The following is a 48,506-nucleotide window of genomic DNA, read 5'->3' as shown; positions in this document are numbered from 1 at the left end:
AATGCCCCGATAGCTCAGTTGGTAGAGCAGAGGATTGAAAATCCTCGTGTCCCTGGTTCAAATCCGGGTCGGGGCACCATTCTATAGTTTATACTCAATTACTATAACACAGTAAAACAAGTGCTATTATCTTTGTCGCTTTATCGTAGAATACCTCTTCAAAATAACCTCTCAATTCTAATTCATCAACGATATATTTTTATTAAACAAATATAAATATTTATATTCAATATTAGTGCATGATTATTCAAATAGCTTGAGGTATAATTATTTATATTGTCATTTTAAATAATTAACCATTGTAATTAGAAAGGTATTAATCTTATGTTTTCGCAGTTAAAGCAGTTACCACCAGACCCTATCCTAGGTTTATCTGTCAAATTTAAAGCAGATGCCAATGCCAACAAAATCGATCTTGGCGCGGGTATTTATAAAGATGAAAATGGCCGTACTCCCGTTTTATCTTGTGTAAAAGCAGCTGAAAAATTTCGTTTAGAAAATGAAAAAAGCAAGGCTTACTTAGGCTCTGCCGGATCTGCATTATTTAATGAAAAAATGACTTCACTTATGCTGGGTGATCATAAAGTTATTAGTGAAAATAGAATTCGCACTGTATCAACACCTGGCGGTACTGGCGCCTTGCGTACCGCAGGCGAATTTATTAAATCTTGTACTCCTGGTGCTACTATTTGGGTAAGTAACCCTACTTGGGCAAACCATCAAGGTGTTTTTACTGCAGCAGGTTTAACAGTTAAAACATATCCTTATTACGATTATGAAAATAAAACGTTAGATTTTGACGGTATGCTTGAAGCATTAAAACAAGTATCTAAAGATGATGCTGTGTTATTACATGCATGCTGCCACAATCCTAGCGGTATGGACTTAAATCAAGAACAATGGCAACAAGTGGCAGAGGTAGCTAAACAAGTTGGCTTTATGCCAGTTGTGGATATGGCTTATCAAGGCTTTGGTCAAGACTTAGACGCAGATGCTTTCGGTTTAAGATTGATGGCTGATACCGTTGAGCAAATGATTATCTGTAGCTCATGTTCGAAAAACTTTGGCTTGTATCGTGAGCGTATTGGGGCTTGTTCTATCATTGGTAAAAGTGCAATTGCAGCTGACATTATCAACTCGGTGTTACTTTCTGTGGTACGTGTGAATTATTCTATGCCACCTGCACATGGTGCTGCTATTGTAGAAACAATTTTAAGCTCCGCAGAGCTAACGACTCAGTGGCATGGCGAGCTAAAAGAAATGCGTGATCGTATTAACGGCATGCGTCAATTACTCGTTGATCAATTAGCTGCTAATGGCGTAACTCGTGATTTTAGTTTTATTACCACACAAAATGGTATGTTTTCATTTTTAGGTATTGATAAAGAGCAAGTACAACGTTTACAAGATGAATACAGTATTTATATTGTTGGCTCAAGCCGTATTAGTCTTGCGGGAATTTCACCTGATAATGTGAATTATTTAACACAATCTATCGCTAAAGTACTGTAATTAAATAATTTCAGTATGTCTTGTAGCATTAAAAGAAAAGCCTGTCGTTATTCTATTAACGACAGGCTTTTTATTGTCCATATTCTGGGGGATAATAATTTTAGCTAAGTATAAAGCCAACAAACAGTAAAGTGATTTGATTATGCTACCATTAATAGTTAAATAACTTTTCTTAATTATTGCCTTGTATGTGAAAGTATTCTGTATGATCAAAGACACTGCCTAGACAGAATAGTGTTTATAACATACTCTAAAATCAAAGCATGAAGGTTTCTTCTAGCAACTTTAGTATAAAAGTTGATTTATTACTGATAATTACAAGTTGAATAAATTTTTTGAGATTGAAATAACACAATCGACTTAGTGTAATATAACAGTAAAAACTTATCCTTATTACTTACTATTCCTAAATAATCATTTAAAGAGAAATTTTTGTGACCAAAGCTAATAACCGTATGACGATTAAGCAAAATTTAATTTTTGGCTTTTCTGCTATTAGTGCCATTTTATTTGCGGCTGTATGCACAACGTTAATCCTGACGAATATTATAAATAAAACAACGAAAGAAATTGTTGAAGAAAGAATGCCCTCAACAGAAAAGAGTTCTTTCATGCTAACGGGGATTAATAGCTCGTTGGCTTCTCTTGGTGGTTGGTTAATTACCGGTAATGAAAGGTTCAAAAAAGATAGAAATAATACTTGGGAAGTTATTGATTTAACAACGATAAAAATAGATTCTTTGTCAACTAAATGGGAGTCTCAAGAAAGTATTGAGAAGTGGAGCGAAGTAAAGCTATATTTAGAAAAATTCAAACAGATACAGCAAAAGGTTGAAGATATCGGTCATACCTTGGAAGAAAAGCCTGCTAATAAAATTCTAATTGAGCAAGCTAACCCAATTAAATCAGACATGTTTCGTTTTATATCACTTATGATTGATTCTGAAAAAAATCATGTCCCTGATAGCGTACAAAAAATATCCATATTAACAGCACTTCGTGCTTCGATGGGTTACGGGGGGATGATACATAATTTTAAAAACTATGTATTGCGCGGTAATGATAAGTCTCACCAAGCCTTTGAAGAGTCCATTAATAAATCACGCGCGCTTTTAGATGAATATATAAAGTATCCAATGAGTGATGAAGAGCTGCTGGCGGTTGATATTATTAGCCAAGTTATTACTCATTATTCTGAAAATAGTATGCTTATTAAAGTTGTTGAAAATGAAGGTAATACACCAGAAATAACGGATAAAGAAGTAAAAGTTGATGATAGTACCGCTATTGAAGCTTTAACTTTTCTTGATAATGTAAATGCTTCTGCAACTTCAGGTAAACAGCAAATAGCCTCAAAAATGCGTGTTTTATTAGGATATAATGGATTTATTCATCACTATAAAAACTATTTACTTCGTAAAACGGCTAGTAGAAAAAATCAAGCTGAGGTTGCTTTAGATGAAGTAGTGAAAGTGATTAACTTATATCGCTTGCAAAATTTAACCTCAAGTGAACGTTCAGCACTACAAGACTTAGAAAGAGTCGTAAAATCCTATCGTATCTTATTAATCAATGCAGAAAAACTCGTTTTAAGTGGAGCAGATGCAAGAGCTATAGATAGAAGTGCTCGTATTGATGACCAGCCGGCACTAAAAGCATTGGCCTTTATTGATGAGTCAATTGCCAATTCATTACGTGATCCAGAGGAAGCGATAAAACTTCAATCTGCTACATTGCAAGATCGTGCTCGATTACTGGGTACTATGTCTGATTTTAGGAATACATTAAGTTCAACTTTTGATGAATTACAGTCATTTCTTATTACCGGGCAAGAAGAGCACTATCAATTGTTTCAAACCCAATGGCATAGTAATACTGAAGAGTTTACTATGCTCAAAAAGCTTCAATATTTAATGTTACCAGAGCAACTAAGTGCCTTTGAAAAGCTAACAGCCTCACGTGAAATTTTTACTCCATTACCTGAACAAATGTTTGATATTCGTCGCTCTGAACGTTGGAATATGACTAATTATTTACTTGCCACTGAAGTTATGCCGCTTACAGAGAAAATACTCGGGTTACTTGCCGGTGAGCGAAATGAAGAAGGGAGACGTGATGGGGGATTGGCCAAAAGTGAACGAGTACAGCTTGCGATGATCGCAAAAGATAATGCTTATTCAGTGGCTCAACTGAATGCAATACAATGGTTATTGCTATTAACGGGGTTGGGTACGGCGTTCTTTATTGGTAAAAAAACTGAAAAATCAATTACAGAGCCATTAAAGAATATTACTGAAGCGATGACAAAAATTGCATCTGGTGGATCTGTTATTAATATAGAAGAATCGAATCAAGCAGGAGAAATTGGGCACTTAACTAAAGCTGCTAGCATATTTCAGCAATCAGCCTTGAAAACCGAAGATGAAAACTGGAAAAAAACACAAATTGCACGTATTTCGGAAAAAGCTCAACAATCTGACACCTTGGATGATTTTTGTCGAGAGGTTATTGATCAATTAACGCCATTAATAAACGGAGCGGTTGGCGTGTTCTATCTTTATAAACCTGAAGCAGAGCTTTTACAAATAGAAGCTAGCTATAGCTTTGTTCAGAAGGAAAGTATTCAAACAAGCTTCAAATTAAGGGAAGGCATTATTGGGCAATCAGCCTTTGAGCAGCAAAATATAATTTTATCTCCTGTACCTGAAGATTTTATTACCGTGTCCTCTGCATTAGGTGATTCGCAACCCGCAACATTAATCGTGTTACCTGTTATTTATCGAAATAACTTACTAGGCGTTATTGAAATAGCAAGTTTTGATGCTTTATCGCAACTAAATCATGAGTTGCTCGAAGAAATCATACCTGTGATTGCACTCAGTTTAGAGAAACTCAACCAAGTTATTAATGCGAAAACATTATTAGAAGAAACCAAACGTCAAGCTGAGCAATTGCAATTATCTGAAGAAGGGTTAAGAGCTTCCGAAGAAGAGTTAAGAGTATCAGAAGAAGAGTTGAGAGTTATTAACGAAGAGCTCGTTGAAAATAGTCGAGGCTTAGAAGAGAAAACACTACAATTAGAACGTGCACAATTAAAACAACGTAAAATTAACCAAACACTATCTGAGCATAATAAAGAAATTCAAGCGCAGCAAAAAGCGTTAGAAAAAGCATTAGCTGAAAATCAACAGAAAACAGAAGAAATCAGACAATCGAGTCGCTATAAATCTGAGTTTCTTGCCAATATGTCTCATGAATTAAGAACACCATTAAATAGTTTATTGATTTTGTCTAAATCATTAGCAGAAAATGATGATGGTGATCTTAATGAAGATAATGTCGAAGCTGCTGAAATTATCCATGAAAGTGGTACCTCTTTATTACATCGAATTAATGAAATTTTAGATTTGTCTAAAGTTGAAGCAGGACAAATGTATATTCATAGCAATGCGATCATGTTAGATGAACTTAGTCATAGTATTAAGCGCTCTTTTAAACATGTAGCGGCAGAAAAGAAGCTTGATTTTAATGTAACATTAGATGAAAACCTACCCAAATCAATCACATCAGATGTAGATAAAATCGTACAAATATTGGATAACTTGATCGCTAATGCTATTAAGTTTACTAAAGAAGGTAGTGTCACTTTATCAATAAAAATTCCAGAGTCTCTGCCTAATAATATCGATGAAGATATAACTGAGCCAGTGCAATTTGCCATTATTGATACCGGTATTGGTATTAATAATGAACATTTACAAAGTATTTTTGAACCGTTCCGTCAAGAAGACGGCTCAACTAGTCGAGAATATGGAGGTACAGGCTTAGGTCTTTCAATCTCTAAAAAGTTTGCGGAATTACTTAATGGAGTTATTTGTGTTGAAAGCGAAAAAGGTAAAGGCAGTGTGTTTAGCCTTATTTTACCTAGACATTTAATTACTGAAGAACAGCAGAATGAAAAAGAGCTTATTAATACTCAAGATAAGGTATCACTAGATAACGTTAATATTCCATTAAATGATGATTACATACAACCTGATGTACAGAGTGAAACTAAGGTTGAATTAGATGAAGATAATCGATTATTAGCCGATATCGATCTGTTTATTGACGATGATCGTGAAAATTTAACAGAAAATGATCAAGTTGTCTTGGTGGTAGAAGATGATATTCATTTTGCGCAAATATTAGTTAAACGGATAAATAAGCAAGGCTTTAAAGCAATTGCGACCGGCAATCCATATGACGCTTTATGCTTGGCTAAGTTATTACAACCTATGGGGATTGTACTTGATGTCGAGTTGCCTCAAATGGATGGTATTGAAGTGTATAAACAATTAAATGCTATTGCTAAAACACACGACATACCTGTTCACTTTATGTCAGCTTCTAATGCCGCACTAAGAGCACAAGCCATAGGTGGAGCAAATTACTTTACTAAGCCGGTTACCCGAGAGCAAATAGATGAAGCAATTCATGGTTTTTCAATTAATTGTAATAATGAATTACAAAGCGTATTAATTATTGATAGTGAGCCTGAAACACGGAGTTTTGCGTGTGAGCAATTTCAGACAAAAGAAGGGATAGAGGTTTTTGAGGCAGCCACAGGGGAAGAGGCCTTAACACAATTACAAAAGCATAATATTGATTGTATTATTTTAGAACTTAATTTACCTGATATTAATGGTACAGAATTACTAGAAAAAATTAATGCTTTGTCTGAAGAGCCAATGCCGCAAGTTGTTATTTATTCATCGAAAGATTTATCTGATGAAGAAGTGAGAGTGTTAAGACAATTTACGGATAGCTTAATATTAAAAGACGGTAGTTTTGTCGAAAGGTTACAAGACGAAGTTATGTTGTTTTTAGATAGTGTTAAAGAAAATCAAGGGAAAGCCTCTTCTGAACATGCACTTGATAAGTATCCAAATTATAATACCGATGCAAACCCTGCTTATGAAACTGCGCTTGAAGGTAAAACAGTACTCGTTGTTGATGATGATATGAGAAATACTTTTGCATTATCAAGAGCGTTAAGTGATAAAGGCATGAAAGTACTGATGTCAAAAGACGGCGCGCAAAGCTTAACAATGTTAGAACAAAATCCTCAGGTTGATATTGTGTTAATGGACTCTATGATGCCTGGCATGGACGGGAATGAAGCAACAAAAATTATTCGTAGTAAAGAGAAGTATGCTGATATGCCTATATTAATGGTTACTGCAAAAACGATGAAAGGCGATCGTGAGGCTAGTATGGTCTCAGGAGCTAGTGATTATCTATCTAAACCTATTAATATGGATAAATTATTATCAATGATGAGAGCTTGGCTATAACTATAGGAGTAAAGGATGGCTACTAGTATTGAAGATATTGAAATTCAATTGTTCCTTCAGGCGGTTAAACTTCGATATGGTTACGATTATCAAGATTACACTCATGCCTCTTTAAAACGACGTTTACGCTTATTAAAAAATAATAGTAAAGTTGAATTTATTAGCGATATGATTCATAAAGTTTTACATGAAGACGATTTTTTAAAGGAAGTGATTGATCATTTTTCGGTAACTGTTACTGAAATGTTTCGAGATCCTGACTTTTTTAGAGATTTACGAACCTATGTATTACCGGCGCTGAAATCCTATCCACGACTTAATATATGGATCGCTGGTTGTGCAACAGGTGAAGAAGTTTTTTCATTAGCGATATTGCTACATGAAGAAGGGCTATTACAACGCTCTACTATTTATGCAACGGATATAAATAAAAAAAATTTAGATATTGCTAAAAGTGGTATTTTTGCTTTAGAGCGTGTTCCTGATTATACGAGAAACTATCAAGCAATGGGAGGGAAAGCCTCTTTTTCTGATTATTATCATTCTCGATATTCTCGTGCAAAGTTGGCGGACTGTATTTTGGAACATATTGTTTTCAATGAACATAACTTGGCAGCGGATAGTGTTTTTGGTGAAATGCAATTAATCTTGTGTAGGAATGTTATGATTTATTTTAATGAAACATTACAAGATCGATCTATTGCTCTATTTTATCAAAGTTTAGTGCGTAGTGGATTTCTGTGTTTAGGTACGAAAGAGTCCTTACGTGCTTTTAAGCAAAAAGAACAATTCACCACAATATCGAAAGTAAATAAAATTTATCATAAGTTATTACCAACCATAGGTTGAACGAAAAGGATTTTGAAATGACTTCTTATATTGCTGTTATTATCGGGTGCTCAACCGGCGGTGTTAACGCGCTTTGCAAAATATTATCAGGAATACCTAAGGAATTTCCACTGCCTATTATTGTCGTATCGCATTTATCTCCTAATGCAATTAGCATGTTATCAACCGTTTTAGATAACAATACTGAGTTAAGCGTTATAGATGCAGAAGAGAAAGTTTTACCTAAAGCTCATCATGTTTATACCGCGCCGCCTAATTATCATTTATTAATTGATGATAATGGTAAGTTTGCTTTAAATGTGGATCCTAAAGTTTGTTTCTCTCGTCCTTCTATAGACGTATCTTTTGAAACAGCTGCTGAATATTATCGAGAAAACTTAATTTCTATTATTTTAACCGGTGCAAACTCAGATGGCACGGAAGGTGCTAGGATGGTTAAAAATAATGGTGGTTTAGTTATAGTACAAGCACCAGAAACGGCTGAAGCTAAATCAATGCCTGAAAGTGTTATAAACGCAGGTTACGCTGATCATATTATCCCTCTACAAGATATTTCAGCTAAGTTGTTAGAATTAACGAATTGGAAACCTATATGAATGTTGATAGTACACCTAAGATACTTATTGTAGACGATACACCTGCGAACTTAGTTGCTTTAAAATTACTCTTGAAGAAAGTAAAGGCCGAGGTGATCAAAGCAAGTTCAGGTGCAGAAGCGTTACAGTTAACACTAGAGCATGATTTTGCGCTTATTTTATTAGATGCACATATGCCTGAAATGGATGGCTATGAAACTGCTGAAATATTAGGCTCTACCTTGGGTACGAATACCATTCCTATTATTTTTGTAACGGCTGCTTATAAAGATGAAGTGCATCGTTTAAAAGGTTATCGGTCAGGTGCGGTAGATTATATTCAAAAACCGATTGAAGATCATATTCTTATCTCTAAAGTTAATGTGTTTTTAGAGTTATATAATCAGAGTTCTGAGTTAAAATCGCTCAGTGAGAATCTTGAATTATTAGTACAAGAGCGTACCGAAGAATTACGTAGAACCAATAAGATCGCTAGTATTGGAGGATGGAAACTTAGCTTAGATCTTAAATATGTTATTTTATCAGATCAAGCGTTAGAAATACTGAATATTACTGAGTATTTAGCAGAGCAAGAAATTCCAATTAATGAATTTATGAAAAAAATTCATGAAGACGATAGGGAAGGAGCTTTGCTCGCATTTAGTAAAATTCTTAAACATCCTAGAAAAGAAATTACCTTTGAATTTAGGTTTGTTGGCAATGAAGAAGAGCTTCGTACAGCCAACATCATTATCAACGCGATGAAAGATAAGTCCATTTCATTTGTTGGCGCAATACAAGATATTACCGACCGAAAAGAGTCAGAGCGTGCGGTGCAGTTTATGGCGCAGTATGATGCATTAACCCAACTACCTAATCGCTACTTATTTAATGATCGTTTAGATATCGCTTTTGCTACCGCGACAAGGTTGAAAACAAAAGTTAATTTAATAATGATTGATCTTGATCATTTCAAAGATATTAACGATACCTTGGGTCATCCTATTGGTGATTTATTATTAATAGAAGTTGCGAAACGTTTACTTGGTTGTGTTAGGGATACTGATACTGTGGCCCGATTAGGCGGGGATGAATTTGCGATTATTGCACTTGAAACACAAAGTGGGTTAACAATTAACACCCTAACAGAGCGTTGTTTGCAATCATTAGCTCAACCTTTTCAACTTGATGGTCATACAGTACACACAGCAGGTAGTATAGGGGTTGCTGTTTTTCCTGATGATGGCAAAAATCAAGAAAAAATCATTAAGTGTGCAGATATCGCTTTGTATGAGTCAAAAGAAAACGGTCGCAATGGTTATCATTTTTATAATCAAAAGATGGATGAATCAATTCATTTGAGGATAACGGAAGAAAAGCAATTAGCAAAGGCGATTGAAGAGGAGCAGTTAGAGCTCTATTACCAACCGCAAGTCGATCTTAAGACGAATCAAGTTATTGGTGCTGAAGCTCTCGTTCGCTGGAATCACCCAGAAAAAGGTTTGCTCCTACCAGCAGATTTTATTCCTTTGGCTGAGGAAATGGGACTTATTATCCCTATGGGGAAATTAATTTTTAAGTTGGCAGCAAAACAAATTAATTTTTGGAGCCAACATGGTATTTTAGATATTAAAATAGCCGTAAATTTATCCGTGAAACAGGTACATTATTGTGATTTCATTGACATGATAGAGAGTACTATTTTGGAATTAGACTCAGGCGCTGATATTCTTGAGTTAGAGATCCCAGAGATGGCCATGTTTGAAGGGGCGCAAAACAGTAATGATATATTTGATAAATTGAGGGAAAAAGGGATCACGTTAGTTGTCGATAATTTTGGTACAGGCTTTTCGTCAATGCTCAATTTAAAGCAGATTTCTGCAGAGTTCTTGAAAATAGATCGTATTTTTATTAAGAATGTCGCCAATGATGCTGTAGATGCAAAAATATTTAAATCAATAATAGAGTTAGCTCATACATTGAAAATGAAAGTTATTGCAGAAGGAGTAGAGACATCGAATCAGCTTGATTATTTATTGAATAATGGTTGTGATGTCGCTCAAGGCTTTATCTACAGTAAGCCTATTCCAGCTAATGAATTTATTGATTGGTTAAAAAGGTATAAAAATAGGGCTACCTAATGTGCTTATGCAGGTGTAGACAGGTTAAATATACCAATAAATCATTAGAAAATGACAAGTTGCACCGCCTAAAACAAATAAGTGCCAAATAGCATGGTTAAAAAGAATCTTTTTTTGAACATAGAAAAAAACACCTAGTACATAAACCAGACCACCTATTGCTAATAAATTAACGGCATTGCTAGGAAGAATATTGTATAACTTCTCTATGATAGTAAAAGATATAAATCCCATACCAAGATAGGTAACTAGCGATATTTTTTTATATTTATCACCAAATTTAATTTTGAAGAATATCCCTCCTAACGCAATAAACCAGATAACGGCCATTAAACTATAACCTAAAGTACCTTTCATACTTAGTAATAATAGTGGTGTATAAGTCCCCGCTATAAGTAAATATATAGCGCAATGATCGAGCAGTTTAAATAACTTTTTTGAACGCTCATTTGTAACACCATGGTAAAACGTTGAAGCACAAAAAAGTGCAAACAAGCTTGTACCATAAATACTAAAACTGATAATGCGCATAGTATGATTACTAATAGAATAACTTACTGATGTATTAGTAACCGAGTTATTTAGTAATAAAAATAATGCGACAAGACTAAGTAAGGCACCCAAGCCATGGCTTATGGTATTAGCTAGCTCTTCATTTTTACTATAGTGAGATACTTTACTGGTCATAACTCTACCTTTTTATTAGCCTTGCAGCTTAAATTATTATGAGATTAACTATTTTGAAACTAAAAGTTGGTAGCGCTATACAAATAAGTATGCAAAGAAATATTTAGCTCTCTTTTTGAGAGCTAAGGTATGAAAGGAGTTACAAATACAATTACAGAGCTAATTCTATAACCATTTCTTTTAATTCATCTTTAGAGATAGAATTACTATGATTTTTATCAAAGCGATTAAAAATAGACTCACACATACGAATGCCCTTGTCTTGTAATAACACATCAATAAGTTCAACGAATTCAGAGCGGCTAATTACACCATCTTTATCTTCATCAAATACTTCAAATAACTCATCTACCCATTGATTTAATTCCATGGGGGGTCCTTAGGTAATTAGAGGGAAATTAATATCTAAATGTTATCTTTTATTCAGACGTTTGGGAATGACTATTTAAACTTAATTTAGGCTTAATAAAACCTGTTATTATTTTTTATATTTATCGATTATTTATTGTGTTTTTTATGTAATGTATTTTGTGTTAACAGGATGATGGTATTAGTATAAATTATTTTTAATCAATTGGTTATGGCGTTGTTTTATTGGAAGTGTGATTCTAATAACTAGCTTATCTTTGTTATAAATTTATTTATTTTTGAATTTTTTTTATTTTTTATGTAATAAATTTAAAAGAATTGAGACTAAGTGTTTAACGCTTTATTAAGGAAATATAATATGAAAGTAACTTGGAAAAGATTATTAACGTTAAGTTTACTGTCTATCACAACAATGAGTTGGGCAAATACTGATGGATTAACGTTGGAAAATTGTCATTTAGGTGAAATACGTTCACAAGTTAAATGTGGCAAGCTCGAAGTACCTGAAAATTATCAAAAACCAGATGGTGATAAAATAACAATTAACTTCGCAGTATTACCAGCAATTGATGATAGTGAGTATAAGGTACCCTTAATGTTTTTAGCAGGTGGTCCAGGTCAAGCTGCGGTAGAACTTGCTACAGGGTTGAATCAAGTCTTTCGTGAAGTACGTAAAACACGCGATATTATTTTAGTTGATCAACGTGGAACTGGTGAAAGTCATCCACTATCTTGTGACTTAGAGGAAGAAGGAAGTGTTTATAGCACGCTAACAGAAGACTTTAAAGAAAGCGATATTGTTGACTGTATTAGCCAGTTTGAAGGTGATTTAAGTCAGTTTAATTCAGAAAATGCTATTCGTGATTTTGATAGTATTAGAGCAGCTTTAGATCATAAAAAACTTAATGTTTATGGTGGTTCTTACGGTACACGTGCTGCTTTAGTTTATATGCGAATGTTTCCCGAATCACTTGAAAGTGTTGTATTAGACAGTGTTGGCCCTATTGAAGTACCTATTGGATTATTTGGGCAAAGTGTTGCTCGTTCATTTAATTTATTAATAGAAAACTGCAAAAAAAGTGAATCATGCAATAGAGCCTTTCCTAATGTAGCCGATGAGTTTGACGAAGTGAAAGCGCGTTTAGCTAAAGCTCCTGTAATCCTCGATATTCAACATCCACGGTTAGGAACGCCAACACAATTCAAGCTCGATGATAGTAAATTTACTAATAATTTACGTATGCAGTTGTATAGCATGGGAGGACGATCTTTAGTTCCGCTCATTATTAATCAAGCTTATTTAGGTAACTATGAGCCATTAATTGGCTTAATGGCTAGCACTGAAGGTGAGCAACAGGTGTATACTGGTTTACATTTTAATATTGTTTGTAATGAAGATGCTCCTAAAATTTCTGCAGAAATGAGAGCAAAAGATGCTAAGAACAGTTTTGATAATGCTGTTTCTAGCGATCTTATTTTTGACAGAATATGTTCGCTGTTCCCACAATATCGACCAAGTGATAGCTTCTATCAACCGGTTACTGCAGACATTCCTACTTTAATTCTCTCTGGAAATTTAGATCCAGTAACACCACCAAGTAATGGCGATTATTCAGCTAAGTCTTTGCCTAATAGCCACCATATTATTGTTGAAAATGCTTCACATACTGTTGCAATGAATACATGCGCAAATAGGATAATTAATGAATTCTTGACTAGTAAGTCACCTAACAAACTTGATGAGTCTTGTTTAAAAGAAGTTCCTCAAGAGACTTTTATGACAAGCGTTAACGGCATTCAGTAATGCGTTTTCAACAGCATTAAATGGCATAGACAAGGAAATACTAATGATTGAAGTAAATAATTTACATAAACAATTTATTGATAAGAAAAATAAAAAAAATACTGTGAAAGCGCTAGATGGACTATCTTTTACTGCCAAAGATGGTGAAATTACCGGAGTATTAGGGCCAAACGGTGCTGGTAAAACAACGTGTCTACGTACGCTTTATGGCTTACTTTCTGCTGATGAAGGTTTTGCCACTATTGATGGCATTAATGTCACCGATAACCCACTAGAAGCACGTTCAAAGTTAGGGATTTTTCCTGATAAATTTGGTTTATATGAACGTCTTACTGCATATGAGCAAATTGATTATTTTGCAAGCTTACATGGTATGTCAGGACAAACTAAGAAAGATGCTATACAGCAAGTGATTGAAGATTTAGATTTAGAGGAGTTAGCGCACCGTAAAACAATTGGTTTTTCACAAGGGCAACGGATGAAAGTAACACTAGCTCAAGCATTAGTTCATCAACCAAAAAACTTTGTACTTGATGAACCTACGCGTGGTTTAGATGTTATGAGTACACGTATATTACGTAATCATCTTGCTAAGTTTAAAGCAAAAGGACACTGTATTTTATTCTCATCGCATGTCATGCAGGAAGTCGCTGCGTTGTGTGATCGAGTGATCATTGTTGCTAATGGTCGATTAGCTGCTCAAGGGACACCCCAAGAATTATGTGAATTAGCCGGTGAAACACAGCTTGAAGATGCATTTGTTAAATTGATTGGCTCAGATGAAGGAGTATCAGCGTGAATATTGTTAACTCGAACTTAAATTTACATATCATTCAATTTAAAGCGCTTATTTTAAAAGAATATAAAGAAGCTTTTCGTGATAAACGAGCCTTAATAGTGGCGTTAATGATGGCCTTTTTAGCGCCGGTGGCAATTGTTTTGATGTCAAAAATAATGATTGAAAAGTTAGTTGATGAACCACCTGTTTACGTCAAGTTTTCAGGTGTTGAATACGCGCCTAAGTTAATAATGCACTTTGCTGACAATAATTTATTAAACTTTGCTGATGTGCCTGAAGATGAAAAAGCAACGTGGGAACAGCGCAATATTGTTATTAATATTCCTGACGATTATGCAATTAATATGGCGGAAGGAAAGCCGATTAAGTTACATTTACAAGCAGATTTTAATGATAAAGCTGTTACCCCTCCAATTAGAAGAATTAATAATGCAGTAAGAGAATTCTCATTATCAATTGGTTATAAAAGGCTACTATTGCGTGGTGTGGATGTACGTTTGTTAAATCCAGTTAAATTAGTTGAGCAAGATACCGCAAAACCTGATGCTACTTTTATTATGATTTCAATGATGTTGGGAATTTATCTGATGATGGCCGCATTTATGTCTGGCTTATCTGTAGCCATTGACTCAAGTGCCGGAGAACGAGAGCGTAATGTACTTGAAATGTTACTGTGTCAGCCAGTAAGTACCTTAAAAATAGTATTAGCTAAGTTGATTGGCTCTTCAACCATTTCGATCATTGGTGTGGTTTTAGTATTAGTACTCACGTCGATTTCAGTGGGTTTTGTTGACTTAACTAAAATTGGAGCGACTTTTAGCTTAGATATATCAACAGCAGCGCTTTTATTATTATTATTATTGCCTATTTGTTTTTTTGCCTCGGCTTGCCAATTATTTGTCGCGTTTCAAACGAAGAGTTTTAAAGAAGCACAATCAACAGTTGGTATGCTTATAGGTATTCCTGCCTTTATCCCTTTTGTTGTTTCAATGATGGATGATCGACCAGAGTGGTTAAATTGGTTACCAATAGCAGGTCAGTCAATGATCATTGAAAATATTTTCAAAGGTGTTGAGGTTAATTGGTTGGCGGTCTTTGCGACTAGTGCTGTGACTATTGCTATTACCGTAGCCTTCATTTTGGCGTTAGCTAAAAAACTGAAGTCAGAAAAAGTTGTCATGGCATTAAGCTAGACTGTGACTTCGCGAATGATCGAATAAAGGGTGATCTACAAGAAATTATTATGTTAAATTTTAGCAAATTAATAACGTATTACGCTCAATGTTATTGTAGTCAGTGTTGTTGAGTGTAAGGAAAGCGGATTGGATCATCAAAAAATATTTACGCAATGGATGACGGAGCATGAAAAATTGCTGCGTCATATCATTACGGGTTTTGAAGCAAAAGTTGCCATTCAAGATGAGCTTTTTCAAGATATAGCGTTAAATATCTGGCGAGCTTTACCAAAGTTTAGGCAAGATTCTGCGGTAAAAACTTTTGTTGCACGTATTGCTCATAATGTATTAGCAACGCATGTCGCTAAAACAGTTAAAACGGTTAAAACTGCTGATATAGAAAACTGTGCTGAAGCTGAATATGTAGCAGCTACACAAAAAACACCTTATCAAGCGCTTAGTCAAACACAACGACAGTTTCGTTTATCGCAAGCGATCAGACAACTTAACCTTGAACAACGACAAGTGATTACACTTGCATTAGAAGGGATGAGCTATCAAGAAATGGCTGATGTTTTAGTGATAACCCCCAATTTAGTTGGTGTTAGGCTACAACGCGCTAAGACATTATTAACAAAGTTGTTGGAGGGTGCAGAAAATGGATAAAACACCATTTGAAAGTGATGAAAGCTCGTCTGTCGAGCCTAACAAACTAGATACAGATCATAGTGGTGATGTTGAAGCTAACAATATTGATACATCTTTATTAGCTAATGAAGGTGTTTCACCAGTGCTAGATAAAAAAAATCCATCACATGATGAATTATCATTAGATGAGGATTGGCTAAGGCTTTCTCAAGATTGGCAAGATCAACCTTTTGAAAAAACAGATATTAAAAAATTATTAAAACAAACGAAAAAGCGAACCTTACAAGCTAAGTTTTTGTTGTCGTTGAATGTTTTGGCTACGATAGCAATTGTTATTATGTTAATAGTTGCTGTCTACCAAGGTGACTGGGGCACGGCAAGTATTATTTACTTATCATTTGGCAGTGTGGCGTCAATAATTTTTGTTTATTATGAAATAAAAATACGACTGCATACTTGGCAGCAGAGTTCTGATAGTCCTGATAAAGCGATTGCCAATGCCATTGCCGGAGTCGAGTCGTCTATTAAGTATATTAGGTTAACCAAATTGTCATTTTGGTTATTTTTACCTCTTGTTAATTGGTATATTTATGCAACGATTACAGAGTCAGAAAAGTCACCTTGGCCGCCTTTTTTTGTTATTAATATTTTTCTGCTTGTCATGTGGTTAATAACACATTGGTTTCAAAGAAAGCGTGTTAAAGAGTTATCAGAGCTGTTATCTATCTAATGATTACTTGTTACCATAGTTCTTAGTTGTTTTGTTTATAATGCCAAATGTATGATGTATATTGATTATTATTCGGTATACTCGTTGTTTTTGTATTTTATATTTTGCTGTGCTATTGTTTTTTAGCTTGCGGTATAGTTTTTTTTATTAGTGAAAATTGTTATTGGGCTACTAAGCCTTAATCACTTAACAATAATACGCTATAAAGCAGTGCTAAATACACTAAGGCTAGCTTGTTTTACCGTGTACAACTAGGTAAAAATCAGGCAAAATACCGCCATTATTTTTTTGAATGTTTAAGTAAATCCTGTTATTTGCTTAAATATCGTTTCAGCCTAGTGCTGACTTTTATATTTGCGAAGAAGGGAAAAACATGTTTACACGTGATATGAATATTGCCGATTTTGATGCGGAACTATATCAAGCAATGAGCAAAGAAGTTGTGCGTCAAGAAGAGCATATTGAGCTAATTGCTTCAGAAAACTACTGTAGCCCTCGTGTACTTGAAGCACAAGGTTCACAATTAACGAATAAATATGCTGAAGGTTACCCAGGCAAACGTTATTACGGTGGTTGTGAATACGTAGATATTGCTGAGCAGTTAGCAATTGATCGTGCAAAAGAGTTATTTGGCGCTACTTATGCCAATGTACAACCACATGCTGGTTCTCAAGCTAATGCTGCTGTTTTCCAAGCATTAGTATCACCTGGTGGAAAAGTATTAGGTATGAGCTTAGCGCATGGTGGTCATTTAACGCATGGTGCTAGTGTAAGCTTTTCTGGTAAATCTTATGAAGCTTTCCAGTATGGTCTTCACCCTGAAACAGGTGACATTGACTATGAAGAACTTGAACGTTTAGCTAATGAACATAAGCCTGAAATGATCATTGGTGGGTTTTCTGCATTCTCTGGTATTGTTGATTGGGCACGTATGCGCAAAATTGCTGACAGTGTTGGTGCATACTTCTTCGTTGATATGGCACACGTTGCTGGTCTTGTTGCTGCTGGTCTTTATCCTAACCCTGTACCACACGCACATGTAGTAACTACAACAACGCATAAAACATTAGCGGGCCCTCGTGGTGGTTTAATCATTTCTGGCTGTGATGACGAAGCTATTTACAAAAAATTAAATAGTGCTGTTTTCCCTGGCGGACAAGGTGGCCCATTAATGCATATTATCGCTGCGAAAGCTGTTGCATTTAAAGAAGCGCTACAACCAGAATTTAAAGTTTATCAACAAAGTGTACTTGATAATGCTAAAGCTATGGTTGCGGTATTACAGGACCGTGGTTATAAAGTTGTATCCAATGGTACTGAAAACCACTTATTGTTACTTGATTTAATAGATAAAGATATTACTGGTAAAGATGCTGATGCTGCTTTAGGTAAAGCTCACATTACGGTTAATAAAAACTCAGTACCTAACGATCCTCGTTCTCCGTTTGTTACTAGTGGTTTACGCTTAGGTACTCCTGCTATCAGTCGTCGTGGTTTTGGTACTGAAGAAACTAAAGCACTAACAGGTTGGATTTGTGATATTTTAGATGATATCAACAATGAAGAAACTATTGCTAAGGTACAAGCAAACGTTAAAGAATTATGTTCACGTTTCCCTGTATACAAGTAGTCAAACATTAGTTTTTTTAAGTTAAAGTAATTCACAAATTATTGTGAATTTATATTAAAATGGTCGCAATTAGCGGCCATTTTTGTATTTATTTTTCGAACTTGTCGTATGAAACTTATTCACGTATCGCAGGTAAACCATGTTTTGTCCATTTTGTAGTGCACAGGAAACTAAAGTCATAGACTCTCGTTTAGTTTCAGACGGTCATCAAATCAGACGTCGTCGTCAATGCTTAGCTTGTCATGAACGTTATACAACCTTTGAAACAGCTGAATTAGTTATGCCTCGTATTATCAAGCGAGATGGTACACGTGAGCCGTTCAACGAAGATAAAATGCGCAGCGGCTTAATGAGAGCGTTAGAAAAACGTCCGGTTAGTACTGAACAAGTTGAACTGTCGATTAATAAATTAAAATCACAGATGCGCGCTACTGGTGAGCGAGAAATTACGAGTGAAATGCTGGGAAACTTGCTGATGACTCAGCTAAAAGAGTTAGACAAAGTTGCCTATCTGCGTTTTGCTTCTGTTTATTTGTCCTTTGAAGATATTAGTGAATTTGCTGATGAAATAGCTCGCCTAGGAAAAGAAAGTCCAAGGAGAGGCAAAATTGGTAAATAAATCGCCGACAAAAGAAGAATTAACAACAACTTGTGGTGATCAAATGTATAGCAGAGAAGATCATCAATACATGGCCTTAGCAATTAAGCTTGCTAAACAAGGGCGCTATACAACATCACCAAATCCTCGGGTAGGTTGTGTATTGGTCAATAAACTTGACGGTAAAGAGCAAGTAATTGGTACCGGCTTTCATCAAAAAGCAGGGCAGGGTCATGCAGAAGTTAATGCATTACTTGATGCTAAACTTAATTACCCTCACCTTATTGAAGGGGCAACCGCGTATGTTACTTTAGAGCCGTGCAGTCACTTTGGTAGAACACCACCTTGTGCCCAAGGGCTAATTAATGCCAAAGTAAAACGGGTTGTTGCCGCTATGGTTGATCCCAACCCTGAAGTTTCGGGTCGTGGTCTAGCAATGCTTCAAGAAGCTGGGATTCAAGCTGAATTTGGGCTTTTAGAAAGTGACGCAAAAGCACTAAATCTTGGCTTCATTAAAGTCATGACCCACTCTTTACCTTATGTTCGGGTTAAGTTGGCGGCGAGTCTTGATGGTAAAACTGCGATGAAAAGTGGTGAAAGCAAGTGGATTACGTCAAGCGACGCAAGATGCGATGTACAAAGATTAAGAGCGCAAAGCTGTGCTGTAATTTCGGGTGCAGATTCTATTTTAACTGATAATGCTAAAATGACCGTACGTTGGTCTGAGTTGGGAATATTAAAAGATAGCTACCCTGAAGGTACGGTTCGCCAACCGGTTAGAGTTGTTATTGATAGTCGTAACCGGCTTACACCTGAGTTAGATTTTTTTAAGCAAGTATCGCCGGTTATTTTAGTTCGAAGAGAATTAGATGAAATAGGCCTTGAAAACATTCATAAATGGCCGCATTTTGTAGAACAAGTCCAAGTTTCTACGATTAAGACTAAGTCAGGGAAAGACAATATTGATTTAGCTGCGTTATTGATATTGTTAGCAGATCGCGGTTTGAACGATGTATTAATTGAATCGGGAGCTCGCTTAGCAGGAGCTTTTATCGAACAAAACTTAGTTGATGAGTTAATCTTATACCAAGCACCTAAACTTATGGGGGCAGAGGGTAAAAGTTTAGTTGAAATGCCGAATGTGAATAAATTACTAGAGGCTAAATCATTATCAATTACCGACGTGCGCCAAGTAGGCTGTGATATTCGAATTACAGCAACACTAGAAAAAGAAAGCGCCTAAATAGATATTATTTCTGCAACAGAGGCTTAAATAATATATCTAACTATAAAATAAATGAGAGTAGCTATGTTTACCGGAATTATTGAAGCCATTGGCACTATTAAAGCAATAAATATAAATGCTCAAGGAGCGCGCTTAGTTATTGCTAGTAATAACCTTGATATGAGCGATGTTAAATTGGGTGATTCAATTTCTACTAATGGCATTTGCTTAACGGTTGTTGAATTTGATCAAAATAGTTATAGTGCTGATGTGTCAAATGAAACATTACAGCGTACAGGCTTTGCTCATTATAATGTTGGCATGCAAGTTAATCTAGAAAAAGCTATGTTAGCAAGTACCCGTTTTGGCGGGCACATGGTGTCAGGGCATGTTGATGGTGTGAGTGAAGTTTTATCTATTACCAATAATGGTAATAGTATCGAATATTGGCTTTCAATGCCTGCAGATCTAGCTCATTATATTGCAGAAAAAGGCTCCGTTACTATTGATGGCACAAGTTTAACCGTTAATGCATTAGATGAAAGTTCAAATAGTAAATTTAGATTAACTATTGTGCCGCATACGGTGAAAGAAACAATTTTTGCTCATTATAAAGTGGGTACAAAAGTTAATTTAGAAGTAGATTTAATCGCACGATATTTAGAGCGTTTACTTACAAAAGAAGCAACTGAAATGCCAGCTGTTACATCAAATGTGACTGAATCTTTATTGAAAAAGTCAGGCTTTATTAAATAATAAATAACTTACGCTTTTAGCTAAATTTTTAAAATTATTATCAAATAAGTAATCAACAACAAGTAATCAAAGAGAACCTAATGAATTTAAATACCCCACAAGAAATAATCGACGATATTGCTTTAGGTAAAATGGTTATTTTAATGGATGATGAAGATCGAGAGAATGAAGGTGACTTTATCATGGCTGCAGAAAAGGTAACACCTGCTGCAATTAACTTTATGGCAACTCATGGTCGTGGGCTTATTTGTATGCCAATGACGCAAGAAAAGTGTGAAAAGTTAAAATTACCTTTGATGGTAGATAAAAATGACGCACAGTTCAGTACAAATTTTACTGTTTCAATTGAAGCGGCGACCGGTGTTACAACGGGTATTTCAGCTGGTGACAGAGCTACAACAGTACTTGCTGCTGTCGCTAAAGATGCGACGCATTTAAGTATTGTTCAACCGGGACATATTTTTCCATTGATTGCTAAAGATGGTGGCGTACTTAACCGTGCAGGACATACTGAAGCAAGTGTTGATTTAGCACGTATGGCTAACTTAGAGCCGGCAGCGGTTATTGTTGAAATTTTAAATGAAGATGGCACCATGGCGCGCCGTCCAGATCTAGAAATCATTGCTGAAAAACACGGTATAAAAATGGGTACCATTGCTGATCTGATTGAATTTAGAAATGAGACAGAAACAACGATTGAACGTGTATCACAATGTAAATTACCGACCGCTTTTGGTGAATTTGATTTAATCGTATTTAAAGATACCATCGATGGTCAAGCACATTTTGCTTTAACCAAAGGCGAAATTAAAGCTGATGAACCTACGCTAGTAAGAGTACATTTAGAAAATACTTTTAGAGATTTGTTATTTAGCCAGCGTGAAAGTGTCGCAAAATGGCCTATGGCAAGTGCCTTAGAAAAAATAGCGAAAGAAGGCGGGGTTTTAGTGCTATTGGGTAAACATGAATCACCAGCAGAATTAATTAATTTAGTTGAAAAATATGCTAAAATTGATGCAGGCGAAACGGTAAAAGAAGTTAATCGTCATGTTGGCTCGCGCAATGTTGGTGTTGGCTCACAAATACTTGCGAATTTAGGTGTGAGTAAAATGCGTTTGTTAAGCTCACAAACTAAATATCATTCGTTGTCAGGTTTTGGCTTAGAAGTTGTTGAATATATTCCTGAGTAATAAACCTATACCCGTTACCAATCAAGATGCGTATTTCAGAGTGCTTGAATGATAACGGGTATATACTTGCTTTAACGTATTTTGACTTTTTGATGAAAGTAAAAGTAAGGTGATAGGGTCTTGTTTATAGCTAGCCTATTTTTTGCTAGCTTAGCCTACAAGCGATAAGACCCTATAGTGGTACATTTAATGATTAACACGAAACGCAAATAGTAATATTGCATGAAACCAGTACGTAACAACATAGTTATAGTGATGCTGATGCTAGTGGCCTTTATCGGTCAAGCAATGGCAAGCACTGCTATGTCTTATTCTGGCGCTTCTTGTGTTGATGGGGATATGGCGAATACAATGCCAATGATGTCTCATGATCATATGTTACTTGATGATAGTGATAAAAAAACAGCGATGATGGCTTCAATGGATTGCTGCCAAGATGATTGTAAATGCCCTAGTAATGGTTGTTTAAGCCTTTCATTTTTACTGAATACATCCCTTAACTCCCAAGTTTTTTCAGATAAAAAAATTACACAGTTCCCCTCTCTAAATAAATCACAAGCTAGCTCTTCACTATATCGCCCACCCATTTCGTAACTTCACGGCACACTTGTGCCTAAAATTCTTATAAACCGTGTCTCTCTACATTAATTACTCATAATGTGTGAGCTAACATAATTGAATTATTCTCAACATTTACGCATGTAAAGAGAAAGAAGTATGAATAAATATAACGCCTTATATAAACGCATCACTGTCTTCGCAGCTATGCTCATTATCGTATTCTCAAGTCATAGTTATGCCGCTGAGCAGGGATTGAGCTTTACTCAAGCGATTAAAATCGCGCAAAAAAATGATCCTTGGCTTGATGGCAGTCGTCATAAACAAAAATCAATTGAAGCTTTAAGCTTTGTTGCCAATACACAGCCGGATCCTAGCGTGTCTGTTACTTTTGTTAGCTTGCCTACCGATGGCTTTAACTTTGACCAAGAAAACATGACACAATTTAAAGTAGGTGTTTCTCAGATGTTTGGTCGTGGTGATAGTCTGGAAATACGCAGTAAACAATTACAATTGCAGTCACAAGAGCAACCGTTTAAACGTAAAGATCGAGAAAATAAAGTTGCAGTTACTGTAGGTAGTTTATGGCTTGATTTATATCGAGTACAGGAGAGTATTCGTATAATCGAAACAAGCCGCAATTTGTTTGAACAGCTAAGTCAGTTGGCCGAATCGAGTTATAGCAGTAATTTAGGTGGAACACGGCAAGTTGATATTGTGCGTGCTCAACTTGAACTAACTCAGTTAGAAGATAGATTAAATCAGTTAAAGCTTGAGCAAAACCGTTACCAAGGCATGCTAGAGCAATGGCTAAGCCATTATTGGACAACAGGATCTTTATCAGAAGATTTAGATACGAACAACAATACGTTAATAAGGCTCATTGGTAGTGAACTTCCGCAATTAGATCTTTACCGGAAGGAAGCTCTTTATGATGAAAAACAGCTAAAACCTAGCCAGTTAGCACTAATTTTAGCTCGTCACCCGGCGGTACAAGCCGTTGATAAAAATATTGAAGCTACTCGTATTGGGGTAAATTTAGCGGAACAAAAATATCAACCACAATGGGGCGTAAATGCTAGCTATGGCTATCGTGCAGATGACTCTTTTGGTAATAGCCGAGCCGATCTTTTCTCGATAGGTGTTGTGTTCGATCTTCCTTTATTTACTGGTAACCGACAAGACAAAGAAGTGAGCTCTGCCATTGCTAACACTGAAGTGATCAAAACAGAGAAACTATTATTAATTCGTCAGTTGATATCGGCTTTTGCTAGTGCGAAAGGTCAATTTTTTCGTATTAAAGAAAGGCAAACACTCTATATAGAACGGTTACTACCGCAAATTCAGCAACAAGTTCAGGCTTCTCTAACGGCCTATACAAATAATGAAGGTGACTTTTCTGAAGTAGTACGTGGATGTATTGCAGAGCTTAATGCTCAGATCGAATTTTTAACAATTAATACCCAAGAACAAAAAATCATTTTAGAAATTAATTACTTTCTTGCTGATAACGCAATGAAGTCAGACATGAGTGCTAAATTATGAGCGTAAACCCAACAAATAAAAAGAGCTTAATAATAGGAATTATTATTGGTTTAACGTTAGCTTTATTAATTAGTTTTATTGTGATGTCGTCTATGATGAATAAATTACATAGTCCGACAACAGTTGAGGCAAAGGAAGAAGAACCACTTTATTGGGTTGCACCAATGGACGCAAACTTTAAAAAAGATAAACCTGGTAAGTCACCGATGGGGATGGATCTTGTTCCTGTTTATGATGATGGCGGCGCAGGTCCTGATGAAGGTGCTGGTACAATCCGCATTTCTTCCAATGTTGAAAATAACTTAGGTGTAAGAGTTGCTAAAGCAGAAATAAAACCTTTAAATTCGATAATAAATACTGTTGGTTATGTCACTTACAACGAAGAACAATTGGTTAATGTTCATTCTCGTGTACAAGGCTGGATTGAAAAGCTTTATATCTCAGCAGTAGGCGACCCTGTTACAAAAGGCCAAGCCTTATACGATATTTATTCTCCTGAATTAGTAAATGCACAAGAAGAATTCTTACTGGCGTTAGATCGTAAGAATAATCGACTTATTAGTGCAGCTCAAAATCGTTTAGCAGCATTACATTTACCCCAAGAAGCGATTAAAAGATTACGTGCTACACGTGAAATTCAACAGAATGTAACTTTCTATGCAATACAAAGTGGTGTTGTTGAAAGTTTAAGTGTTAGAGAAGGTGTATTTGTTAAACCTGAAACCATGATGTTATCAATTATCGATTTGAGCCAAGTATGGGTAAAAGCAGAAGTATTCGAACGTCAAGCTTCATTATTAGCAATGGGGAATGATGTTGTGATGACGTTAGATTATTTACCTAATAAAGAGTGGCAAGGAAAAGTCGAACACATACATCCCATGCTCAACCCTAAAACTAGAACAGCAATTGCACGTTTACGATTTGATAATACCAACAACGAACTTAAACCTAACATGTTTGGACAAATTACTATTCAAACCTCAGGTAATGAAAGTGCGCTACTTATCCCGAAAGAAGCACTGATCAGAACGGGCAAACAAAATCGTGTTGTTCTTGCATTAGGCGAAGGTAACTACAAGTCTATTGAAGTTAAGGTAGGGCGCTATAATGAAAACAGCGTTGAAATATTAGCAGGCTTAGCTGAAGGTGAGAATGTTGTAAGTTCAGCTCAATTCTTATTGGATTCTGAATCAAGTAAAACTTCTGATTTTAAACGTATGGAACCTGAAAACATTGAAGAAGAAATTTATGAACCATCATCCGTTTGGGTAAACGCTCAAGTAGAAAGCACTATGGCTGATCATAGAATGTTAACCCTAATTCATGATCCTATCCCTGAATGGAGCTGGCCAGAAATGACCATGGATTTTACGGCGATAGATGCGGTAGATTTTTCTCAGCTAACAGAAGGTCGACATGTTCGCGTTAAAATAAGTAAAAAAGTAACAGGAGGTTATCAGGTTATAGACATTGATGTATCTGATACTGAAATGCTTGATCAGCAAATGTCTGATGACCTAATGCCTAATGACAAGTCTGTCATTGATCATTCACACCACTAATATAGGAGTTTATATTTATGATTGCTTCTATAATTCGTTGGTCCGTTGGGAACCGTTTTTTTGTGTTACTAGCAACCTGTTTATTGGTGGCTGCAGGGGTATATTCTGTTAATAAAACGCCGATTGATGCCTTGCCAGACTTGTCTGATGTACAAGTCATAATAAAAACAAGTTATCCAGGCCAAGCACCTCAAGTGGTGGAAGAGCAAGTCACTTATCCTATGACTACCGCTATGTTGTCAGTACCAGGGGCTGTTACTGTGCGAGGTTACTCTTTTTTCGGTGATTCGTATGTTTATGTGATTTTTGATGAAGATACCGACTTATATTGGGCTCGCTCACGCGTACTTGAATATTTAAGTCAGGTTGTGCCTAATTTACCCAGTAATGCTAAATCTCAATTAGGCCCTGATGCCACAGGTGTAGGCTGGGTTTATTTATATGCCCTTATCGATAAAACAGGGCAACACGATTTAAGTGAACTACGCAGTTTACAAGATTGGTTTTTAAAATATGAGTTACAAACCCTGTCAGGTGTATCAGAAGTTACCGCTTTAGGCGGTATGGTTAAACAATATCAAGTCCATGTTGATCCTGAAAAGCTACGCGCTTTTGGTATTCCGCTTTCTCATATCCAAAGGGCTATTCAACAAGGCAATCAAGAAATTGGGGCTTCAGTTATCGAGATGGCTGAAGCCGAATACATGGTGCGAGCGACAGGTTATTTAAAAAGTATTGATGATCTAGAAAATATTCCTTTAGGTGTTAACGACAATGGTACACCTTTGCTGTTAAAAGATGTCGCCGATATTGGTACAGGTCCACAAATGCGCCGAGGTATTGCCGAACTTAATGGTGAAGGCGAAACTGTTGGCGGTATTGTGGTTATGCGCTTTGGTGAAAATGCTCAACAAGTAATTAATCGCGTAAAAGCAAAACTTGAAGAACTTAAAAAAGGCCTCCCTGAAGGCGTTGAAATTGTGCCTGTTTACGATCGTTCAGCGTTGATTGAACGTGCGGTAAGTAATTTAGGTTTTAAACTGCTAGAAGAGTTTGGTGTTGTCGCTTTAGTTTGTATTGTTTTTCTGTTTCATGTGCGCTCCTCTTTGGTGGCTATTGTAAGTTTACCTGTGGGAATTTTAACAGCTTTTATCGTTATGCATTTTCAGGGGCTTAACGCTAACATCATGTCGCTTGGTGGAATTGCGATTGCGATTGGTGCCATGATAGATGGTGCAATCGTTATGATAGAAAACATGCATAAGCATATGGAAAAGCTAACATCTCAAGGAAAGAAATTAACTAATGAAAATCGCTGGCAAGTAGTTATTGATTCAGCCAGTGAAGTTGGACCTGCATTATTTTTCAGTTTGATGATCATTACTGTTAGTTTTATCCCAGTATTTACCTTAGAAGCACAAGAAGGGCGAATGTTTGCGCCATTAGCTTTTACTAAAACTTATGCCATGGCTGCTTCTGCTGCATTGGCTATCACTTTAGTTCCTGTTCTTATGGGCTACTTTATTCGCGGCAAAGTATTACCTGAGCATAAAAATCCAGTAAATAGATTTCTAACCTATCTTTATATGCCAGCTTTAAAAATCGTGTTACGTTTTCCTAAAATCACGTTATTAGCAGCCTTAGTTGTACTGGCTATTGGAATATATCCACTAAATAAAATTGGCAGTGAATTTATTCCACCACTCGATGAAGGCGATTTAATGTATATGCCCACAACGTATCCTGGAATATCTATCGGGCAAGCTCGACAGCTATTACAACAAACCGATAAATTGATCAAAACAGTACCAGAAGTTAAAACGGTATTTGGTAAAATGGGACGGGCAGAAACCGCTACCGATCCTGCACCATTAACTATGATTGAAACCTTTATTCAGTTTAAACCGCAAGATCAATGGAGAGCTGGCGTTACTCCTGAAAGTTTAAAAGCTGAGTTAGACGCACTGGTTAAATTACCGGGTGTGACTAATGCGTGGGTTATGCCGATAAAAACTCGCATTGATATGTTAGCCACAGGCATCAAAACACCTGTTGGGATCAAAGTAGCAGGGGCTGATCTTTCTGTTATTCAAGATATAGGTAAGCAGCTAGAAGTTATCCTGCAAGAGGTTCCTGGTACGGCATCTGTTTATTCAGAGCGTGTTGCTGGCGGACGTTATGTGAAAATTGACATTCAACGCGCGAAGGCTGCACGTTATGGGTTAAATATAGCTGAGATACAGCAAGTTATATCAACAGCTATTGGTGGTATTAATGTAACAAACACGGTTGAAGGGCTAGAGCGTTATCCCGTAAATTTACGTTATCCTCAAGATTACCGTGATTCACCAGAGCAAATATCTTTGTTGCCTATTGTTACACCTACAGGGCAGCGTATTTCATTAGGCGATGTAGCTAATGTCTTTATTGAAGATGGACCGCCAGGGATCAAATCTGAAAATGCACGTTTAAACGGTTGGTCGTTTGTTGATATAGAAGGTGTCGATATAGGTACTTATGTTGAAGCTGCTCAGCAAGTTGTTGCAGATAAACTAAAACTTCCAGCAGGTTATTCAATTACATGGGCAGGCCAGTATGAATATATGGAGCGCGCTAAAGCTAAGTTAGCTTACGTTGTGCCATTAACCTTATTCATTATTATCATCCTACTATATTTAAACTTTAGAAATGTGATTGAAGTCGCGATGATCATGGGTACTTTACCTTTAGCAATGGTAGGCAGTATTTGGTTAATGTACCTTGAGGGCTTTAACTTTTCGGTAGCTGTTGGCGTTGGTTTTATTGCCTTAGCAGGTGTCGCTGTTGAAATTGGTGTCATTATGTTGGTTTATCTCAACCAAGCTTATAAAGAAATGCTAAATGATCATCAAGAACGAAACATAGACACGACAAAAGCGGATGTGCTGCAAGCTGTTTTACATGGCGCAGGTTTACGTGTTCGCCCAGTAATGATGACAGCAGCAGCGATAATTGTTGGTTTACTGCCTATTTTATACGGAACAGGAACGGGATCAGAAGTAATGAGTAGAATAGCAGCGCCTATGGTTGGCGGTATGTTAAGCGCGGTAATTTTAACGCTATTAATTTTACCTGCATTATTTTACCTATGGCGTATTAGTCATTTAAAAGCAATTACGGCTCAAGAGAATAAGGTATCTTCTTAATAATACAAGCTTATTTATTCTACCAATGCACTAAATGCGGCAATATGTCACACCCAATAATACGTTCTCATTGGTATCATCACATCAATTTTATTGACAGTGGTGATTCCCATGAAAAAATCTCTATTATTTACAGCTATGCTGGTCGCGTTTAACTGTAATCAATCTTATGCTGAAGTACAGAATGATGGTATAGAAAAAATGACGGTTACGGGCTCTCATATTAAAAGAGCTGATCTTGAAACGGCGAGTCCGCTTAGCGTTATTACCGCAGAGCAAATTGCATTGAGCGGTATTGTTAACGTAGAAGACTTATTACAACGTATGTCTTTCTCTGCTGGAGTTGCTGGTAATGCGACTAATGCCTATTGGACTAGTGGTGGCTATGGCACAGCACAAGTTAACTTACGTGGTATGGGAATAAAGCGTACTCTAGTCTTACTTAATGGCCGTCGTATGGTTAATGGGGGCACAGGTGCTAATAGCTCTGCTGACTTAAATACTATTCCTACCGGCATTATTAAACGTATTGAAATACTAAAAGATGGCGCTTCTGCTATTTATGGTGCCGACGCCGTTGCAGGTGTTGTTAATATTATCACTAAAGATGATATTGATGGTGTTACCTTTATGGCAAAAGCAGGGGCTAGTGATGAAGGTGATGGTGAACACCAAGAGTTCAACTTAAATATTGGCTCTACTTTTGATCGTGGTAATTTTATTTTAAGTGCGAACTATGTCAATACGGAAGCGGTAAGGCAATCAGATCGTATTGATTGTGCTAAAGAAGAAATAGTTCATGATGATGGTACAAGCGAACTTTCTTGTTTTGGTAGCTCAACCACTGAAGGGGGCAGAGCATTACTAGCCGATGGTCAAAGTGTACAATTCAACCAAGACACACAAGGTGATGGTAATGCTTATGAAGCATACGATTCGCAAAAACATGCTTTTACTTGGATACCTTATTTAAATGCAGTCAGTCCCAGTCAGCGCCTTAACCTAGCGGCAACGGTTAATTATCAGTTAACAGAGCAGGTAAATTTATTCACCGAAGCAATGTACAGTAATCGTCAGTCAGAGCAAATTGTTACGCCAAGAAGCCTCAGTAGTATTTATGTCTCTAAAGACTTTGATTATAACCCTACAGGACAAGATTTAGAGTTAACAAACAGGCGGAATACCGAATTTGGTGCTCCTTTTTTCTTTCAAGAAACTAACACTATTCGCTTAGTTTTAGGATTAAACGGCGAGTTTAGCAATAACTGGCACTGGGATACAGCGTATAACTATAGCCGTAATACGGGTAATGACGGTTGGACATTTGATTTAGACAGCGCCAAAGCAGCAGATACATTAAATGAAGATGTATGTAGCTATGAAGAGGGCGCAAGTATTCCGTGTGGTGATTGGTTTGGTGTAGATGAGTTGAGCCAAGAAGTGATTGACTATGTTAAATATCGAAGAGAAGGAAATGGCGGCAATGAAATGCGATCTTTCACTTTTAACTTAGGTGGTGATTTAACAGAGCTACCTGCCGGAACTTTAGCTTTTGCAACAGGGATAGAGCATAGATATGAAAGTGGCTGGCGTAATCCTGACTCAACAGTATTAAGTAACGGTGGCGAAGACACTATTGATGGTGATTTTAATGTAACAGAGGCTTTTGTGGAGTTTTCTATCCCGCTGCTTTCTGACCTACCTTTGATGAAATCGCTACACGCCGAAGTGGCTAGCCGCTATGCTGATTACAGTACGTTTGGCGATAAAACGACATACAAACTTGGTTTAACATGGCAAATTTTTGATAATCTAATGGTACGTGGTGTTAAATCTAATGCTTTTAGAATACCTATGCTAACAGAGCAATTTGGCGGCACTAATTCAGAAAATTTAAGAACTATTGACCCTTGTGAAGGCGCAACAGGTGCTATTGCTACCAATTGTTTAGCGGCTGGCGTTCCTGCTAACTTTGAACAAGACGGTACCACTGTATTGACAGCCGTTGGAGGAAACCCTGATGTTAACCCTGAGTCTGCTGATACACTGACTTTAGGCATTGTATGGCAAGCAAGCTTTCTTGAAGGTTTATCTGCAACAGTTGATTATTTTAATATCGAAATCGATGATGCTATTACTGCCGTGAATGGCTCAGATGTACTGAAACTGTGTTACACCGACCCCAATGCCTATAGTGAATATTGTGATAGTTTTTCACGCCATAGCGTAACAAATCAAGTTATCTCGCTAAATCAAAGACCAGTGAATGCTGCACAAGAAAAAGTTAGCGGTGTAGATTTTAACGTACAGCATAATGGGGAAATTAATGGTTTCAATACTAAAATTGAACTTGAAGCAACTCGTTTATTAGCTCACGAAAATACACCTTTACCAGGGCAGGCTATTAACGACCTTCTGGGTAAAATAACCGAAGATCAAGGTAGTTATACAAAATGGCGTGGTAATTTAGGTTTTACCTTAGAAGCTCAATCTTGGGCTACTCATTATGCTATTAGGTATATTGGTGGTGCTGATGATGTTAATGGTGGAGGTCCTATTGGGAGCTCAGTACCGAGTATTACTTATCATGATGTTCAAGCAAGTTATCAGGTGAATAATAACTTTAGTTTATCAGCGGGTATTGATAATCTCTTTGATAAGAGCGCGCCTTTCTTAACTTCTTGGAATGATGCTAATACCGATGTGATGACTTATGATTTGCTCGGTCGACGTGGTTATTTAAAACTGAACGTGAACTTTTAATTTAGTTTTAATGAATAATATTGAAGGAAGAATCTCATGTCATGGTATCGGAATAGCAGAAAATATCATAAATGGTTAATGCTGTTTGTTGGCTTTCAATTTGTTGTTTGGTCAGTATCTGGTGCCTTCATGGTGATTTTTGATCTTGATTATATTCATGGTGATAGCTTGATTGTTAATGAGCCAGGGGTGTTGAATAAGTCTCAAATTAATTATTCTATTGCCAAGCTCTATAGGCATTATCCTAATGCGAAAAATGTAGAGCTAACAAACTTACAGGGGAATGCTGTTTATCGTTTTAGTAACGATAAAGGCAAGCATCTACTCAATGCTGATACTGGGAGCTTACTTTCGCCTATTAATGAAAATTATGCTGTAGGCATCGCCAAATATTCATACATACAGCCAGATACAACGATCAAACAGGTGAGTTTGATTACAGAAAATCCTCCTTTTGAATTAAGCGCTAGGCATTTACCTGTGTGGCGAGTTGATTTTGAGGGTTTTTCTAATCCAAGCCTATATATTAGTACGCTAACAGGAGAGATAGTCACAAAAAGACATCTCTTTTGGCGGATATTTGATTGGATGTTTAGTTTTCATGTGATGGATTATGTGGAAGAAGATGCCAGTAATAAGCTGTTATTTGTCTTTATTGTATTATCGTTAGTCGCTAGCTTGTTTGGTTTAATACTCACTTATTTTTACGTATTCAAACGAAATAGCAATAAAAAGAAAATTGTAAAGGAGAGTGTATGAAATTAGTTAAATGCCTACACAAATGGCTCTCTGTTCTTGTTGCTATACAGTTATTTATTTGGCTTGGTAGCGGTTTGTTTTTTAATTTGATGGATTCTACTAAAGCTAAAGGAAATGAGAATCTAGTCAGCAATTTAGCGGTAAAGAAGATAGACCATAAGCGCCTATTAGAGCCAAGTTATATTCTTAGCCAATTCAATAAAGAACAGCCTCAAAAGCCGGTAAATTCAATAAAATTGATTCAATTAATTGATCAACCTTATTATCTACTTAATCATTATTTGGGTTTGTATCAACATTTTTATAATGAACATTCATTAGTTAATGCGTATACAGGTGAAATGAAAACTATTGATAAAATAATGGCGCAAACGTTAGCTATTAGCACTTATAGTGGTAGGGGAAATATAGGTGTAACTGAGAGGATATCACCGCCTATTGATGATTTTCCAAAAGAAAAAAACATTGTCTGGCGAGTTAACTTTGATGATGAGTTATATACCAGTGTTTATATAGATGCTAGTTCAGGGAGAGTCGTTGGGCATAGTAATGATGATAAGCGCTTTGCTGACTTTTTCTTTATGCTACATTTTATGGATTATGGAACATTAGGCAGTTTTAATAATTGGCAAATAATACTATTTTCAATATTAACATTAATGTTTTGTATCACAGGTTTTGTTTGGACGTTGGATTTACTAATCAAAGGACGTTATAAAATAAGGTAGGGGTTAGTAGCAGAGTATAGCAAGGGAAGAAAGCGAAGTAAGTTTGAATCGGCTAATCATTGCTAATATATTGGATCTGTAAACTATATTGAAGCAATAACATAAATCAGCAGAAACAAAAAAGCGAAGATTAACAGATGTTAATACTTCGCTTTTTACAGAATTAGATTCTCAAATGAGAAGGTCTACATAGCTATAAATTATACAGCTAGAACGTTTTCTGCTTCAGGGCCTTTTTGACCTTGTTTAACAGTGAACGTTACCGCTTGACCGTCAGCTAGAGTACGGAAACCGTCTCCAGAGATAGCGCTGAAGTGAACAAACACGTCAGGACCATTTTCTTGTTCTATAAAACCGAAACCTTTAGTTTCGTTGAAAAATTTAACTTTACCAGTAACTGAATCAGACATACTTACATTTTCCCGTAGTCATAAATAATATTAATGTGGTGCTTTCTTGAAGAGATAATTCTCAAAAAAAATAACACCGTTTTTACCCGAGTAAATGCCCTCTACCATAAGTAGTACAGGCAGAGGAAGGAAACAAACCATATTCGTAACAAAAAGTATTTGGAACAAACAACCAGTTTGCATTGCCTAAAATCCATTTGTTAAGAATAAACAAGTACCTAAGTACTTGGTAAATCTAAAACAAAAGTTAGTATCAACCTTCATCCGCAACACAAAAACTCAACGCAATTGCAGCATAGCACAGTTGTTTTTAATTTGCTTTATAAAAAGCTCAAATAGTTCAATTTTTTATGAAAATAAAAGGGCTTAAGAAGGTTTTTATTCGTAAGTCGTTGTTTTTTAATGTAATGATATTTAAAAAATTAATTTGAATATTTTTAATTTCCGCCTACTCTACGGTGTTTTTCGTAGGCGGAAATTACTCTTTTACTAAATTATAGTGCTGCTATTTGAGCTTTTTGCTCTTGCATTTTTGCAAGGGTAGATTCAGCTTCAGCTAGTTTTGCTTCTTCTTTGGCGATAACCGCAGGTGGAGCTTTGCTAACAAAATTTTCATTACCCAGTTTGCCACGAACTCGAGTTGCTTCTTTATCTAGTTTATCAATGGCTTTATCTAAACGAGCAATCTCGGCTTCTTTGTCAATTAAACCAGCCATTGGTATAAGAACAGATAAATCACCAACGACAGCTGAAGCACAAGCAGGGCCTTGTTCACTTTCTGCTAACACAGTAATACTTTCAAGTTTTGCCAGCGAGCTTAAGAATTGTTCATTTTCATTTAAGCGACGTTTATCGTTCTCGTTTACGTTTTTAAGTAATACTGGTAGCTCTTTACTAGGTGAAATATCCATTTCGCCACGAATATTACGAATGGCAATAATAAATTGTTTAACCCACTCTAGATCGTCAATTGATTGTTGATCACATTTGCTGGCGTCAAATTCAGGAAATGCCTGAATCATAATTGAATCACCTTTTTTAGCAAAACCACTTAATGGTTGAACGCGCTGCCAAATAGTTTCAGTAATAAACGGCATAATAGGGTGCATTAAACGTAGTAATGCCTCTAAAATGTTGACTAATGTATGGCGAGTACCACGTTGTTGTACTTCATTACCTTTGAATAAAATAGGTTTAGTTAATTCTAAATACCAGTCACAGAATTGATTCCAAGTGAACTCATATAAAGCTTGTGAAGCAAGATCAAAACGGTAAGTATCAAAAGCTTCATGAACCGTTTTTACTGTTTGCTCAAACTGTCCTATGATCCAACGGTCAGCAAGAGACAATTCCATTTCGCCGCCATTTGCTCCACAATCAAATTCTTCAGTGTTCATCATTACATAACGACTAGCATTCCATAACTTATTAGTAAAGTTACGGTAACCTTCTAAGCGTTTCATATCCCAGCTAATATCACGCCCCGTAGTCGCAACCGATGTTAAAGTGAAACGTAAAGCATCAGTCCCGTGTGCTTCAATACCATTTGGGTATTCTTTGCGGGTTAATTTTTCTATTTTAGCGGCCAACTTAGGCTGCATCATATTGCCAGTACGTTTTTGTAATAAATCTTCAAGTGAAATACCGTCAATCATATCTAATGGATCAACTACGTTACCTTTTGATTTGCTCATTTTATCGCCATTTTCATCGCGAATAAGGCCGGTCATGTATACTTTTTTGAAAGGTATTTGTGATTTACCATTTTCATCTTTATTGAAATGCATCGTCATCATGATCATGCGAGCAACCCAGAAGAAAATAATGTCAAAACCTGTTACTAGTACATCAGTAGGGTGAAACGTTTTTAGATCATCGGTCTCTTTTGGCCATCCTAACGTTGAGAATGTCCAAAGTGCAGATGAGAACCAAGTATCAAGTACATCATCATCTTGGCTTAATTTTATATCATCGCTAATGTTGTTATTAGCGCGTACTTCAGCTTCGGTACGACCAACGTAAACTTTGCCGCTTTCGTCATACCAAGCTGGAATTCTGTGTCCCCACCAAAGTTGACGTGAAATACACCAATCTTGAATATTGTTCATCCAAGCAAAGTACATATTTTCGTATTGTTTAGGAACAAATTCAATTTGACCGTCTTTCACTGCATCCACGGCAGGACCTGCTAATTTCTCAACACGTACGTACCATTGATCAGTTAAAAGAGGTTCAATGATAACACCTGAGCGATCGCCGTATGGCGCAACTAAATCATGGTCTTTCACTTCAACCAATAAACCTAATTCATCAAATTTAGCTACGATAGCTTTGCGCGCGACAAAGCGATCCATACCTGCGAATTCTGCAGGTAGTGCACCATCATAAGCATTCGATACTTCGCCTTTAGTGTCGTAAACCTCAGCTGTTGCTAACACTGCTGCATCTTTATTAAAAATATTGATTTGAGGTAGCGCATGACGTTTACCGACTTCATTATCGTTAAAGTCATGAGCAGGTGTGATTTTTACACAACCCGTGCCTTTGTCCATATCAGCATGTTCATCACCCACAATAGGAATTAAACGATTCACTAATGGTAGTAATACTTGTTTGCCAATTAGGTCTTTATAACGTGGATCTTCAGGGTTAACCGCAACACCGGTATCGCCTAACATGGTTTCTGGACGCGTTGTTGCTACCACTAAATAATCAAGACCCTCTGCCGTTTTTTGGCCATCAGCAAGTGGGTAACGTAAATGCCACATGTGGCCTTTTTTGTCTTTGTTTTCTACTTCTAAATCTGAAATTGCGGTATGGAATTTTGGATCCCAATTAACTAAGCGTTTACCACGATAAATAAGATCGTCTTCAAACAAGCGTACAAACACTTCTTGAACTGCTTCAGACATACCATCATCCATGGTAAAGCGTTCACGTGACCAATCGATAGAGTTACCTAAACGACGCATTTGCTTGCCTATAGTGCCACCAGATTCGTTTTTCCATTCCCAAATCTTATCGATAAAGCCTTCACGGCCATAGTCGTGGCGTGTTTTATCTTCTTCAGCAGCAATCTTACGTTCAACAACCATTTGAGTAGCAATACCAGCATGATCACAACCTGTTTGCCATAAGGTATTTTTACCTTGCATACGTTGGTATCGAATTAAAGTATCCATGATGGTTTGTTGAAAAGCATGTCCCATATGTAAAGAGCCGGTGACATTAGGCGGCGGAATGGCAATGCTATAGCTATCGCCTTCACCTGTTGGGCTAAAGTAACCTTGCTCTTCCCAGCTGGTATATAAAGATTGTTCAATGTCGGTTGGGTTGAATGTTTTTTCCATCATTGTTCCGGTATAAAAAGTTGTTAATGGTAAGTTGAATTAAGACTTTACAGAATTTAAGGTGCAACCTATATTATTGTGGCTGTGCCACTACTTGATTGTTTACTTGAAAGCCCCATTGTCGACACGTTTTAAAACGCTCACGGGCTTTTTGTTTTAAGATTTCATCGCTAGGGACAAAATCAACAATAAATTGAAATTGATTTGCAAATGTAGGCATAGTTTCGGTTAAGTTGATTAAAACAGGGCGGCGACCACGTAACGGTTGATCGCTAATTTCTACCATAGCACCTTGTTTTGGTCCTTCTCCCGCCAAGTTATGAGGCACAAAACTATCAGTGTCAAATGCCCATAATAATTCATCAATTTGCTCAGCTTGCTCTTTATCTTGTGTATAAATAAATACCCGCTGGTTTTGACGATAAAAATGGCTTGCTTGTAAACAGGCATGATAAAGTGCTGAACTTTTATCTGTTGTTTCAGCATCTTTATCATTATTGTCAGTCTTCTCGTCATTGAGAAGGTAAAACATAACCTGTGTTTGCATGGTATTTGCCTAATTTAAACGAAACTACTCGTCCACTTCTTGACCTGCACGGTTAAGCATAAATTGCGTTAACATGCTAACAGGACGGCCTGTTGAGCCTTTATCTTTACCGCCACTGCGCCATGCAGTTCCAGCAATATCTAAATGAGCCCAGTTATATTTTTTAGTGAAGCGCGCTAAAAAACAAGCGGCGGTAATAGTACCTGCTTCTTTACCACCAATATTTGCCATATCAGCAAATGGACTTTCAAGTTGTTCTTGATAATCGTCCCATAAAGGTAAACGCCATGCTCTATCACCACTTTGTTCTGAAGCATTTAATAGCTCATGAGCAAGTGGGTTATGAGAGCTTAACAAACCTGTTGCATGTTTACCTAAGGCAACAACACAGGCACCTGTTAATGTAGCAACATCAATTACCGCTTCAGGATCGAAACGCTCAACATAGGTTAAAGCATCACATAAAACTAAACGACCTTCAGCATCGGTGTTTAATACTTCTACTGTTTGTCCTGACATTGTTGTTAGAATATCACCTGGACGATAAGCATTACTGCTTGGCATGTTTTCACAGCCCGCTAAAATACCGATAACATTAATTGGTAAATTCAACTCGGCTAAGGCATGCATAGCACCTAAAACACCTGCAGCACCGCCCATATCATATTTCATTTCGTCCATGCCAGCACCAGGCTTTAATGAAATACCACCACTATCAAAAGTAAGGCCTTTGCCAACTAGTACTAGTGGTTTTGAGTCATCATCAATGCCTTTATAGGTCATAATGCTCATTAAAGATTCATTTGCTGAGCCTCTACCTACTGCCAAGTATGACCCCATACCAAGCTCTTCCATTTCCTGTTCGCCAACAATAGTTGTTGATACTCTATCGTAATCATTGGCTAAAATTTTGGCTTGCTCTGCTAAATATGCCGGATTACAAATGTTTGGTGGCATATTGGCAACATTTTTACAGGTTGTAATACCTTCAGCAATTGCTAATGCGTGGCTAATAGCGCGCTCACCAATTGGTAGCTCTCGACGTGTAGGTACGTTAAATACTACTTTACGTAAAGGTCTACGAGGCTCTTCTTTATGAGTTTTTAAACTATTGAAACTGTATAAACCATCTTGGGTTGCTTCTACCGCTTGGCGAATTTTCCAATAAGTATCACGACCTTTAACATGAAGTTCAGATAAGAAACATACTGCTTCCATTGAACCTGTTTCATTTAGTGTATTAATAGTTTTTTTGATTATTTGGCGATATTGACGTTCGTCTAATTCACGTTCTTTACCACAACCAACCAATAAAACACGTTCACTAAGAATATTAGGTACATGATGTAATAATAACATCTGTCCTGACTTACCTTCTAAATCACCTTTACGCAAAAGATTGCTTATATAGCCTTCACTTATTTCATCAAGTTGTTCTGCTGTTGAACTAAGACGACGAGGCTCAAACACACCAACAACAATACAGGCACTACGTTGCTTTTCTGGGCTACCGCTTTTTATACCGAACTCCATGAAGTTCTCCTTTTACGTTTAATGAGGGTATCTCTTGCTAAAACTAGTAAAAAATTGCACTCTTAACTATTCAAGTGATAGTGCTAAGGGCTATAATTATAGCTACATATATCAATTAATTTTATATGTCGACTATATAGTTTAGTTATGAAAACGGCAAGTTTACTAGAAAAACTTGTCGATTGTCAGAAAAAACACAGTTTTAATGGGATCTTTTTGTGATCATTTTTCGTTATTTATTAAAAGAAGTGGCAAAAACGCAGCTAGCAGTATTTTTTGTGTTGATGACCATTTTTATCAGTCAAAAATTTGTTCGTGTCTTAGGTGACGCCTCAGAAGGTAGTATTCCTGGGCAAATGGTGATGACATTTATTGCACTTAAAGTTCCTGATTTGGCAGGTATGATGCTGCCTTTAAGTTTATTTTTAGGTATTTTATTGGCATATGGCCGTATTTATGCGGATAACGAAATGACCGTACTACATTCTTGTGGAGTGAGTGAGTGGTATGTTGTACGGGTGACTTTGGTGCTTGCTTTTGTTACCGCCATTTTTACCGGCATATTTACTTTGTATTTAGCGCCGATGGCATCAGAATATCAATATCAAGTAACAGACGAACTTGCGGCTGATTCGGGCTTGAGCTCTTTAATCGCCGGACGTTTTCAAAAAACTGGTAATGAAAAAGCGGTTGTTTTTATTCATGGTAAGAATCGCAATGACAATAGTTTTGATAAAGTATTTGTAGCTCAATTGCCTAACGTAAATCATCCAGAAGAGAGTATTATTAATTCTAGTTTGGTTTATGCAAAAAAAGGACAAGTGCTTGAGGAAGATTCAGGATCTCAACGCTTAGTACTAACCGAAGGTATGCGTTATCACAAAGATGCAACTAACGGGGTCTTTCAGGCAGTTACGTTTGATAAATACTATATACAAATTCAAGATCAAGAAGTAGAACAAAAACATCGTAAGCTGAGTGCTTTACCTACACAACAACTATTTAATTCAACAGACGTTAAGACTGCAGCTGAGTATAGTGCAACCATACAATGGCGTATCGCTTTTCCGCTTGCATGCATTATTTTAACCTTTATTGCTGTGCCTCTTAGTGTTGTTAACCCTAGACAAGGTAAATTTGCCAAAATGTTGCCGGCATTAATGTTATTTTTAGGATATTTTTTATTATTAACGGCAATGAAATCTGGGGTAGAGCGACAGGCGCTACCCTCAGCTGTTGGTCTTTGGCCTATTCATATTAGTGCTTTATTTTTAGGTATTATTCTTTTAATGAAAGAGCGTAGTAGCGGCAGAAAGATTAAAGCAAAACTGCCTAGTTTTAAGCGTAATAATGTTCGAGGCCAGATCTAATGAAAATATTAGATGTTTATATTGGGCGTATTGTCGCATCCACTACTTTTTTAACTTTGGCCGTTTTTGTTAGTGTTAGCGGTATTATAAAGTTTGTTGAACAAATGCGTGCTGTGGGGCGAGGTAATTATGATTTATCGCATGCTGCACTTTATGTTCTCTATTCTGTTCCTCGAGATATAGAAGTCTTTTTTCCCATGTCAGCATTAATTGGCGGATTAATTGGCATTGGTATGTTAGCGAGTAATAGTGAGCTGGTAGTCATGCAAGCAGCTGGCTTATCACGTTTAGATATTATTAAATCGGTAATGAAAACGGCAATTTTACTTATTTTTGTTTCTATGGCTGTGGGAGAATGGTTAGCGCCTGAAGGAGAAGCAACAGCAAGAGAAATTCGGGCTCAGGCTATATCCGGTGGGAGTTTAATCTCAGCCAAAAATGGAGTGTGGGCTAAAGATGGCGATTATTTTGTTAATATTGGCGAAGTGTTAGAGCAAGGACAGTTAAAGAAAGTACAAGTCTATCGTTTTAATGATGACCTCAAATTAGATAGTTGGTTAAGTGCAGAGTCGGCAGTATATAAAGATGAAGCCTGGTTATTATCAAACGTGGTAAATACACAATTAAACGAGCAAAAAATTAGTAGTAGTAATATAGACAAACAAGTATGGGAATCTTCATTAACACCTAAAAAGTTAGGCGTGGTAACCGTAACACCTGAATCCTTATCGATACGAGGCTTAGTGGATTATTTAGATTATTTAGAAGCGAATGAACAAGATCCTAGCCGATATCAATTAGCGTTTTGGCGGAAACTGGTGCAACCTGCAACGGTTGCGGTAATGCTATTAGTTGCTTTGTCATTTATTTTTGGACCGCTACGCTCTGTTTCTATGGGCGCGCGGATTATGATGGGGGTTATTACGGGTATTATCTTCTTTGTTTGTAATGAAGTATTAGGCTCATTAAGCTTGGTGTACCAATTCCCACCATTAATAGGTGCTGTTTCACCAAGTATCATTTTTATTATGTTGGCTTGGTATTTTATGAATAAAAAACCAACATAATAAAATGATATATTTAACGCTCACCTTGAACAGCCGAATCTAAAATAGCTATATAAGAATTGATCCTGCTTTCTTGTTATAAAAGCTGGTGAGCTCTTACAGTCTGCCTTTATTCGCTTCTAATGACAAAACAACCACTTCCGTGTTAGTGAGTCTATCTTGTAAGCTGAGCTTATTTTTACGATCAAATATTACGGTTAAATTCCCTAAGCCAAGCAGAGTAGGGAGTAAACGTTTTATTCCTGTCATTTCAGTAATACGTGTACCATCTTGATTTTGTACACGTAAACGCCATGCCTTCATACCTAATGTTTGGCCTGTTCTTGACCAAAAAAACACAAAGAAAAAGCTTACCCAGGCAATATTCCAACCATAGATTAATACACTAAAAAGCAATGAAGAACGCTGTAAATCTATTGAGTGCTCGAAGCCTTGCATATCGATAAGCCCATACCTAATACATAAGTTAAAAATAAAAAAGGATATTGCACCGGCAAGCATATAAACGGCAATAGCAATAAGTAGATCATAAATCCAAGAGCCAAAGCGGCGACGGAATCCAGCGCGAGGAAATTCATTTACATCAGTTGAAGTCATACAAAGTGCTCAAAATACGAGTGGTAGCTTAACAAAAGCGTAGTCTATCAAAGACACTACAAGAGTTTAAGTAAGTAGTGTGTAATCGTGAAAATTAAGCTAAGTGAATACCTGAAAATGGCATTCACCTTCACTATTTTAAGTTCGTTTAGGATTCAGCCTTAACCTTATAAAATGTAGAATAAAGTACAGGCACAACAGCAAGTGTTAATATGGTACCAATACCTAACCCAAAAGCAATAACATTAGCCATACCATAGAACAATGGGTCTTTACTGATAATTAATGGTAGTAAGCCCATTACTGTTGTAATTGTTGTCATTGCAATAGGTCGTAATCGCGTTAAGCAAGCATCCACTAAAGCTTGGTATTGCGTTTTACCACTTTGAACTTCAATGTTAATGCGATCAATGAGTACGATAGCATTGTTAATGATAATACCAGCCAAGCTATATAATCCTAAAGTAACCATAAAACCAAACGGTGCTTGCATCACTAATAAACCAATTACAGCACCAATAAAAGAGAGCGGCATGGTTAAGGTAATTATCGCTGCTTTTCTAAAGGAGTTAAATTGAGCAACAAGTAGTATTAATATAAAACCAATCACCATTGGCATACTAGCACTTAATGCTTTTTGGGCCGCTTTAGATTCTTTAATTGCACCACCGTAGAATATTTCGTGATTAACGGGTAAGTCAGCTGCTAACAGTTGAATTTTTTCATCTATAACTTTTTGTAGATCTTCTGCAGCCATACCCGTATTACGTGCTTCAATGCTAATAGTACGAAACATATCTTCATGGTGTATAACAGAAAATTGATTTACAGGTACAAATGTTGCTACTTGGAATAACGGGATCGCTTTTCCTGTTTTTTCAGAATAGACATTAAGTGTGCGTAGTTTGTCTAAGTTATTACGTTCACTTTCTTGCGCGCGTAAAATGATAGGGATAATTTCATCACCTTCCCTATATTCTGTTATTTGCGCCCCTGAAAAATACGTTTGTAAGGCGTCGGCTATTTCAGATGATGTTAAACTTGCTCTTTTGGCTCGATGTTGATCAATTTTAACATCTATTTTAACAATCAAGTTTTCCCAATCGTTACGTATGTTAATAGTATTAGGAACTTGATGGAGCAAGTCCATAATTTGTTGTGCTTTTTGATAAATAACGTTTTTGTCTGGGCCTTTAACTTGAATTTTTATTGTTTTTGCATCAGATGGGCCTAAGAACATTTTTTTCACGCGAGCAGAAATATTGGGGAACTTGGCTTCAAGCTGTGTTCCTAATTCTGATACTCTTTTGGCTACGTCTGTACCTTCAACTACATTAAGCACAATAAAACCTTTATTTTGAGCTGGATCTTCAGGGTTAAGTGATAAGACAAAACGTGGTCCATTGAAGCCTACGTAGCCAGAATAATTTTCAATAAAAGCAAATTTTTCTTTGTTATCTAACCAGGTAAATATGTCTTTCATTTGGCGATTAGTTTCACGTGAAGAAGTACCGTTCGGTAAATCAATGTACATTAATATTTGCGTACGATCAGACTCTGGAAAGAATTGTTTGGCAACAAATTTCATTGAACCAATTGCGGCAACAAATAAAATTAATATTATGCTAATAAAGATTAGCCTGTGTTTTAATACGGAATGCAAAAAACCTTCATACATGGTGGATAACTTGCCTTTCACCAAACTGTTTTCTATTTCGGCTTTCGACGGTTTTATAAAATAGTAACAAAGAATAGGCGTGACACATAAAGCCAGTATCCAGCTTGTCATTAAGGTAATCAAAATGACGAGCGAGATTGAACGAGTAAATTCACCTGCGACATGTTCAGCTAACATCAATGGTAAGAAAAATAAAATTGTTGTGATAGAGGAGCTTAATAATGGAATGGCGAGCTCTTTACAACCTTGTAACATGGCATCGAAACGACTAATACCATCTTCAATTCTTCGCTTAAAATCTTCAGCAATAACAATACCGTTATCAACCAATAAACCTAATGATATGATTAAAGTCGCTAAACTCATACGCTCTAATTTCATATCAAAAAATAGCATTATTGATAAGGTTGTTAACATAACAAATGGAACAATAGCCCCGACAATTAAGCCAGTTCTTAAGCCTAAAAATAGTACAACTACGACTAAGACAATAGCGAGTGTTTGTAGTACGTTAATTGAGACACCTTGTACTGTTTTTTCTACCTGCTCAGCTTGATAGGTAGCAATATCAAGTTGGTAACCGATAGGTAGACTAGCAATTACTTTATTAATATTGGTTTTTATACGTGGCGCAAATTCTAAAATGTTGTATTGAGGCAACATAGAAATTGCAAAATAGATAGCGGGTTTACCGTTGTAATAAGCTAATTTGTCCGGTGGATCGATATAGTCTCGTTTAATACTAACCACATCTTTTAACGCAATAAAATCTTCGGTGTTAGGTATATTTATATAAGTATTGGCGATATCAGGGACACTACCAAAATTTCCTGATGGTTCTATGATGAAACTCTTTTTACCTGTATCGACTTCACCACCAGAGCGGATAATGTTTTGTTTTTGTAATTCATTGATCAGCGCTTGAGGAGAAATACCGAGTTGCGATAATCTTGCATTTGATGCCTCTAGAAAAATACGCTCTTCTAAATGGCCTAAAATTTCAATTTTCTTTGTTCCTTCAACGCTATATAAGGTATCACGAATATGCTGTGCAATATCATACATAGCACTCATGTCGAAACCATCAGCAGTTAAAGCTAGTGTTACCACTGAAACATCACCAAATTCTGTATTTACATAAGGGGTGCTAGTACCTGAAGGCATTTTGGTATGAGCGGTTACGGCTTTATTACGAACATCCTGCCAGATATCATCAAGATTAAAATACCGATCATGAATTTTGACATGAATAGTTGAGTTTCCCGTAGTTGAAAGCGATCTTATTTCTTTAACTTCAGGTACTTTTCTAATTTCTTCTTCAAGTTTCTTGGTTATTAACTGCTCTACACGTTCAGGTGCCATCCCAGGAAAAGAAGTTGAAATAACAGATTCTCTTATCGTTATAGTTGGGTCTTCTTGTGCAGGTAAGGTAAAATAGGCAAATACACCATTAATTAATAATAATGTAAGAATAAAAAATACAGTTTTACGATACTTAAAAGCTATATGAGTGATATTCATAGTTTGATTCTTAATTAAAACGTTGGGTAGTGTTGTCTAACAACGTTACTTTTTGGCCATCACGTAAAAACGCGACACCAGCAATAGCAATGATCTCACCACTTTTTAAACCAGAGGAAATAAAGGCAATGTTGTTACGTATATTTTCAATAGTAACTTCACTTGAATTGACCGATTGTGTGTTTGGGTTGTAGATAAATACATAACTTTTTTGATTTAAACCAGCCCGTATTGCGCTAAATGGTACACTGATAGCAACGCCTTGGTAATATTTTGAGCCTTTGTCTTCAAAAGTAAAATCTACTTCAGCAGTCATTCCTGCTCTTAATGATGGATTTTTTTCCTGTAAGACAACTGTGATAGGGAAAGCATTCGCCGCTTCTGCTCTGGTTCCTATTTCTGTAACCCGACCTAACATTTTAGTTTGGGGTAATACTGGAAACCGTACTGGTATCATGCTGTTGTGCTGTAATTCTTTGATCAAGGTTTCAGGTACCATGACATGTACTTCCAAACCATGCTTACCTTCAATTTCAAAAGCGGGTTGCCCAGAGCTGATTTGCTGTGATGGTTCAATTAAGCGTTTTGTTATTATACCGTTATATGGAGAGCGTAAGGTTCCATCTTGTAGATTTTTTTGAGCTATATCTAATTGTGCCTGAGCAACACCTACCGCACTTTCGCTTGATTCATAATTAGCTTTTGCGTTATCAAATCCAGATTGAGATACCAAACCGTTTTTAATTAACTGACTGTAACGAGTAAAGCTGTTTTTTGCTTCAACTTGATCAGAATTTGCTTTATCTAATTGTGCTTTAGCCGATTTTACCGAGAGTGTGAGGCTTCTGTGATTCAGTTGAGCTAACACTTGGCCTTTTTTAACGGTATCACCAAGCTTCACTTCAACACTCTCAATCTTTCCCATCACTTCAAAACTTAAGCTAGTTGATTCAACGGGAGCTACAATACCTGACAAAGTACGTAACTGTTGTAAATTAGATTCGCTAACCTTTTCCCAAGCAATCGGCCTAATAGCTTTTTCGGTTATGTTTTCTTGCTCATTACAACTAAATAGAAATAGAGTTAAAAAGAGTGTTAAGAATAGTCTCATAATGATTCCAATAATGAAATTTACTCACTTTTTATAGAGGTATAAAGGTTAAAAGTAAATTGATACTGTTAAATTATCTATATCTTGGTACTATGTAGTACCAATGTCAAATGATAGTTAAGTAAGAGTGATATAAGATTGAAATATGGCCTATAAAGAAGAATTAATTTTAAATGATTTAAGCTCACGTGGAGAGTCAATACTTGATGCGGCAAAAAGACTCTTTTTAAAGCATGGTTATGATCAAACGTCGTTAGAGATGATCATTGCTGAAGCGGGTGGTTCAAGACGTTCTATTTATAATGAATTCGGTAACAAACAAGGTTTATTAACATCAGTTATTCAGCAGCAAATTGTTATTCATACTGCGACCATAGCGTCTATTAAATTGAGTCAATTAGCCCCTAAGGATGCACTTAAAGAAGTGTGCTTTCGTTTTCTTAAAGGGATTCTATCAGACACCTTAGTTTCGCTATTTCGTTTAGTGCTGCAAGTGGTACCTAAGTTACCTGAAGTAGGTACGTTGATCTATGAAAAAGGACCACTTAAAGGTATGGAGCCATTGACTGACTATTTAATAGAATTAGATAAGAACGGTGTGTTATCAATAGATGATCCTTTATTCGCGACACAAATTTTAATAGAAATGGTAAAAGGGCGCTTACATTTTAAAATGTTATTGCTGCCTAATGATAAATTGTTAGATGAAGATGTTTATGAACATGTTGATAAAGCCGTTGATTTATTTTTTAAAGCGTATCAGCCAAGCTTATAATTGAATAAATAAACAGCATATAGCCATTGAAGCAAGAAAAACTATTGCACAAGCAACTATATCTCGTATAATGCCACCAATTAAGCTTGTTGCTGAAGTGGCTGTATAACTTCAATATTGATAGCTTATTTACCGTTAATAAAATAGTTTACAAAGAAATCAATTTTTAGTGTGAAAAGTGAATTCTTTGCAAATTGCAAAACGGGCGTAAAGCCTTTGCCAGCGTGATGAAATTGGTATACATGGGGGATTCAAAATCCCCTGTCGCAAGACGTGTCGGTTCGAGTCCGACCGCTGGTACCACCATTATAAAGCCCTGATTCGAAAGAGTTGGGGTTTTTTTATGTCAAAAAAATAGTAGTTATCTAGATTAGCTCTGAACTGATATAAGATCTTTACAAAGGATTTATTTATGTGTTCAATCTAGGTTGAGTTATCAGTAATATTAGGATGGTTTCTTATGGCAGCAACAGCACACGCACTTCATATATTAGTGAAACACAAAGAACTTGCCGAAGATATTATTAAGCAGCTAGGTAAAGGTGCTAAGTTTCAAACGTTAGCTAAAAAGCACTCGTCGTGTCCGTCTGGTAAAAAGGGGGGAGACTTGGGTGAGTTTAAACGTGGTCAGATGGTGTCTCAGTTTGATAAGGTAGCTTTTAGTGGGGCTATATTAGAACCTCACTTGGTTAAAACTAAATTTGGTTGGCATGTTATTAAGGTGCTTTACCGGACCTAATCAAATATTGATGAAAGTAAGTAAAAGATAAGGTCGCTATCGTAAAGCATTTTATTAAAGCTACATTAGTAAGCGTCACTACCTGAAGATTTTACCTAGGGTGATTAAAAATCTTATCTAATAACTCTTTTTATCCCCAACACTATTCATTAAATAATAGTAGCTACTCTTATCTATTTCTCAACATAGAGAAAAGAGTTTTTAGCATTATAGAGAGTAGTATGGAAAGTACATTATTTATATCTTTAATCTATTGCTTCCATTTTTAATGTAAAATCTAAGCTTTCTAATTCGGCGTTCAAGTTAGGTAACTTTAGTTTTTATTTATTATGGTTAATATTGAATTAATAATAGTTGCTATCTAAGCAGCGAACTATTGATGTGATCATCAACATTGGTGAAGCTATTACTTCAATAATGAGATGATTGTTTAGCCGTACAGATAAACTAATTCAAAGTTGTACTTTACTGGACGAAGCGATTTATATGGTAAGTTGTTTAAAAAACATCGTTTTTGATGCTTTAATGATCATAGTTAACCCTGTCCTTAAAAAATAACAGAAATTTAAGGATTAATTGAAAAAAAGTGTTGACGTACAGTCAGAAATCTCTACAATGCGCTCCAGTTCCAAGGGGTTCAGGCAAAACGAATCATCAACGGGCTGTTTTAATAAGTTATCT

35 protein-coding genes and 2 tRNA genes are annotated in these 48,506 nt (G+C 36.4%); 28 read left to right on the top strand and 9 right to left on the bottom strand.

What is annotated here, in order from left to right:
* Positions 1–3: 3 nt before the first annotated feature.
* From Q4496_RS15575 to Q4496_RS15550, 6 genes are all read left to right on the top strand, one after another.
* Positions 4–79: transfer RNA gene (locus Q4496_RS15575), tRNA-Phe, on the top strand.
* A gap of 245 nt (positions 80–324) precedes the next feature.
* A complete protein-coding gene (locus Q4496_RS15570) occupies positions 325–1,512 on the top strand; it encodes an amino acid aminotransferase (protein ID WP_303610788.1) in 1,188 nt (395 codons plus the stop codon).
* Between the two features lie 434 nt (positions 1,513–1,946).
* Positions 1,947–6,848 (top strand): response regulator, encoded by a 4,902-nt coding sequence (locus Q4496_RS15565; protein WP_303610787.1) that lies wholly within the window; start codon positions 1,947–1,949, stop codon positions 6,846–6,848.
* A 15-nt stretch (positions 6,849–6,863) separates the two neighbouring features.
* Positions 6,864–7,697 (top strand): protein-glutamate O-methyltransferase CheR, encoded by an 834-nt coding sequence (locus Q4496_RS15560; protein WP_215973595.1) that lies wholly within the window; start codon positions 6,864–6,866, stop codon positions 7,695–7,697.
* A 17-nt stretch (positions 7,698–7,714) separates the two neighbouring features.
* A complete protein-coding gene (locus tag Q4496_RS15555) occupies positions 7,715–8,293 on the top strand; it encodes a chemotaxis protein CheB (protein ID WP_215973596.1) in 579 nt (192 codons plus the stop codon).
* Positions 8,290–10,413, top strand: a complete 2,124-nt coding sequence (locus tag Q4496_RS15550) for an EAL domain-containing protein (RefSeq protein ID WP_303610786.1) — start codon at positions 8,290–8,292, stop codon at positions 10,411–10,413. The genes Q4496_RS15555 and Q4496_RS15550 overlap by 4 nt, the downstream gene beginning before the upstream one ends.
* A gap of 24 nt (positions 10,414–10,437) precedes the next feature.
* On the opposite strand, the gene Q4496_RS15545 is transcribed toward Q4496_RS15550, so the two are convergent.
* Positions 10,438–11,100, bottom strand: a complete 663-nt coding sequence (locus tag Q4496_RS15545; RefSeq protein WP_303610785.1) for a hemolysin III family protein — start codon at positions 11,098–11,100, stop codon at positions 10,438–10,440.
* A 151-nt stretch (positions 11,101–11,251) separates the two neighbouring features.
* Positions 11,252–11,470: an EF-hand domain-containing protein gene (locus tag Q4496_RS15540; RefSeq protein ID WP_159818065.1), complete on the bottom strand. Its 219-nt coding sequence runs from the start codon at positions 11,468–11,470 to the stop codon at positions 11,252–11,254.
* 357 nt (positions 11,471–11,827) lie between these two features.
* Here Q4496_RS15540 and Q4496_RS15535 point away from each other — a divergent pair, with 357 nt between their 5' ends.
* The 17 genes from Q4496_RS15535 (at position 11,828) to Q4496_RS15455 (ending at position 33,127) form a co-directional block, all read left to right on the top strand.
* Entirely contained in the window at positions 11,828–13,273 is a 1,446-nt protein-coding gene (locus Q4496_RS15535) for an alpha/beta fold hydrolase (protein ID WP_215973599.1), read from the top strand.
* Positions 13,274–13,316: 43 nt separating this feature from the next.
* Entirely contained in the window at positions 13,317–14,072 is a 756-nt protein-coding gene (locus Q4496_RS15530; RefSeq protein ID WP_215973600.1) for an ATP-binding cassette domain-containing protein, read from the top strand.
* Complete coding sequence (locus Q4496_RS15525) at positions 14,069–15,265, top strand: ABC transporter permease (protein ID WP_303602855.1); 1,197 nt, start codon at positions 14,069–14,071, stop codon at positions 15,263–15,265. The genes Q4496_RS15530 and Q4496_RS15525 overlap by 4 nt, the downstream gene beginning before the upstream one ends.
* A gap of 129 nt (positions 15,266–15,394) precedes the next feature.
* Positions 15,395–15,913: an RNA polymerase sigma factor gene (locus Q4496_RS15520; protein WP_303602854.1), complete on the top strand. Its 519-nt coding sequence runs from the start codon at positions 15,395–15,397 to the stop codon at positions 15,911–15,913.
* Entirely contained in the window at positions 15,906–16,625 is a 720-nt protein-coding gene (locus Q4496_RS15515) for a hypothetical protein (RefSeq protein ID WP_303610784.1), read from the top strand. Before Q4496_RS15520 ends, Q4496_RS15515 begins: the two co-directional genes overlap by 8 nt.
* Positions 16,626–16,998: 373 nt before the next feature.
* On the top strand, positions 16,999–18,255 hold the full coding sequence (glyA, locus tag Q4496_RS15510; RefSeq protein WP_303602852.1) for a serine hydroxymethyltransferase: 1,257 nt from the start codon (positions 16,999–17,001) through the stop codon (positions 18,253–18,255).
* Positions 18,256–18,394: 139 nt separating this feature from the next.
* Positions 18,395–18,874 (top strand): transcriptional regulator NrdR, encoded by a 480-nt coding sequence (gene nrdR, locus Q4496_RS15505; protein ID WP_215973603.1) that lies wholly within the window; start codon positions 18,395–18,397, stop codon positions 18,872–18,874.
* Positions 18,875–18,917: 43 nt separating this feature from the next.
* Positions 18,918–20,096: a bifunctional diaminohydroxyphosphoribosylaminopyrimidine deaminase/5-amino-6-(5-phosphoribosylamino)uracil reductase RibD gene (gene ribD, locus Q4496_RS15500; RefSeq protein ID WP_215973632.1), complete on the top strand. Its 1,179-nt coding sequence runs from the start codon at positions 18,918–18,920 to the stop codon at positions 20,094–20,096.
* A 66-nt stretch (positions 20,097–20,162) separates the two neighbouring features.
* The gene (locus Q4496_RS15495) at positions 20,163–20,834 is read left to right on the top strand and encodes a riboflavin synthase (protein WP_215973604.1); all 672 of its coding nucleotides are present in this window, start codon (positions 20,163–20,165) and stop codon (positions 20,832–20,834) included.
* An 80-nt stretch (positions 20,835–20,914) separates the two neighbouring features.
* A complete protein-coding gene (gene ribB / locus Q4496_RS15490; RefSeq protein ID WP_215973605.1) occupies positions 20,915–22,024 on the top strand; it encodes a 3,4-dihydroxy-2-butanone-4-phosphate synthase in 1,110 nt (369 codons plus the stop codon).
* 222 nt (positions 22,025–22,246) lie between these two features.
* Positions 22,247–22,618 carry a hypothetical protein gene (locus Q4496_RS15485; protein ID WP_252727543.1) on the top strand — a complete coding sequence of 124 codons (372 nt, stop codon included), beginning with the start codon at positions 22,247–22,249 and terminating at the stop codon, positions 22,616–22,618.
* 123 nt (positions 22,619–22,741) lie between these two features.
* Positions 22,742–24,127, top strand: coding sequence for a TolC family protein (locus Q4496_RS15480; protein WP_303610783.1), 1,386 nt, complete (start codon positions 22,742–22,744; stop codon positions 24,125–24,127).
* A complete protein-coding gene (locus tag Q4496_RS15475) occupies positions 24,124–25,692 on the top strand; it encodes an efflux RND transporter periplasmic adaptor subunit (protein WP_303610782.1) in 1,569 nt (522 codons plus the stop codon). The genes Q4496_RS15480 and Q4496_RS15475 overlap by 4 nt, the downstream gene beginning before the upstream one ends.
* Positions 25,693–25,709: 17 nt before the next feature.
* Positions 25,710–28,877 carry an efflux RND transporter permease subunit gene (locus Q4496_RS15470; RefSeq protein ID WP_303610781.1) on the top strand — a complete coding sequence of 1,056 codons (3,168 nt, stop codon included), beginning with the start codon at positions 25,710–25,712 and terminating at the stop codon, positions 28,875–28,877.
* A 111-nt stretch (positions 28,878–28,988) separates the two neighbouring features.
* Positions 28,989–31,640, top strand: a complete 2,652-nt coding sequence (locus Q4496_RS15465) for a TonB-dependent receptor (protein ID WP_303610780.1) — start codon at positions 28,989–28,991, stop codon at positions 31,638–31,640.
* A gap of 36 nt (positions 31,641–31,676) precedes the next feature.
* Positions 31,677–32,399 (top strand): PepSY domain-containing protein, encoded by a 723-nt coding sequence (locus tag Q4496_RS15460; RefSeq protein WP_303610779.1) that lies wholly within the window; start codon positions 31,677–31,679, stop codon positions 32,397–32,399.
* The gene (locus Q4496_RS15455; RefSeq protein ID WP_215973611.1) at positions 32,396–33,127 is read left to right on the top strand and encodes a PepSY domain-containing protein; all 732 of its coding nucleotides are present in this window, start codon (positions 32,396–32,398) and stop codon (positions 33,125–33,127) included. The genes Q4496_RS15460 and Q4496_RS15455 overlap by 4 nt, the downstream gene beginning before the upstream one ends.
* 200 nt (positions 33,128–33,327) lie before the next feature.
* Here the strand turns inward: Q4496_RS15455 and Q4496_RS15450 are convergent, their stop codons facing one another.
* From Q4496_RS15450 to pepA, 4 genes are all read right to left on the bottom strand, one after another.
* Positions 33,328–33,537 (bottom strand): cold-shock protein, encoded by a 210-nt coding sequence (locus Q4496_RS15450; protein ID WP_159818093.1) that lies wholly within the window; start codon positions 33,535–33,537, stop codon positions 33,328–33,330.
* Positions 33,538–34,031: 494 nt separating this feature from the next.
* Positions 34,032–36,887, bottom strand: coding sequence for a valine--tRNA ligase (locus Q4496_RS15445; RefSeq protein ID WP_215973612.1), 2,856 nt, complete (start codon positions 36,885–36,887; stop codon positions 34,032–34,034).
* Between the two features lie 73 nt (positions 36,888–36,960).
* The gene (locus Q4496_RS15440; protein ID WP_215973613.1) at positions 36,961–37,434 is read right to left on the bottom strand and encodes a DNA polymerase III subunit chi; all 474 of its coding nucleotides are present in this window, start codon (positions 37,432–37,434) and stop codon (positions 36,961–36,963) included.
* Between the two features lie 24 nt (positions 37,435–37,458).
* Positions 37,459–38,967, bottom strand: coding sequence for a leucyl aminopeptidase (pepA, locus tag Q4496_RS15435; protein ID WP_215973614.1), 1,509 nt, complete (start codon positions 38,965–38,967; stop codon positions 37,459–37,461).
* A gap of 218 nt (positions 38,968–39,185) precedes the next feature.
* Between pepA and lptF the strand changes: the two genes are divergently transcribed.
* Together lptF and lptG are read left to right on the top strand one after the other, a co-directional pair.
* On the top strand, positions 39,186–40,337 hold the full coding sequence (lptF, locus tag Q4496_RS15430) for an LPS export ABC transporter permease LptF (protein WP_215973615.1): 1,152 nt from the start codon (positions 39,186–39,188) through the stop codon (positions 40,335–40,337).
* The gene (gene lptG, locus Q4496_RS15425; RefSeq protein WP_215973616.1) at positions 40,337–41,404 is read left to right on the top strand and encodes an LPS export ABC transporter permease LptG; all 1,068 of its coding nucleotides are present in this window, start codon (positions 40,337–40,339) and stop codon (positions 41,402–41,404) included. Before lptF ends, lptG begins: the two co-directional genes overlap by 1 nt.
* A 96-nt stretch (positions 41,405–41,500) precedes the next feature.
* On the opposite strand, the gene Q4496_RS15420 is transcribed toward lptG, so the two are convergent.
* The 3 genes from Q4496_RS15420 to Q4496_RS15410 all read right to left on the bottom strand — a co-directional run bounded on the left by Q4496_RS15420 (position 41,501) and on the right by Q4496_RS15410 (position 46,311).
* Positions 41,501–42,001, bottom strand: coding sequence for an RDD family protein (locus Q4496_RS15420; protein WP_215973617.1), 501 nt, complete (start codon positions 41,999–42,001; stop codon positions 41,501–41,503).
* Positions 42,002–42,149: 148 nt separating this feature from the next.
* A complete protein-coding gene (locus Q4496_RS15415) occupies positions 42,150–45,200 on the bottom strand; it encodes an efflux RND transporter permease subunit (RefSeq protein ID WP_303610778.1) in 3,051 nt (1,016 codons plus the stop codon).
* Positions 45,201–45,210: 10 nt separating this feature from the next.
* Entirely contained in the window at positions 45,211–46,311 is a 1,101-nt protein-coding gene (locus Q4496_RS15410) for an efflux RND transporter periplasmic adaptor subunit (protein WP_215973619.1), read from the bottom strand.
* A gap of 145 nt (positions 46,312–46,456) precedes the next feature.
* Between Q4496_RS15410 and Q4496_RS15405 the strand changes: the two genes are divergently transcribed.
* The 3 genes from Q4496_RS15405 (at position 46,457) to ppiC (ending at position 47,825) form a co-directional block, all read left to right on the top strand.
* A complete protein-coding gene (locus Q4496_RS15405) occupies positions 46,457–47,086 on the top strand; it encodes a TetR/AcrR family transcriptional regulator (RefSeq protein ID WP_215973620.1) in 630 nt (209 codons plus the stop codon).
* Between the two features lie 218 nt (positions 47,087–47,304).
* Positions 47,305–47,389 (top strand) — tRNA-Leu (locus tag Q4496_RS15400).
* Positions 47,390–47,546: 157 nt separating this feature from the next.
* On the top strand, positions 47,547–47,825 hold the full coding sequence (gene ppiC / locus Q4496_RS15395; protein WP_215973621.1) for a peptidylprolyl isomerase PpiC: 279 nt from the start codon (positions 47,547–47,549) through the stop codon (positions 47,823–47,825).
* Positions 47,826–48,506: the final 681 nt, after the last annotated feature.

It is taken from the genome of Colwellia sp. 5_MG-2023, from assembly GCF_030547795.1.
Classification (GTDB): Bacteria; Pseudomonadota; Gammaproteobacteria; order Enterobacterales; family Alteromonadaceae; genus Colwellia.
The sequence above is the reverse complement of the archived record's forward strand: the minus strand, read 5'-3'. Positions and strand labels throughout refer to the sequence as shown.

Coding starts and splice junctions, on each gene's coding strand:
- Q4496_RS15570 (WP_303610788.1), top strand. CDS start 325: ATGTTTTCGCAGTTAAAGCAGTTACCACCAGACCCTATCCTAGGTTTA.
- Q4496_RS15480 (WP_303610783.1), top strand. CDS start 22,742: ATGAATAAATATAACGCCTTATATAAACGCATCACTGTCTTCGCAGCT.
- Q4496_RS15555 (WP_215973596.1), top strand. CDS start 7,715: ATGACTTCTTATATTGCTGTTATTATCGGGTGCTCAACCGGCGGTGTT.
- ribB (WP_215973605.1), top strand. CDS start 20,915: ATGAATTTAAATACCCCACAAGAAATAATCGACGATATTGCTTTAGGT.
- nrdR (WP_215973603.1), top strand. CDS start 18,395: ATGTTTTGTCCATTTTGTAGTGCACAGGAAACTAAAGTCATAGACTCT.
- Q4496_RS15550 (WP_303610786.1), top strand. CDS start 8,290: ATGAATGTTGATAGTACACCTAAGATACTTATTGTAGACGATACACCT.
- Q4496_RS15465 (WP_303610780.1), top strand. CDS start 28,989: ATGAAAAAATCTCTATTATTTACAGCTATGCTGGTCGCGTTTAACTGT.
- glyA (WP_303602852.1), top strand. CDS start 16,999: ATGTTTACACGTGATATGAATATTGCCGATTTTGATGCGGAACTATAT.
- Q4496_RS15420 (WP_215973617.1), bottom strand. CDS start 42,001: ATGACTTCAACTGATGTAAATGAATTTCCTCGCGCTGGATTCCGTCGC.
- Q4496_RS15460 (WP_303610779.1), top strand. CDS start 31,677: ATGTCATGGTATCGGAATAGCAGAAAATATCATAAATGGTTAATGCTG.
- Q4496_RS15455 (WP_215973611.1), top strand. CDS start 32,396: ATGAAATTAGTTAAATGCCTACACAAATGGCTCTCTGTTCTTGTTGCT.
- Q4496_RS15440 (WP_215973613.1), bottom strand. CDS start 37,434: ATGCAAACACAGGTTATGTTTTACCTTCTCAATGACGAGAAGACTGAC.
- pepA (WP_215973614.1), bottom strand. CDS start 38,967: ATGGAGTTCGGTATAAAAAGCGGTAGCCCAGAAAAGCAACGTAGTGCC.
- Q4496_RS15410 (WP_215973619.1), bottom strand. CDS start 46,311: ATGAGACTATTCTTAACACTCTTTTTAACTCTATTTCTATTTAGTTGT.
- Q4496_RS15415 (WP_303610778.1), bottom strand. CDS start 45,200: ATGAATATCACTCATATAGCTTTTAAGTATCGTAAAACTGTATTTTTT.
- Q4496_RS15540 (WP_159818065.1), bottom strand. CDS start 11,470: ATGGAATTAAATCAATGGGTAGATGAGTTATTTGAAGTATTTGATGAA.
- Q4496_RS15535 (WP_215973599.1), top strand. CDS start 11,828: ATGAAAGTAACTTGGAAAAGATTATTAACGTTAAGTTTACTGTCTATC.
- ribD (WP_215973632.1), top strand. CDS start 18,918: ATGTATAGCAGAGAAGATCATCAATACATGGCCTTAGCAATTAAGCTT.
- Q4496_RS15530 (WP_215973600.1), top strand. CDS start 13,317: ATGATTGAAGTAAATAATTTACATAAACAATTTATTGATAAGAAAAAT.
- Q4496_RS15405 (WP_215973620.1), top strand. CDS start 46,457: ATGGCCTATAAAGAAGAATTAATTTTAAATGATTTAAGCTCACGTGGA.
- Q4496_RS15470 (WP_303610781.1), top strand. CDS start 25,710: ATGATTGCTTCTATAATTCGTTGGTCCGTTGGGAACCGTTTTTTTGTG.
- Q4496_RS15445 (WP_215973612.1), bottom strand. CDS start 36,887: ATGGAAAAAACATTCAACCCAACCGACATTGAACAATCTTTATATACC.
- lptG (WP_215973616.1), top strand. CDS start 40,337: ATGAAAATATTAGATGTTTATATTGGGCGTATTGTCGCATCCACTACT.
- Q4496_RS15485 (WP_252727543.1), top strand. CDS start 22,247: ATGAAACCAGTACGTAACAACATAGTTATAGTGATGCTGATGCTAGTG.
- Q4496_RS15545 (WP_303610785.1), bottom strand. CDS start 11,100: ATGACCAGTAAAGTATCTCACTATAGTAAAAATGAAGAGCTAGCTAAT.
- Q4496_RS15450 (WP_159818093.1), bottom strand. CDS start 33,537: ATGTCTGATTCAGTTACTGGTAAAGTTAAATTTTTCAACGAAACTAAA.
- Q4496_RS15475 (WP_303610782.1), top strand. CDS start 24,124: ATGAGCGTAAACCCAACAAATAAAAAGAGCTTAATAATAGGAATTATT.
- ppiC (WP_215973621.1), top strand. CDS start 47,547: ATGGCAGCAACAGCACACGCACTTCATATATTAGTGAAACACAAAGAA.
- Q4496_RS15515 (WP_303610784.1), top strand. CDS start 15,906: ATGGATAAAACACCATTTGAAAGTGATGAAAGCTCGTCTGTCGAGCCT.
- Q4496_RS15560 (WP_215973595.1), top strand. CDS start 6,864: ATGGCTACTAGTATTGAAGATATTGAAATTCAATTGTTCCTTCAGGCG.
- Q4496_RS15495 (WP_215973604.1), top strand. CDS start 20,163: ATGTTTACCGGAATTATTGAAGCCATTGGCACTATTAAAGCAATAAAT.